Raw genomic sequence first — 55696 nt, 5'->3', positions numbered from 1 at the left:
GTGAGACCTCGGCACAGGCAATCCGCCTGCGTCTGCAGTGCGCACCAGGCGAGGTTGCCGTCAGCGGCAGCACCCATCGTCTGGTCGAAGGCTATTTCCATTTTGACGCGCTGGACAGCGCGTCGTTGCGCCATGCATCGGCGCTGCCAACGTTTCGCCTGCGGGGCCCCAGTCAGGCCCGCGCGCGACTCGAAGCAGCGCAACAACTGGCACCCTTTGTCGGGCGGGAAGCCGAGCTGGCGCAGCTGCAGACGTTTTTGCAAAGCACCCGGAGCGGGCGGCACGTCCGTGCACTGCTGCTGCACGGCGAGGCCGGCATTGGCAAGTCCCGCCTGGTCTGGCACTGGCGCCAATCCCTGCCCCCAGGTGCGCAACGTCTGCTGGAACTGCGCTGCAGCCCCGAGTACGGCCACACCGCGTTGCACCCTTTTATCGCGCGTCTTCACCAAGCCTGTGACTTCGCGACATGCGACAACGATGCCACGCGGATGCAGCGGCTGGAGCACTACCTCAGAAGCGCCCACCCGCAGGCGGACAACCATGCGGCCCACCGGCTCGCCCGCCTGCTGGGCCTGCCCTCGCAAGAACGCTATGGCCTGTTCGCCGAGTCACCACAACAGGAGCGCGCGCAATTGCAGCAGCTGCTGCTGTCCCTGCTGGGCGGCATGGCGGCCCAGCAGCCGCTGGTGTTGCTGGTAGAGGACCTGCATTGGGCCGACCCCAGCACCCTGGAGTTGCTGGAGCGGTTGCTTGCGACCCCCACCCTGGGTACCGTAGGCGTGCTGCTGACCGCACGGCCAGACTTTCAGCCCGTCTGGACCGCACAGGCGCAGATGCTGTCCCTGGGGCCACTGTCTGGCGCCGACGCATACACCCTGGCCCAGGGCGTTTGCCCGTCGCGGCCCCTGACACAGGCTGTGCTGCAGCACATCCTTCAGCACACCGATGGCGTCCCCCTGTTCGTTGAGGAAATGGCCCATATGCTGGTGGCCGATGCCGACACGCCGCGGGATCTCGCCACCCGCATTCCCAGCACGCTGCACGACTTGCTGATGGCCCGCATTGACCAACTGGGTGATGCCCGACGGCTGACCCAGTTTGCGGCGACCATGGGGCGTGAATTCGACCGCTCCCTGCTGCTTGCCGTGAGCGACCTGCCAGCGCAGGCGAGCGAAGCTGCACTGGCCCGGCTGGAAGCCTCCGGGCTGGCCCACCGGATGCCGGAGATGGCCCCCCCCACCTACCAGTTCAAGCACGCGCTGGTACAGGAGGCGGCCTACCAGTCGCAAACCCGTGCCACGCGCCGGCAGGCCCACCAGCGCATCGCGCAAGCCCTGCTGGCGGGCGCACAAGCCGGTACCGAGGCACCTGAGCTGCTGGCACGCCACTTCCGGGGCGCCGAAATGCCCGTGGAAGCCGTCACCTGGTGGCTGCGGGCGGGCACCGAGGCCGCGCTGCGCTGCGCCACCACCGAGGCACTGGACCACTTCCAGCAGGCACTCAATACCCTGGACACCCTGGACGCCACGCCCACGCGGGACGGCATGGAACTGCGGGTGCAGATGGAACTGGGCAACGTCCTGCTCGCCAGCCGGGGCTACGGATCATCCGAAGCCGCCCAGGCCTATACCCGCGCCATGGTGCTGGGCCAGAAGAGCGGTGACACGCTGGCCCAGTTCCGTTCAAGCTGGGGGCTGTACCTGGGATCCAGCTCGCGCACGCACCACAGCGACTCCATGGCCATGGCCGAACAGCTGCTGCAACTGGCCGACCGCGAAGGCCACGCCGAGTGGCGCATCGCCGCCCGCTACGCCTGCGCCAATTCGGCCTACACGCTGGGGCACTTCGCCCAGGCCTGTATCCACGTGCAGGAAGCACGCAGACACTACACGCCGGCACTGGACTCCACACTGCTGGCCCTGTTTGGCGAAAACGTGATGGCCTCGGCCCTGTTTTTTGAAGCCTGGTCGCTGTGGGCGCTGGGGCAACCCGCTGCCAGCCAGCAGGCCGCCACGGAGGCGCTGACGATCGCCAGCTGCACCGCTCACTCGCACACCCTGGGTTTTGCCTACAGCTGTGCCGGGGTGCTCTACCGCATGCTGGACAACCCGGCGCAGGTCGCAGCCTGCAGCGAACAGCTCAGCATGCTGGCGGCACGCCATGGTTTCCCGTTCTGGCAAGCCAGCGCCGAGTTGCTGGCAGGCTGGGTCCAAGCGGCCCGGGGGGACCTTCAGGGCGGGGCGCGCATTGCTGCGACGATTGACGCCATCCGCGCGAACATCTTCAGTGGCGCCGTCATGTTCTTTCTGGAAATCCAGGCCGACGCCTATGTCCGGCTGGGGCAATACACCGAACTGATGCAGGTGGTGGACGAAGGGCTGCAGATCATGGAGGACACCCACGCGCGCCACTTCGAAGCGGATCTGTACCGGCTCAAGGGCGAATGCCTGCTGCACCTGGGGGGCGACGTCGATGCCGCCCGCATGTGGATCCAGCGGGCCCAGACCTGCGCCCAGGCGCAGGGTGCCGTGTTGCTGGAACGTCGGGCGCAGGCCAGCGGCAGTGTCCTGGCCGAGCAAGTCGCTGCCTGAGCCAGCGCCTTCCTGTTCGGCACATGGGTGAAACGCCGTATGCTCCGCATCCATGTCTATTCCCCGACCAAGGCCATGCGGACACCGAATCTGCACTTGGACTTTACCTAGCGAGATCCATCTTGACCCAGCACGCCAAACCGCCCCGCGCCCCTTTGCTTGTTCCGGCCGACGTGGTTCTGGCGGTCTACGCCATGTGGGCCAGCCTGCTCTTGAGCATGGGGTTCGCGATCGACGAGCTGTTGGTCTCCCCGTCGAAACTTGATCCGATGCTGCGATTCGGCATCTTTGCCGGCGACATCGTGTTGATCAAGCTGCTGCCGTTGAAGGGCCATTGGGTCCGGTATGCCGCCGTCGCGCTGGTGGTCCTTTTTTACGCCCTGCTGGCATTCGACGCCAACGGCCTGACCCACAATGACCTGTGGCACATGCTGATCAAGGCGCCCATGGATGTTTTTGTCATCACGCGGCTCTTCAGCAAGTCCACCAGCGATTGGCTTGCCGCACGCTGAGGTTCTGCCGTCTGGCGCCCTCCACCGGGGCGAACGCGTCAGCTATTGGCCCGCCGCTTGAGCCAGCGCATCAGCGCCCCGACCACGGGCAGCTTCTCGTACAGTTCTTCGGCGGCGTCCCAGTAGTCCCGGTGGTCCAGAATGCGGCCGTCGGGCGCCAGCTGCAGGTGCGAACCGCCCAGGATGCACTGCTCGGTCTGCGTGTCGAAGCGGCGAAAACGGAAACGGAATTCCCAGGCCAGAAAGCAGTGCGCCCCCTCCTGGATGCACCGCGTGACCACAAAGCGCGGCGCCTCCAGCGCCACGAACATGTGGGCAAAGATGCGCTGGATGTCGGGCAACCCGCGTACCGCGTTGAACGGGTCCTTGAAACGGGCACGCGGCGCGTAGATGGTGTCCAGGCCCGACACGGTGTCTGGGCTGATGCTCTCAAACGTCTGCACGATGCGCTCCACCGCGGCGCGGTAGTCGTTGTGGCCTTGCGGGGTCTCGGATGGGGTCATGGGGGTCAGGCGCTTTTCATGGATTGCTCAGGCGGCGCATGATGGCAAAGAACGCCGGATAAGGCAACAACTCCAGCAGTTTCATGGCCCAGGTGAAGCGCCGCGGAAAGTGGATTTCGAACGCGCCGCGTGCCCAGCCGCGCAGGATCTCTTGCGCAGCCACTTGCGGGGTGATCAGCGCCGGCATCCTGAACTGGTTTTGTTCTGTGAGCGGTGTTTCCACAAAGCCCGGGTTGATGATGGACACGCCCACACCATGGGCACGCAGGTCGGTGTACAGCGTCTCGGCCAGGTTGATGAGCGCGGCCTTGGTGGGACCGTAGGCCAGGCCATTGGGCAAACCCCGGTAACCCGCCACGCTGCCCACCAGACTGATGTGGCCGCGCCGCTGCGCGGGCTGCGCCAACAGGTGCGGCAGCACCGCATCGAGCAGGTGGAGGACGCCCACGTAGTTCACCTCCACGTGGCGCAGCAGATCGCCCAGGTCCAGCGCAACGGCCCGCTGTGCGGCGTAATGGCCGGCGCAGTACACCACACAGTCCATGCCGCCGCCCTGCGCCACCACCGCCGCCGCCGCGTGCACCGCGGCCCGGTCGGTCACATCCAGCGGGAGCGCCTGCGCACCGGGATGCGTGACCACAAAGGCATGGAGTGCCTGTGCCTTGCGTGCCGACACAATGACCGTGGCACCCTGCGCATGCAGGGCACTGGCCGTGGCGCGCCCGATGCCGCTGGACGCGCCCACCAGCCACACCCGCTTGCCGGCCCATTGCGCCATGCGGGGGTTCAGCGCCATGGATTTGCTACCTTTTTCATAGCTGTCTGCGCAATATTGGCGGTCCCTCGATTCATGTTTTCCTCTTGAAAAAGCTCAGGGTCACATCCCCCAGGTGCACGCCAAACTTGGACATGGCCGCGCGGTTGAGCATGACGCGCTCGTCCACCAGGTACATCCAGTCGTCGAACTGCACGTCGATCACACGGCCGTCCACCGGCAAGGACAAGGTGTAGGCCCACTGGAACGCATTGCCGCTTTGCTGGCCCTGCGCCTGGCCGACAACATCGTCCGCGCGGCCGACGAAGCGGCCGTCCGCGAGTGCCGTCAGCCGCCAGACGCGGCGCTGCTTCGTTCCGTCCGAGTAGCTGAAGGCTTCGTCCAGCACGCCTTCATTGCCGTTCCAACGGCAGTCCATCACCACGGTGAAGCGCTTGACCACGGCGCCGCTGCGGTCAGTGAAGACACCATAGGCATCGACCGTGCCGTTGAAGTAGTCGCGCAGGTCCAGCAGCGGACGCTGTGCGGCGTAATCGGTCACCTTGGGCGCGCTGCAGCCACCCAGCGCCACGAGCGTGCCCAGCGCCAATGCGCTCATGCATTTCACCCCTGCGGCCATCCATGTTCTACGTTGCATACGACTTCCCCCGTTGTGTTGGAATAAAAAACCGGTACAGCGCGCCCGCGGCCAGCAGCTTGAGCAGGCAGGGCAGCAGGCAATACACCAGCGTCAGTGCCTGCAGGCTGTGGGCATCCCGTGCGCCGGGGGTGTACCCCAGCCAGCCCAGCAGTGGCAGGGTCAGCCCGGCAGCCAGGGCCAGGTTGAGCTTGGAGGCAAAGTTCCACCAGCCAAAGTACACGCCGTGGGTGTGCGTGCTCCGCGCCGCAATGCCCGCCAGCAGCGCAGCCGGCAAGGCAAGGTCGCTGCCCAGCGCAAGGCCCGAGAGCGCACACACCGCGCCGTACAGCAGCCCGTCGCCCGCACCCACCGCCGCAGCCCCCGCAAAGGCCAGCACCGACAGCAGCATGCCCAGCAACCAGCTGCGCGCCAACCCCAGCCGCGCCACCGCCCGCAGCCACAGCGGCATGGACAGTGCGCCGCAGATGAAATACAGCCCCAGAAAGACGCCTTGCGCCGACGGCGGGCTTTGCAGCCGGTCCTGGATGAAAAACAGCACCAGCGTGGCGGGCACCGCCGTCGCAATGCCATTGAGGGCAAACACCAGCAGCAGGCGCACAAACGCGTGATCCCTCCAGGGCGCCAGCAGCGGCCCGGCACCCCGTTGCGGCGGCACGGCTGCCTCCGCAACGGTCAGGGGACGGGGCGCGCCAGCCAGAGCCCACAGACCCACCAGCAGGCTTGCCGCCATGATCCACGCCGTGGGCGTGACACCCCACAGAGCCGGCACAACGGACGCCAGCACCACCCCCACCAGCCCCAGCCCTTCGCGCCAGGCCACGATGCGGCTGCGCTGCACCGCGTCGCCCCCCAGCCGTGCGCCCCAGCTCTGGTGGGCCACGGTGAGCAGGCTGTAGGCCAGATAGGTCAGCGCCAGCGCGGCGCCGGCCCACAGCAGCGCATGGTCCGCCCCGACCTGCGGGTGAAACAGTGCCGCAAAGGCCAGTGCCAGCACCACACCGCTGGCGGCCAGCATGCGCAGCAGCCGCTTGCGCGGCCCCGCTGCCAGCCGGTCCACCCAATGGCCCACGGCGGGGTCCAACACCGCATCGAGCAGCCGCATGCCCAGCAGCAAGGTGCCCAATGCGCCCAGCGAGACGCCCCACCGGGTGGCGTAGAAATGGGGCATGAGCACATACAGCGGCAGCGCGCAAAACGCCAGCGGCAGACCCAACGCCCCGTAGCGCACACCGGCGCCAGTACCCCAGGGTGCCGCCTGCGTGGCCATCACGAACACGCCGCCAAGGCACAGCGCATGGCGGGCTCCGAAGTCTGGGGGCTGAGCCAGATGCCGAAGAACAGCCTGGCAAAGAGCGCGTCGCGCACCTCGCCAACCGCCTTGCCGTTGACGGCAAAACGCGCGCCGACCCCGGGCTGGTAGATACCGGTAATGCGGTCACCCGCCTTGACGTCGGGGAACAGGGCCTGCATGCGCGCCTCCCACTCGCTGGCGCGCCGGGCATCAAAACCGCTTTGGCGCTGCATCTCGTACACCGAACGCTGCGCAATCAGGTTGCCCGTGAGCGAACGGCGGTAGTGCAGCTCCAGGGCAAACGGGTGCGCCTCGAACCGGTCCAGCGCAAAGTTCGGGGGCGCCCACAGACTGGCCTCGTAGATTGCCATGCCGAAGAACGTCAAGGTGCTGCGTCCCCGCAATGCCAGCGCGGGCTGCACCTGCGCCAGTTCCGCCGGCGCGGTGCTGGCAGCCGCGGCCAGCGATTGGGCCTGCGCCGGGTTTTTAATACCAAACAAGCCTGCAACACCCATAAACACTGCGCAAACAGCTACGCTATTCATAGCATCACTTTTGCAGCGTGAACTGCACCAGCTCAATGTCGCCGGTGGTGAAGGCAGCTTCGCAGTAGGCCAGGTAGAAGTCCCAGATGCGCAGGAAGCGGGCATCAAAGCCCAGCGCCAGCACCTCGTCGCGCCGCGCATGGAAGGCCTTGCGCCACAGGTGCAGGGTGTGACCGTAGTCGCCGCCAAAGGCCAGTTCATCCACCACGCGCAAGCCGGCGGCCTGCGCCTGCTTGCGGAACTCGGCCGGTGACGGCAGGCAGCCGCCGGGAAAGATGTACTGCTGAATGAAATCGGTGGAACCCACATAGCGCGCAAACAGGTCGTCACGGATGACGATGCTTTGAATGCAGGCTTTGCCGCCGTCTTTCAGCAGGCGCGCCACGGTGCTGAAGTACTGCGGCCAGTAGGCCTGTCCCACCGCTTCCACCATTTCGACCGAGCAGATGGCGTCAAACGGCGCGTCGGCAATGTCGCGGTAGTCCTGCAGGCGCAGGTCCGCCTGCTGGCCCTGCCCTGTGGCCACGCCCTGGCGCTGCAGCCGGTCAACGGCCCACTGCAGCTGCTCGGTAGACAGCGTCACGCCCACCACGCTGGCGCCGTAGTGCAGCGTGGCCTGCTCGGCCAGTGCGCCCCAGCCACAGCCGATTTCCAGCACGCGGTCGCCGGGCTGCACACCCACCTGGTCCAGCACACGGCAAACCTTGGCGGTCTGCGCCAGCGGCAACGGCAGCGTGCGGTCGCCGTTGAACCACGCACTGGAGTAGTTCATGGTCTCGTCCAGCCACAGGCGATAAAACGGGTTGCCCAGGTCGTAGTGGGCGTGGATATTCTTGCGGCTGCCGGCGCGGGTGTTGCGCTGGGTCAGGTGCCTGATGCGGTACACCAGGCGCCCCAGCCAGGTGCCATACACCACGGACTCCAGCGCAGCGCGGTTGGCACTGAGCAGCGTGAGCAGGCCGGTCAGGTCCGGGGTGGACCAGTCGCCATCGATATAGCTCTCGGCAAAACCGATGTCACCGCTCTTGAGCGCGGCTGTGAACACCCGCCAGTTGTGCAGGTGCAACTGGGCGTGCAGCGCGGTGGAGCCGGCATGGTCTTCATGCGCCTGGCCAAAGCGGTGCTGGCTGCCGTCTGGCAACTGAATGGTCAGCACACCCACGCGCAGCTGCTGCAGCAGGCGCAGCACACGGCGTGCGGTGAAGGGCGTGTTGGCTGGCAAGGCCAGGCGGGCAAAGGCAGGGAGTGCAGTGGGCATGGTGGATTCCATTCAGTGCGTGGAAATGGGAGGCTGTGCAGGGTTGCTGCGGGTGGCCGCCTCTGCAGGCGGCGCAGGCTTGCTGAAAAACGGCACGCGCTTGCGCCACAGCGTGAAGGCTTCGCGGTGGATGTGCCAGAACACGCCCAGCGTCATCAGCGGGTAGCGCCACAGGGCGCGCCGGCGCGCCGGCGCATCCAGCGCCTGCAGCGTGCCGGTCAGGCGGGTGTGGATGAGCAGGCCCTGCTCGTCGTGGTGGTCAATGCGCGCGCTCACCACAGTGCGGCCGTCTTTTACCTCGCGGGTAAAGCAGAAGGCGTAGCTGCCCTTGACTTCGCAGAACGGGCTGACGTGGAACACTTTGTCGGCAGTCACGGTCTGCCCCCAGGCCGGGGCGTCCAGCACGTAGCAATGGCGCTCGCCAAAGGTGTTGTTCACTTCGGCCACCACCGCGCGCAAGGCACCGCCTGCCCGCGCCGCGCGGTAGCAGTACCAGAAGCTCACCGGCTTGAAGGTGTAGCCCCACACCCGCGGGTAATTTCTCGCTCCTAGTGCTTATTTCTTGGGGCTTTAGCACCACGGTCCGTGACTTTTGGTCGGCCAAATAGACAATTTCAACCTGCGCCCCCGGGAACGTGTCTCGCGCCGCCATCAGAAAAGCCGCTGCACTCACCGATTTTTCATCGTCCTTCCGACCGTGCCCCGTCATTACACGTCTGAGCGTTCTTGTTCCATCTGGAGCAATCAGGACATCATCCGGTGTCACGTAGATTTCCTCCGCACCGAATTTGAGCCGAAGCGCTGTCGGCTTCTCGGGAGAATGGGCCTTTCGAAGGCCAACGAAGAAACGAATCATCGCTAACGAAAATTCCCGGTAAGCCTCAAGATATCCATGGTCGCCCAATCCCACGCCTTCCAGCGCTAGATTCACGGCAGATACAAGAGCTGCGTCTGATTTCTCGAGTTCATCGTTTACGATTTTTTTTGACACTGCGCGCACCGCGTCATGCATCTGCATAAACGGAGTGACCTTGCGTCGGCCTCCGGTTTGAAGCAGATGCGTGTAAAAGAAACGACGGGGACAACTTTCATAGAGCTCAAGTTGATAGGCATCAAATCGCATACCACCGGATATCGAAATCAGGATGGCCGCAGACGATGGTGTAGGTGGCAAATCACGTTTTGGAGTAACAGAGCGTCGCCGCAGGCTTGGCCCCATTCTTTGAAGAAAATCTTCGGAGAGCTTTCGATTTTTCCCACCCTTATTCAAGGAGGCTGCATAAAGGAATAGATGATTGCGAGCCCGCGACTGCGCAACGTAAAAAAGGCATTCCTGCTCTTCTACGCGAGCTGCCTTCAAAAGGGACTCAGTCGACCCGGTTGCGCCTTGAATCATCCCTTCCGGCGGTGGACATACCGGTGCCCCTTTCCAGTACCCGGGCAATGTGTCATCGTTAAGCCCAGGTAAATGAACGGCATCAAATTCAAGACCCTTCGACCCGTGGATTGTCATGAGCCGCACCGCGTCGATACTCTGCGCAGCGGATGGCAACTGACGCAAATCTCTGTCCTCGCCAAGACGTAGAAGCCTTCGAACACGGTCTAGCAACCGATGTATTGGCAGGCCAGGCCCAGCAGGTTGGGACCGAAGAAAGTTCATGAATTGCCAGATGGCGATGCCCTCCGCCCGACTGCGTACGCTTGCGGCGCTACAAATATCGGCCGCCATCCGCGTTCTGTCCAAAAGTAGCGTCGCTAAAACTTGCCATGGTTGAGAGTCAGGACCAAACCCATGAAATACCGCTCGTAACCGAGCAAGGGCTTGGGCACCTTCCTCGCTCAAACCAGCGATTACCACCGACGCGTCTAGCACCCCGTCTATTGGCGCTTCTATACCGCGCAAATGAGTCAGCACTGCGGCCACATCGGAAAGTGGCATCTGAAAATTTCCAAAGCAGGCCGTTCGAACCAATCCCATAGCGCGCGGGTCTGCGCGAATAGACAAAAGCGAAAGAAGGTTTCTGACTTCTGGTCGCTCGAACAGATTTCCCAAAAAGAGAACTGGGATTCCAAGTCGCTCGAGGTCTTGTCCTAGGTCGGATAACTTCTCGTTGCCTGTGCAAAGAACGACTTGGTCACGATAGCGGACTCCGCTTACCTTCAGTACTTCAATGTTTTCTGCCAAAACGACGGTTTGCTCCTCCGCCCCTGGAGCAACGAGCAACTCAGGGTGAGAACCAGGTTCTTTGCGGCTCGTCTCCAGGGCCGCATCTGCGCCCCCAACTCTCATGCCGTGGGCGAAATTGGAATATGCCTCCACGATGGGCGAGAGCGTGCGATAGTTGATTTTTAGCCTGCTCACCTGTCCACCGACAAAGTCCTCTTTGCCAAAGCGCGACACGTTAAACGATGAGGCACCGCGGAAGCGATAAATAGATTGTTTGGCGTCTCCCACAACCCACAGATTCTTTCCCGTGCTGCGTAACGCAGAGATTAACCTCACGCTGCTTCGGTTGACGTCCTGGTATTCATCAACAAGGACGTGGTCGTATGTTTCCTCAAGCTGCTTCCGAATAGCCTCGTTTGATTCCAGCAACATCACGGGCAACCACACCAAGTCACCGAAATCCACGCAGTTTCGTTCGCGCTTTAGCGCCTCGTAAGCAAAGTAGACCTTAGACACTTCCAAGACCTTTTCAGCGGCTTCGGTCTCTTCGGCGGAAGTCGCCTTTCGGAGCATTTCTTGGCCTAACCGTTCGTACGTCTCAGGACCAACAATTTCATCCTTGGCGCGTGAAATTCCAGACAATAAATCATAGATGACTTGCGTAGGGTCGTAGAGATTTTGATAGTGCACGAGTCTGAGTTTTGGAAACTCCGCTTCGAGGAGTTCCACAGCTTCGGTTCGGTCAATCAGCCGCGGGTCCATGGGGAACCCAATCTCGGTGTGAAACCGCCGAATCAGGTCGAGACCAAAGGCGTGGAAAGTGCCAATCCACAACGCCGCGCCAGCTTCGGGACGCTTTCGGGCGATACGCTCGGCCATCTCCCCAGCGGCCTTATTGGAAAATGTCAGCAGTAGGATGCGGCGAGGGTCAACTCCTTCATCTAACAGTCCCTGCACACGAGAAACCAAGGTTTGGGTTTTTCCAGTACCAGGGCCAGCGCCTAATAAATATGGCGCACCTCGATGTGCAGCTGCAGCCTGCTGCTCTTTGTTCAGCGGGCGTTCGGGTTGCTCTCGGACGGGCAGGAGTTCGACGTCAGGTAACAACAGCGCATCAAGTAGCTGCTGAGCAACTACAGCGTACGGGGCGTCAAATTTTTCAGCGATTGCTACCGCAGATAGACCATCCGAAAGATGAAGACTGCGAACCATAGGGCGAGGAAGCAGCAACTCTCTCGCGAACAGGTCCATCTGAATCTCACGGCGCTGCCGGCGGCCATAGTCGACTACCCGCTCTTCTCCAACGGGAGTGGGCTCGGCTGGGCGGGCGAAATCGACGTCTTTCGCTGGCGTCGCATCGTCTGCGTCTCCAAGCTTGGCGTGGCCTAGTTCATGTGCAATCAGCAGAGCGCGCTCGAATAGCGAACCCTTCATTTCGTGAAGAATGAGTTCTTCACTCGGTAAAATTTTGGCTCGCCCGCCATCCAGCATGTTCGAGCCAGGCAACATATCCTCAACCGTGTAGCCTTGATATCGCGCCTCCTGAACGACAAAGTCGTAGGGCTTGAAAGGATTCAAGCCGCGGGCGACTGCATCTGCATGCAGACGCGCCGCGGTCTGCCGCGCGATTTCTATGGCGTCCATTAGTCGTCGTAGCGCATGAGCTCCCGCACCTCGTCGTCGCTCATGGCGGCATCCCGAAGCAGTTGCTCAAAGGTCACGCGTGGTGGCTCGGCAACAGGCTTGCTGTCAGATTTGTGTTGACTGGCAATGCGAGCTGGTGGCGTAAGCTGAAACGCGTCACCCATGGCTTGCATTGTTTGTCCAAGCTCTTCCGCAAGCTGACGTAGAAACCGTCTCGGTATCGACGAAACTACAGCCCTGTGCTCGCGTAAAGCACTAAGCACATTGCGGCGAATCTTTAAATTTTGGCAAATGACCACCTGCTGCCCGGGTGTCAAGCTTGCCAGCGCCTCGGCAGCTTGACTTGCGTTCCCGATGTTGTCGATAGCCCTATCGAATACCTCAGTCATCTTTCTTGTCATCTCTGCCTTGTTAGCAGCGGTTTCTGACAGGAATTCTTCGAACTGGTCGTCTGGAGCATTCATGATGAAATCGAGCTGCGCATCCAGCAGATTTTCATCAGCATTTTTATTGGTTGTCATCGGTTACTCCTTTGCACTCTGGTTGAAGTTGTCTGCTGCACGCATAAGCTTCTTCCAGGCATTTCGATACGTCTTTTCATCAATGCCAAGTGCCGTATAGATGTCGATGTGGCTAACAAAACCATTCCCAATCGCATCGAGAATCCGGCCATGGATGTCTTTCGGTCCAAACTGTGCTCGAAGTATGGCCAACACACCCATCTTCATTGCCTCTTCTTCATTCTTCAGCAGCACGACTTCAGGGGTCTCGGTGTCAATGCTCACGTCTTCCAAAACTGGGGCCTCCTGTTCCTCCCCTACCAAATGAAGTTCATGCTCCATCGTGATATCGGGCGCCGTCTTGGATGAGCTTTTTTCCTGGCTGGATGCCAAACTGCGCATCACACCAAACAAGAGTCCGCGAAAGTCCACTCGGTTCTTTATCCACTTTCGTCGTCCAGATAACACCGCTTCAATTGCATCCTGCAACAAATCGTCAGGCTCCTGCAATCGCTTCGACTGCCTAGTTCTTCCAAGGATAAATCTAGCGGCTACCAGGAGCCTCACATTCATATGGTCGTTGCGCGCCAACGCGGCCGCTTCGAAAACTTCAGCCTTTGTCGCGACCTCGTCTCCTGGCAAGACGGTCTCTTCTTCACCTTCGTCGTCAGTAAGCACCTTGCATCCTCCAATGCTCCAAGAGATTAGACATTTGCCGAATTTAGAGTCTTTACCCTAAATTTGACGTTTCATGGCAAGTGGCGACACAAATGGAGCATTGGGTAGGAAGGGGGCCTTTTCCCCTGCCAAGGAAACCTATGCAACCCAATGAACTCCAAGTCGTTCATATCGCGAACGAAACCATCGACTACCGCGAGGTAGCAGTCCCTCACTCTAGCCCGACAGGAATCCAGATTCTGGCAGCGTACGGCGCAACAGGCCAGCAAGACTTGCTTTTGCAAGTGTTGCCCTCCGGCGAACTGGAAAGTATCCGTCCCGCTGAAACCCCAAATCTGACGCTGAGCCGAAAATTCATTGTCGGCGATGGTGACCGAGCCTACTTCTTTACCGTAGACGCGGTGCGATTGGAGTGGCCCAGTCGCCACATCTCGGCAGCCGCAATTCGCAAGTTGGTCAACGTTCCGGTAGACCGCGACCTAATGTGGGAACCGGCCAACGGCGAGTCCGTCACGCTGGAGCCCACAGACATGATTGACCTAGCTAAAACTGGCATCGAACGCATAGTGACTGGCCCGCACAAATGGAAGTTGCGCGTCCAAGGCGTACATCTCACCTACACCACGCCGCATGTCTTGGTGGCCGATGCTATGAAAGATGCCGGATTCGACCCGACCAAGGCCTGGAACATCTTCTTGCTGGTTGCCGGGGAGGAGAAAAAGCTGGTCGAACCGAGCTTTGTCGTCGACTTGCGCACGCCCGGCATCGAAAAAATTCGCTTGATGCGCCGCAATGTCGACAACGGTGAAGCACAAAGTATGTCGATTCGTCGAAGCTTCCAACTGCTTCAGGCAGACGAACGTTACTTGGATGGTCTCGGTCTGGTTTGGAACACCATCGTCGACGGCGAGCGGCGCTGGTTGGTCATCGAAAACTACGAACTTCTGCCAGGCTACACGCCACTAACGACCACGTTGGCCTTGGACATTCCCAAGGAGTATCCAACCGCGCAGATAGATATGTTCTATTTTTCACCGGCCGTGGCAAGAGGAGACGGCCAACCCATTCCGAGCACACAGGTGACCGCCGTCATTGAAGGGGTGACTTTCCAAGGCTGGTCTCGCCATCGCAATCAGGTAAGCCCTTGGGACCCGTATACCGACAACGTGGTTACGCACATGGCCCTGGTTGAGCACAGTCTTGCTCGGGAGTTCGGAGAATGATGCCCAGCTACACACTGCGCCTCACCGGCGAACTCCACTCGCAGTTGAAGTCTCACCTCTTTCCCGGTGACGGGGCCGAAGCAGCTGCAGTTTTGGTCTGCACCCGCGCCCCAAGTAAGCGCCTCCAGCTGCTTGCCAAAAGAGCTATTCTGGTACCCCACGAGGAATGCAGTCGGCGCGACGATGTTTCGCTGACGTGGCCCTCGGAGTACATTGAAAAGGCGATAGACCTCGCCCAGAGCGAGAATTTATCCATCGTTCTGATTCATTCGCATCCCGGAGGCTATCCACAATTTTCCGACGTCGACAACAACAGCGACAAGGAAATCATTCCTTGTATCTTTGAAGCTTGCGGAGATATCCATGGCACTGCGGTGATGCTGCCAAATGGCGTTATTTTCGGCCGCGTCTACACACCAAAAATGGAAGTGCAACCGATAGACCTGATTTCGGTGGCCACGGCGGACCTAAATTATTGGTGGGGTCATGATATCCATCGCCCTTCCTGCCGCCCCGTGGCGTTTACCAGTGGGATGACCACGGAACTGTCTAGGTTGACGGCCTGCATTGTCGGCGTATCTGGCACTGGCTCCATCGTTGCAGAGCAGGTGTGCCGTTTAGGATTCGGTAGAGTCATTCTCATCGACCACGATAGGGTTGAGCTCAAAAACCTAAATCGAATTCTGAATGCCATCAAGTCGGATGCCGACCAGGAGCTATACAAGGCCTCTGTTTTTGCTGGTAGGGCAAACATGTATCGTGATACTGCATTTGCGGAGCCGGTTTGCGAGAACCTACTAACGCGTACAGCTGTGCTTGCCGCCGCCGATGCAGATGTCGTATTTTGTTGTGTTGACACACACCGTGGTCGTAGCGTGGCGGACCGCCTAGCGGCAGCCTTTTTGATACCACTGTTCGATGTCGGGGTTGTCATTCCAACACGTGATGTCGGGGCCGGCGAGCGGGCTATCGACGAAGTTACAGGTCGTGTTGACTATGTCTACCCCGGCGGCAGCAGTTTATTTGACCGAGGCGTGTTCACTGCCGCGACTCTCCAGGCTGAAGCGCTGGCAGAGGCCGACCCCGCCGCGCATCGTGACCAAGTGAACCGAGGCTACATCGAAGACTCTCCAGAGCAAGCGCCGTCAGTTATTGCTCTCAATATGCGTGCGGCCAGCGCAACGGTCATGGAATTCATAGCGCGGGCGTTCCCGTTCCGCCACGAAAGTAATTCACGCTACGCGCGCACCCGATTCATGTTGGCCGAATGCATCGAGGAATATATTGTTGAAAGCGATTTCAAGGCCCGCCCCTCACCCGACCTAGCCAGGGGGAATGCCGAGCCCCTGCTCAATCTGCCCGTACTTTCCAACGAGGGCAACAAATGATTTCGTTCACTTGGTTTCGAAGACTTTGCGAGCGCCTGCGCTCCCAACGAACCTTGATTGTGGTCCAAGGTGACTCCCTTCCTGAGCAACTGCCACGGCGGAATTTAGTACTGCTTCGAGACGATGGCGAAGACTGGAGCATAGGACTGCGCTGCCCATGCGGTTGCAATCAGAAAGTTGAGCTGCCTCTGATTCGTGCAGTCAAACCGTCTTGGCGACTCACCTTGGAGCAGGATGGCAGCCCAACGCTCGCACCGTCAGTGTGGTTGCGTGAGGGTTGTCGTTCGCACTTCTTCGTCAGGTGCGGAAGAGTGCAGTGGGTCTGATGCTGGAAGAGCGGTCTAGTCGATGCATCGCAGGCCGGCGCAGGATGCATGAGCGTATGAGGTGCACATTCATGACCTTGCGATGTGCCTGCTTTTCAAATTGTGAGCATGTTTAAAACTTGGGAAATTGCTGGTACTTGCTATGCACGCATGCTGCGGTGAGCCACGGGTCCGTTGACAATCGGCAATATGCACTTGGAACAGAAGAACTTGAACCGACGGTGCGGTGCTCAACCAGTAGAGAACTAGGCGACTTCAACGTCGGTCCTATCGCATTGAATGCTCTTGAGAAAATACCGTAGGCCTCACCAACCAAACGTTGCTGCAGCGGACTACGCCCCCAGTTTAAAAGAAATTTGTTGAACCACATGCTGAAGAAGTTTCTGTGCATCAAGTTCGTTGAGCACGATGTCCGCAACTGAAATCAGTGCTCGTGAAGCAACCTCATTTGGATGTCGAACCGCATCTTCGTAGGAAGTCAAGCATTCAAAACTCTCTGGAGTTAATCTTCTAACGTCGTACCTTGCCTTTAAGTGTTCTTCTGGCACAGACAAATGCACATGAAGGACTTTGTCACCGTACCGGTGTCGGAAATGTTCTACTTGGCGCTCTTTTCGCACCGAATCCATGAGCCAGAAATCATGCTGTTCATTCGACGCTATTAGTGGCCCGGCGACTCTTTCTACAATCCAATCGAAATTAGTCGCCTCATCTAAGTCATCACCAATCTTTTGAAGGGCTCTTCGACTAACTTCGATATTGCTCTCTGCCGCCAGCCGCTGCAGGTACGCCCCAGACCTGATAGCCTGGAAATGGTGTTTGTCGACCAACGCTTTCGCAAGTTCAGACTTGCCACAGGCAATCGGACCACTTAGCAAGAGCACCAACTTTGCCATGTGTACATCCTATGAATTGACGAGCCGGAGCTTCGATAACAGACCGCATTCACTGAAAGGGAATATCCGATAGCACGGCCGCACCTTTCATTCGCCGGACGGCGATAACGTGTTGCGCAATGTTGGGCACATGGTAGTCAATGACCAGCTCAACAACTTCTTTTTCTGGATTTCCGTTCGCTTTGGCTGGATAGTCCGGTATTCGCTTAAACGCACTTAAGTCGCGCGGATGCGGCACCGGAAAAGTATTTCCTGAGTTCATGTGGCAAAGCCATGTACTCCTGTGGTACTCCGCCAGCAATGATGCTGTATCCAAGGTCAGCACATCGTGTTCAAGGTTGCGGTAGGCGCGTGCGTTTAGCAGTCCCAACAGCCGCTTCTCCTCTGCCCAGAAGAACACTTTGGAGTTGATGGTCTCGTACCACTGTCTTGTCGTAACGCCGCCTAATAGCGCCTTCGAAAGTCGTCCGGCCTCCATTGGCTTCTGGTCTCGAAGGACGATTCCTTGCGCGCCTTCTCCGACGGCAATTTTCTCGGGACGATGCTCACTCTCAATTGCAAAGCGTGGAGGTCCAATCATTTTGAAGATGTCTAACACGCCGGATGCGCTGTACAAACCTCTTTCCCGTATGCTCGGCCAGGTTCCGCGCTCAGCCATGTGGAAAACACGAGGATACCGGGTCACCAGTTTTTCGAGTTCCAAAATAGTGTCTCCTTTTTGTTTTTTTTCACCACATCCGACGGTCAATGATGTTTCTCTCATTGAATGCCGTTGAAATCATAGAAACGGGTATGCCAGACATTTTTTCGATTTCTTCGATGAATCGCAAAGTTTCGGAATTGAGCTGTTCGTACCTGAAGGCATCTCTATTCTTGACATCGAAGTAGTCCGCAAAAGTCAGGACTATGTCGGTAGGTCCGTTCAACAGCATGGACCGTCGCAGTTGTGCCCAGTCAAACTCCGCGACGCGTCGCGGACGATTGGAAACAGAACCAACCTCGTTCTTAACAAGCTCAGTAGGCTCGATGCCAGAGCGCTTCGCAATTTCTTCAAACGAAGTTTCTTGACTCATGTAGCCAGAGGTTAGCCCGGTGATGGACATACCCACACGAATTGGGTAGGTCCGACAAACCATGATGACTCTGCGCACATGTCTCGCTGCAAGGCCGGCCTCAGCGAGGCAGGCCGTGGCCGTTGTCATTCTTGAAGTGACGTGAGGATAGTGTCCATGGTGCAAACTCAGAGAGGTTCCCTGAGTGCCTTCGAGCATCACTTTCTTCCCCGATGAAAGACAAGAGGCAAAAAACTCTATGGTGTCATGGATGTAATGCTTTAGTTCCGGAACATGTTGAGCGAGCCGAACTTCGGAATCAGGCTTGCGGTAAAGAATTTTTCTCGCAGTCGCAGAACCAATGCCCTGAGCCGTGGAACCGATTGCAGCCTTCAGATAGGCTTCTTCCCAAGTGATATCAGACTTATCGATAATCATCGCCTGGGGGTCGATGAGCAACTTGTCGTAGGAAAGAGCGAGGTCACCAATCTCTCGCAGCAACGTATCTAGGCTGATGACCGCCCCAGCCCCAACAACCAAAGTTGCGTCCCTGTTCCCCAGCGCGCCGGAAGGCAGCTGACGAAATGTATACGGGTCCTGTCCTGGCCGGTACACCTTGTGACCCGCATTCGGTCCACCCACTCGTACGAGTACGTCGTACTCTGGAGCAAGATAGTGGGCAATGTTCCCCTTGCCTTCGCTGCCATATTGACCACCAACCAGAATATCGACGTTCGGCATACCGGTCACAGGTCGAACTTCAATCCGCGCAAGCACCCGGGCGAAGACGTCGTCTTGCCGGCAGCGGTCCGTATCGATAACGACGTCGGCGATATCGGACAACGCCTGATTGTCCTTTTCACCCCAATGCTTGGATTCGACGTTGAAGGAAAATTCTCGCTCATTCAGAGGCCGTGCCGCATGGCGTTGCGCCAAACCGGCCTCACTTGCATGTAGATGGACGTGCGTGACGGCCCAACCGCTCTGCCTCAAAAACCTGACTTGGTCAATTGTTCTAACTGCATCGACGACAACAAGAGTGAGCGATTCATCGCTCATTTTTTTCCTATTCAGCGAAAGCGAAATCCAACGCCCCTCAGTCTCAGAGTCCAAGTCGTTTGCAGCTCTCCTAACGGCAGTGCGCGTTGCGCCTGCTGTCGGACGAGCTTCGCGAATAAGGTCTCTCGATTTGAAAAGTGTGGCGTGGGCTTTTTTCTGAAGGAGACTTGCGAGAGTCGACTTTCCTGAGCAGACCATTCCTGACAAAACAATAGCTCTCGGTTTCATCTGCTCCCTCATAGTCCAGCTTTATTTTCGGTCGGGCAGGTCATAGACAGTGGTATGCACCCCTGCATCAACAAGTTCTTGAACAATAAGTTCTCGGACCACGTCCCATGATGCGCCGCCGTGGCCGGTGCCGATTGGTGGCATGTGAACCGTCGCCTTGCTTTTTAGCGCCATCGCTTGAACCACCTTCAGACATTGGCTTAGGGCCGAATACTGTAGGCGTTGAGTAGACGAAGGCCCGATTCCACGCTGCGCAACCATGTGCAGGAAAGTGACTTCGTCACCAGCTGAGCCGACATAAACCTCGCCCAGTTGCGGCACCTTGCCAATCTCGGAAGTCTGGCTTTGAAATGTTGACCAAACTGCAGGGTAGCGTCTGCGGACTTGCGCAGCGACCCCTCCGCCGCCCCACGCCCTAGGGGTGTTGGGGATGACATGAGCGATTATTTTTGCACCAGACCCGCGTGGTAACAAGACATCCCCTTTGACTTCGTCTATCGCTGGTGCCGAGTAGTCACTGTGTCCTCTAGCCAAAAGCAGCCCGACCACTCTCGGAGCAAGCCCTCCAGGATATGGCGCGAGCCCTACACATTCCACCCTGATGGGAAGCCCATCCTTCCAAGTCTCATCGCCCTTCGCGACATAACCAATGGCATTTGCGTCTGCGACAACGCAGGACTCCGGCAGAATTTGACCTACGGAGACTTGGCACTCCCACCCAGAGGCCGGGATTACATAGTCAATGCGGTATCTACCGTCCAAATGCTTTGAGGCGCCGAAAGCGGCGCAGGAGCCGCGAGATAGTTTGACAATCCGAATGAGGCACGCCTCAACAGAAACGTCGAACTTCTTCCGCATTTCCATCACCGTATCGATGGAAAGCTGCATTTCAGCGAGGTGCGAAAAACTACCATGTGGCATCAGCAGTTCTGCTGCACCAATGTTGCAGAGAACTTCGAGCTGCCAATTGTCCGGCGTTCTCTTGTCGTCGACACCGCGGTTGCGGATTTCATCACCGCAATCGGGAAAGAGGAAATGGGCAACCTCGTGTGCTATCGAAAAACGAAGGCGCCCCCGGGGTCGCATGGGGTTGTACTCGAGGACCAAGCCACCGTCTTCGGTGGGCACTGTTCGTGCATCCGGAATGTCACCCCGCGCCTCAATGCGCATGCCCAAGGACTCAGCCAAAATGAGAGGGTCAAAAGGAGGCCCGGTCCATCCGTCATCCATGGCTTTTAATGCAAGCTCCCGCGCTTTTCGCTCCATCATCTCTACCGGAGCGCCGCCATCGGCAAAATCCACCACAGACTTGTTGGTCCACTTAAATTGTTTCGCCATTAGTCACGTGTTTCTAAAATTCGAGGCATTTAGTGTTGTAACGCATTGTGCTCGATTTAAGAGTCTGAGCAATAAGGGATGGCGCTAGTTCGCCCGGCGCAACAACTTGGAGCGCGCCAGACTATTCCACAACCAACCCCAGGCCAAGCAGCTTTCGATGCAAAGCCCGTACCCGGAAATTCGGTGAGTTGCGGAATTCCGCCATTGGAACCCAGCGTGCTTCCAACACTTCATTCAGTTGCGGCGTCAGCGCCTCGCCCTCTGACGCGATGCCCAGGAACCTGAAATCGTGGTGAAGGTGCGAGCCCTCGTTTTTTTCAGGGTTGGCTGCAATTTCGTGGGAATCAATATCGACAGGTATGAGCCGTCTCGCGGTCCAAGGATGCGGTGTTACAACGGCAAGGCCTGTTTCTTCGCGGACTTCCCGCTCCGCAGAACCCCAAAGCGAGCTAGGCGGTTCGTAGTGGCCACCTGGTGGAAGCCACAATCGGAAAAACTTGTGAAAAATGAACAGCACTTTAGTGCCAGCTGCATTGAGCACCGTTGCACTGGTCGTCACATGACCATTCATATTGGACCGGCTCAGTAAATTTTGTCCCCCGCGCAAGTGTGCGTGCAACTGTCCAAATCGCCCCGCTTCACCAGGAAAATAAATTAGATACTGCTCAAGTACGTCTGGAAGTTGGCGATTCACGTCGTCAGAACCCAAGCACCCATTACCAGCAAGCGCAGGCAATTTGTTTGAGGCTGATTTACTCATAGTCAAATCTTGACCTTCAGCCCCGCCCCGGACCGTACGAGCGTGGCAGCGGCAATGAAAAGGCCACTCGCTTCCGCTATTTTTTTCATCTCTGCCTCTGGCGTGGAAGGCGCCGCATCGAGGTATTGCTGGGGCAAAACGAGGCCGCAGAGGTCATTTTTCCGCTGAAGGTTGAAAACGGCGCGGCTTGGGGCATCAACCGCAGTATCAAGGTAGCCACTCAGGGAAGCAGCACCCTTTCTGGCCCAAAAGCCTGATGCCTTCCGCAATTGGCGGGGTACGAGCTGAGAGTACAACAACAGCTCGTGGCATTCCGCAGTCGGCTCCTTCCCAGCATCCAATTCCGCCCATATCGTTGCCAGACACATTCCTGTGCGCTCTAAAAGGCTGCCAATGTCCTGGTTCCGCGCCCGACGTAGGTTCGAGCCCGTCATAAGGAAGCCTGACAGCGACTTGGCAAAGTCGAGAATGATGTCTGCGAAGGTCAACTTACGCTCCGACTCTATCGAGGAGTTCAGGATACCGACTCTCACTGAGGGACGGAGGGGGCAGGCCCCCTCCAACAAAAACGGAGGTCAATTTCCTTTTGAAGGTTTGACCACGTCTACCGGCTCCTCGCAACCAAAAAAGGAACCCAGCGTCCCGGTAAACAACCCTTTTACCCAGTAAAAGACTCTATTTTTCGGTAAATAACTATGTTTTTAGCGCACATAAGCGTCATGCCAAAGACACCGGCCTACTCCACCGTCACGCTCTTGGCTAGGTTGCGCGGCTTGTCCACATCGGTCCCGCGCGCACACGCTGTGTGATACGCCAGCAACTGCAGGGGCACAACGTGCAGCAGGGGTGACAGGGCGCCGTAGTGCTCCGGCATGCGGATCACGTGCATGCCGTCACCGCTTTCGATGCGGGTGTCGGAGTCGGCCAGCACGTACAGCACGCCGCCGCGCGCGCGCACCTCATGCAGGTTGCTCTTGAGCTTTTCCAGCAGCGCGTCGTTGGGCGCCACGGCCACCACGGGCATCTCGCTGGTCACCAGCGCCAGCGGGCCGTGCTTGAGTTCGCCGGCGGCATAGGCTTCGGCGTGGATGTAGGTGATTTCCTTGAGCTTGAGCGCGCCTTCCAGCGCAATGGGGTAGTGCAGGCCGCGTCCCAGGAAGAGCGCGTTTTCCTTCTTGGCGAAGTCTTCGGCCCAGGCAATGAGCTGCGGCTCCAGCGCCAGCACGGCCTGCAGGGCGGCGGGCAGGTGGCGCATGGCCTTGATGTGTTCCTGCTCGTCCTGCGCGCTCAGCCGGCCCTTGGCCTGCGCCAGCGCCAGGGTCAGCAGGAACAGGCCGGCCAGCTGGGTGGTGAAGGCTTTGGTGGAGGCCACGCCAATCTCGACGCCGGCGCGGGTCACGTAGGCCAGGCTGCACTCGCGCACCATGACGCTGGTGGCCACGTTGCAGATGGTCAGCGTGTGCTTCATGCCCAGGCTTTGGGCGTGGCGCAGGGCGGCCAGGGTGTCGGCGGTTTCGCCCGACTGGGTGATGGTGACCACCAGGGTCTTGGGGTTGGGAACCGAGTCGCGGTAGCGGTACTCGCTGGCCACTTCTACCTGCGTGGGCACCTGGGCAATGCTCTCCAGCCAGTATTTGGCGGTGCAGCCGCTGTAGTAGCTGGTGCCGCAGGCCAGGATGAGGACGTTGTCGATCTCGCCAAACACCTGGTGCGCGTTGGCGCCGGGGGCGTGGTTCATCTGCAGGTCGAACAGCTCGGGCACGATGCCCTCCACGCCTTCCAGCGTGTCGGCAATGGCCCGCGGCTGCTCAAAGATTTCCTTCTGCATGTAGTGGCGGTAGGGGCCCAACTCGGCCGCACCGCTGTGCGCCACCACCGTCTTGACCGGGCGCTGCGCCGGCGCAACCGGCTTGCGCGCCTTGTCCAGCAGCCAGTACTTGCCCAGCTGCAGGTCCACCATGTCGCCTTCGTCCAGGTAGACGATCTGGTCGGTCACGCCGGCCAGGGCCATGGCGTCGCTGGCCAGAAAGTGCTCTTGCCCGTCTTTGCCCACGCCCAAAATCAAGGGCGAGCCCTGGCGCGCGCCAATCAGGCGGTGCGGTTCGTCCTTGCAGAACACGGCAATGGCGTACGCCCCGTGCAGCTGGCCGACGGCGGCCTGCACGGCTTCGAACAGGTCGCCGTTGTACAGGCTGTCGACCAGGTGGGCGATGACTTCGGTATCGGTCTGGCTGACAAAGCTGTAGCCCTTGGCCTTGAGCGCCACGCGCAGTTCGTCGTGGTTTTCGATGATGCCGTTGTGTACCAGCGCAATGCGGCCAGGCCGCTGGTGCGCATCTACCCCGCTACCGTGGCTGAAATGGGGGTGGGCATTGCTGACCGAGGGCGCGCCGTGGGTGGCCCAGCGGGTGTGGGCAATGCCCAGCATGCCTTCCAACCCGCCCGACTCGCCCCCGGGTGCCACCTGCGCGGCCAGCTCGGCCACCCGGGCCGTGCTGCGCGCGCGGCGCAGGCCGGAATGCGCGGCATCTGCCCCGTGGGCGTACACCGCCACACCGCAGGAGTCGTAACCCCGGTATTCCAGACGCTCCAGCCCCTGCACCAGCACAGGAACAATGTTGCGGGTCGATACCGCGCCGACGATGCCACACATAGACAGACTCCCAATCAAACGAATGGCTGCATCGTAGAGGGCCTGACAAAAAATAACTGATTGAAATTGCGCTCGATATGAACGAAAATTTCACAATCATTCATACAAGAAATTTAAATTCATTTAACACTGATAAATGGAACCAACAGCACTAGACGCCATTGACCAGCAGCTGCTGGCGCAGCTCCAGCGCGACGCCAGCCTGAGCAACCAGGAGCTGGCCGCGCGCGTGCACACCTCGCCGCCCACCTGCCTGCGCCGCGTCAAGCGCCTGCGCGAAGCCGGGCTGATCGAACGGCAGGTGGCCATCCTCAACCCCGAGCGCATGGCCGCCACGCTGGGCCATGGGCTGACGGCGATTGTGGAAATCACGCTGGACCGCCAGGATGCCGCTGCGCTGGACGCCCTGGAAGCCCGCGTGGCGCAGGACAGCGCCGTGCAGCAGTGCTACCGCGTGTCCCCCGGACCCGACTTTGTGCTGGTGGTGCACACCCCGGACATGCCGGCCTACCAGGCGCTGGCGCAGCGGCTGTTCACCAGCGACGCCAACGTGCGCAACGTGAAGGCCTTCTTCAGCATCAAGCGCAGCAAGTTTGGCGCCGAACTGCCATTGCGCTAGAAATTACGACAATTTTTAACCCGAAACCCCTATAGGTACTGCGTGAATAGCTATGGTTTCAATAGCTAGACCGCCGGCGCCACCGGCAAGCACAGGGTGACGCAGCACCCGCCGTCCAGCACGCCCTGCGCGCTGACCGTGCCCTCCAGGCGCTGCGCAATCTTGCGCGTCATGGCCAACCCCAGGCCGATACCCTCAAACTGCTTGGCGCTGTGCAGCCGGCCAAACACCTGAAACAGCTTGGCCTGCATGGCCGGGTTGTAGCCCACGCCGTTGTCGCGCACCTGCAGGGTCCGCATGCCGTTGCCCCCGCCGGGCGGGGCCGTGATCTCCACCACCGCCTGCTCGCGCGGGGCGGTGAACTTGACGGCGTTGCCCAGCACGTGCTCCAGCGCCTGGCGCAGCAGCGCGGCATCGGCCTGCACCGTGGGCAAATCGCCGGCAATGCGCCAGTCGATGTTGCGCCCGGGGTTGCGCTCGTTCAGTTGCGCCGCCACATCCTGCACCAGCGCCTGCAGCGGCACGGCCGTCACGGCCACCGGCACCGTGCCCAGGCGGGACAGGGCCACCAGGCCGTCGAGCAGCATGCCCATGTGGCGAGCCGAATCGGTAATGGTGGCCAGGAAGCCCGGCACCTCCGTGCCCAGCTGCGGTCCGGCGTCTTCCTGCACCAGCTGGGCGTAGGAGACGATGTGGCGCAGGGGCGCGCGCAGGTCGTGCGACACGGTGTAGGTGAACTCCTGCATCTCGGCGCGCAGCGCGGCCAGCTCGGCCTCCAGCGCGGCAATGCGGTCCTGCGGTGCGTCGGCCATGGTCCGTTCCTCCGCTCAGGCCTTGGGCGCCTTCTGGGGCCGCGCCCAGTTGGCAATGCTCACCTGCTTGCCGCGTGCCACGCTCAGCGCGCCGGCCGGCGTGTCCTTGGTGATGGTGGAGCCCCCGCCAATGGTGCCGCCGGCGCCAATGGTTACCGGTGCCACCAGCACGCAGTTGCTGCCCACGTGCACGTCGGCCTCGATCACGGTGCGGTGCTTGTTGGCGCCGTCGTAGTTGGCGGTGATGCTGCCGGCGCCGTAGTTCACGCGCTCGCCCACGGTGGCATCCCCCAGGTAGGCCAGGTGGTTGGCCTTGGCGCCCTTGGCCAGGGTGGAGTTCTTCACCTCCACAAAGTTGCCGATGTGCACCTCGGCCCCCAGCTGCGCACCCGGGCGCAGGCGGGCAAACGGGCCAATCAGCGCGCCGGCGCCTACGGTCACTCCCAACTTCTCGCCGTCGATATGGGTAAAGGGGTGGATCACCGCGCCGGCCTCGATGACGGCGTTGGCGATCACACAGTTGGCCCCGATCTGCACGCCCTCGCCCAGGGTCACACGGCCTTCAAACACGCAGTTCACGTCGATGGCCACGTCCTGCGCGCACTGCAACTCGCCGCGCACGTCCAGCCGCGCCGGGTCGGCCAGGCGCACGCCCTGCTCCATCAGTTGCAAGGCCACGCGCCGCTGGTAGGCCCGCTCCAGCTCGGCCAGCTGCACGGGGCTGTTGACGCCGGCCACCTGCACGGCGTCGTCAATCTTGTGCGCCACCACCGGCACGCCGTCGGCCACGGCCAGTTTCACCACGTCGGTCAGGTAGTACTCGCCCTGGGCATTGCGGTTGTCCAGGCGGGCCAGCCAGCCCTTGAGCAGGCTAGCCGGTGCAGCCATGATGCCGCTGTACACCTCGCGGATGGCGCGCTGCTCGGGCGTGGCGTCTTTCTGCTCGGCAATGGCGCGCACGGCGCCTTGCGGGCCGCCTTCGCGCACGATGCGGCCGTAGCCGGTGGGGTCGGCAAAGTCAATTGTCAGCAGGGCCAGCCGGTCGCCGCCGCTGGCTTGCACCAGAGCGCGCAGGGTGTCGATTTGGGTCAGCGGCACGTCGCCCGAGAGCACCACCACCACGCCGTCGTCGGCCAGCACCGGCACCGCCTGCTGCACCGCGTGGCCGGTTCCCAGCTGCGGTTCCTGGCGCACGAAATTCAGGATCAATGAGGCTGCAGCGCCCGTGTTACCTGCGCAGGCTGCTTCCACTTCCATAGCGCCGTGGCCGGTGATGACCACCGCCTTGCGCGCCTGCAGGGCACTGGCGGTGTCCAGCACGTGGCGCAGCAGGGGCCGGCCCGCCAGCGGATGCAGCACCTTGGGCAGGCGGCTCTTCATGCGCGTTCCCTTGCCCGCCGCCATAATGACCACGTCCACCGCGGCTCCTGTGCCTGCGGCCTGTGTTGTGTGTGTCGTCGATGTCACTTGCATGTCCCTCTTGATGCGTTCCGGTCTGCGTCGTCTGCTCCGATGGGGGTCCATTATCGGCGTGCTGCTGCTTGCCCTGTCGCTGGGCGGCTGCAGCGCAGTGCGCCTGGGCTACAACAACGCGCCCCACATGGCCTACTGGTGGCTGGACCGGTATTTCGATTTTGACAGCGCCCAGGGTGACCGCCTGCGTGCCGACCTCGATGCCACCCTCGACTGGCACCGGCAGCAGGAACTCCCCCTGCTGGCGCAGCAGTTCGACCGCCTGCAGGGCGACGCCGCCCGGCCGGTAACGGCCGCGCAGCTGTGCGCCGTGTACGCCAGCCTGCGCGAGCGGGCCGAGGCGCCCGTGTGGCATCTGGTCCCGGCCCTGGCGGCCATCGCCCCCAGCCTGCAGAAGACCCAGCTGGACCACCTGGCCCGGGAATACGACAAGCGCAACCGGGAATGGCGCGACGAGTGGATGGACGGCACCCCCGCCGAGCGCCTGGAGCAACGGGTGAAACAGCTGGTGGAGCGCGCCGAGTCGTTTTACGGCACCCTGGAGCCCGCCCAGCGCAACGCCATCACGGCCGTGATCCGCCAGTCCGGGTACGACCCCGCCGTCCAGTACCGCGAACGGCTGCTGCGCCAGCAGGACACGCTGCAGACGCTGCGCGGCCTGACCGGCACCCCGCCGGCGACTGCGCGCGCCCAGGCCGACATCCGGGCCCTGCTGGAGCGCACCTTGCATTCACCCGACCCGGCCTACCGCCCCTACCGCGACCAGCAGGACGCCGCCAACTGCGCCGCCCTGGCCACCCTGCACAACAGCGCCACCGAACGCCAGCGCGCCAAGCTGATCGAAACGCTGCGCGCCTATGCCGACGACGCCCGGGCGCTGGGCACCCCCCGCTGACACCCCATGGCCACCCCCCACTCCGACTTTGCCCACTACTGCTGCGAACTGCTGGCCAGCCTGGGCCCCTGCGTGGCCAAACGCATGTTCGGCGGCTGGGGCATCAGCACCGACGGTCTGTCCGTCGCCCTCATTGCCGACCTGGGAAGCGGGGAAAAACTGTGGCTCAAGGCCAGCGACGCCACCCGCCCCCAATGGGAGGCGGCCGGTTGCGAGCGCTTCACCTACGCGTCCACCAAGGACGGGGAACCGGTGCTGCGCAGCATGAACTACTACAGCGCCCCGGACGACGCCATGGACTCGGCCCACGCCATGGCGCCCTGGGCGCGCCTGGCCCTGCAAGCGGCCTTGCAGGCCCACGCCGCCAAGCCCCGGCGCAAGCCCACCCCCAAAACCCGACGCCCGGCTCAGGGCTGACGGAATTGCAGGCCGACCACGCCGCCCAGCAGGTGTCCGCACGCAAGGGCCACCTGCTGCAGCCCCCGGCGCAGGTCCCGCAGGGGTTGCGCCACCGCCAGCTGCCAGCGTGAGCCGCTGTGCACGCTCAGCGGCAGGCGCGCCGGCTGGGTCTGCCACACGAAACCGGCCGGCCCTTGCGCCACAGGGTCCCAGGACTCGATCACCACCCGCTGCCCCGGGCGCAGCGCCAGCCGCTGGCCGGGTTGCAGCACGAGGTCGCCAGATGCGTTGGCCGCTCCCGTGTGGGGACCGTCCAGCGTGGCCCAGATGCGCCCCTGTGTCACCCGCAGCTCCGCCGCGTCGCGCGGCTGCAGGGTCAGGGCACGCCCCGCGTCCAGGCGCCAGTTGACCGCTCCGTCCGCGCCGACCGGGACAGCCGAAAAGTGTTGCGATTGCAGTGCGGACGGGACAGCCATGGTGTTCTCCTGGTGAAGACAAGCGATTGATAAAAACATCAATCTGGCAGCAAATGATCGCGCCATGGCGTTTGGCAGTCCAATGAAAAGGCGTTACGCTATTGATGCATTAATCGAATCAATACCCATGCTGCTCTCATCCGCCCCCCTGCGCTCCCGCACCGTTGCGGCCGGCCACCTGCGCGCTTTCCAGGCGGTGGCCCGGCACCTGAACTTCCGCGCCGCCGCCGACGATCTGGCGCTCACCCAGTCGGCCGTCAGCCGGCAGATCCAGGCGCTGGAGACTGAAATTGGCGTGCCCCTGTTTTTGCGCCACACCCGTGCCGTGGAGCTGACCGGCGCGGGCATCCAGCTGCTGCGGGCGGTGACGCCTTCGCTGGAGCGCATCGACAGCGCGGTGCGGCTGATCCGCCAGGGCGCGGGGCGCAAGAGCGTGTCCATCAGCACCTGGGCGTCGTTTGCGTCGATGTGGCTCATTCCGCGGCTGGAGTCCTTCCAGCGCGAGCACCCCGACATCGACATCCGCATCGACGCCACCGACACCTCGGTGGACCTGGAAACCTCGGATGTGGACCTGGCCCTGCGCTACGCCAGCCCCAGCCACATGCCGGCCCAGGCCGAGCGCCTGTTTGGCGAGCAGCTCACGCCGGTGGCCAGCCCGTGGCTGCTCAAGAGCGGCCCGCGCCTGCGCAAGGCGCAGGACCTGACCCAGTTTGCATTGGTGGAAGCCGGTGACGCCTACCGCAGCCAGCACATGGAGTGGCTGACCTGGCAACGCTGGCTGGACGCCCAGGGGCTCAAGCGCTTCGAGCCCAAGCGCTGGCTGTATTTCAACTACGCCCACCAGATTGCCCAAGCCGCCCTGACGGGCCAGGGCGTGGCGCTGGCGCGCATGCCGCTGATTGCCGACAGCCTGGCCAGCGGCGACTTGGTGGAGGTGCTGCCCGGAACCCGGCTGGAGTCGCCCCTGGCCTACTGGCTCATCATCGGGCCGCGCAGCATCCAGCGGCCGGAGATCAGGGCCTTTTGCGAATGGCTGCGCCAGCAGGCCGACACCACCCGGCGCACGCTGGGCGAGGCCGCCGCGCCACTTACACCGGCCACACCACCCCGTAGTCGTTGAGGATGGCGTCCAGCGGCATGTCGTGGGGTTCGGGCTCGAAGTCGGGCACGAAGCCCACGCCAAAGCCCAGCCCCACGGTAAAGGGCTTGGGCTCCAGGGTAGCCAGCATGCGGTCGTAGAAGCCCCCGCCGTAGCCCAGCCGGTAGCCGCCGGGCCCGTAGCCCACGCAGGGCGCAAACAGCAGGGTGGGAACAATCACCTCGGTGTCCTTGGGCTTGGGAATGCCGTAGGCGTCTTCTTCCATGGGGCAGCCGGGGTACCAGGCATGGAAGATCATGGTCTTGTGCTCCTTGTCGACCACCGGCAGGCCGATGCGGCGCAGCTGCGGCTGGTCCAGTAGCTCGCCGTCTTCCTTCCAGCGGTGCAGGGCCGGCAGGGGGTCGAACTCGCCCTTGATGGGCCAGTAGGCGCCAATGACCGTGTCGGGTCGGCCCACCAGCCAGATGCGCATGACCCGTTGTAACAAATCGGCCCGCTGTAGGCGATCGGGCAGGTTCAGGCGTTGATCAAGGAGTGCCTTGCGAAGGGCTTTCTTGGCCGCCGTTTTGGATTCATCCGAGTTGTCCATAATCTCCACATGCAGTTTTCAGCCATTCTGACATCGATAGCCCTGCTGGGCGCCCTGATGTCGCCCGCGCTCGTCCCCGCACATGCGCAGGGACGGGACACCACCCGTGCCGACGAGACCCTTCTGGACATGGCGCAAGCCTACAAGGGGCGCGACCGCAAGCGCCTGAGCACCCTGCTGCCGCAGGCACGCGGCCACGTTCTGGAGCCCTGGGCAGCGTACTGGGAATTGTCCGCCCGGCTGGACGAAGCCAGCAACGCCGAAGTCCAGGACTTTTTCGCCCGCTACCGCGGCACCTACCAGGAAGACCGCCTGCGCACCGAATGGCTGCTGCAGCTGGGCAAGAACCGCGACTGGACCAGCTTCAACCGCGAATACCCGCTGTACCGCATGAACGACAACCGCTCGGTGCAGTGCTACGCGCTGCTGGCCGAGCACCTGAGCAGCGGCGTGGACAACACCGCGCAGGTCAAGGACGCCTGGCTGCCCCTGAAGGACGCCGACGAAGGCTGCGCCAGCGCCGCCGAACAGTTGCTCAAGGACCACACCACGTCAGCGCAGATGGTCTGGCAACGCGCCCGCCTGGGCATGGAAAACGACCGCCTGCGCGTGGCCACCCAGGCCGTGGGGCTGGTCAGCCCCGGCTCGGTCAAGACCGTTACCGCCATCTACCTGAACCCGGGCAAGTACCTCAACGACAAGCTCACCGCCATCCAGCCCAAGACGCGGGAGCTGGTGTCCCTGGCCCTGATCCGCCAGGCCTACCTGGAGCCCGCCGACGCGGCGGCCGAGATCGACAAGCTGCGCTGGAAAACCCAGCTGACCCAGGAGGAGCGCAGCTGGATCTGGGGCGTCATCGGCAAGCGCGCGGCCCAGAAACTCCTGCCCGACGCGCCGGCCTACTTTGCCCGGGCGCAGACCGCCTACCTGAATGAGGACCACCTGGCCTGGCAAGCCCGTGCGGCCCTGCGCGCCGGCCGCTGGGACCAAGTGCAAAGCGCCATCTCCGCCATGGGCGAGCCCCAGCGCAGCGAGCCCACCTGGGTCTACTGGCGGGCCCGCGCGCTGTTGCAGCAATCGACCACCGAGGGCTCGCGGACGCAGGCCCTGCGCTTGCTGGAAAGCATTGCCGGCGTGCGCGGCTTCTATGAGCAGCTGGCACTGGAGGAGCTGGGCCAGCGCATCAGCGCGCCCCCCCGTCCTGCCGCCCCCACCCCCGAGGAAAAAGACGCCGCCAGCCACAACCCGGGGCTGAACCGCGCCCTGTACGCCATCCGCATCGGGCTGCGTTCCGAGGGGGTGCGCGAATGGAACTACAGCACCAACCTGCATGTGCGCGGCGGCATGGATGACCGCGCCCTGCTCGCCGCCGCCGATCTGGCCTGCCACAACGAGGTCTGGGACCGCTGCATCAACACCAGCGAGCGCACCAAGGGCGTCATCGACCTGGAGCAGCGCTTTCCCATGCCCCACAAGGCGGCGGTGATCGCCCGTGCCAAACAGATCGGGCTGGACCCGGCCTACGTGTACGGGCTGATCCGCCAGGAAAGCCGCTTCATCACCGATGCCCGCTCCGGCGTGGGCGCCTCCGGCCTGATGCAGGTCATGCCCGCCACGGCGCGCTGGACCGCCAAGAAAATCGGCCTGACCGATTTCCAGTCGCACCAGATCACCGACCGCGACACCAACATCGCCATCGGTACCGGCTACCTAAAGCTGGTGCTGGACAACTTTGGCGGCTCCATGCCCATGGCCGCTGCTGCCTACAACGCCGGCCCCAACCGGCCGCGCACTTGGCGCGGGCAGACCGGAGACCCCGTTCTGGAGGCCGCCATCTGGGCCGAGAACGTGCCCTTCAACGAAACCCGCGACTACGTGAAGAAGGTGCTGTCCAACACCACCAACTACGCCGCGCTGATCACGGGCCAGCCGCAATCGCTCAAGGCCCGCCTGGGCACGGTGGGCCCGCGTGACGCCAGCGCGGCGGCGCCCGCCATGGACGACCTGCCCTGAGGCCCCGCCGCCGGATTTCCACACCCACCGACTCTGCAAGAAGGTTTTATGTACACGCTCTACATCGGCAACAAGAACTACTCGTCCTGGTCCATGCGTCCCTGGGTGCTGCTCAAGCAGGCCGGCATTGCCTTCACCGAGGTGCCGGTGCGCTTTGACTCCTTCGACGCCGACTCCACCTTCAAGAAAACCCTGCACGACGTCACCCCCACCGGCAAGGTGCCGGTGCTGGTCGACGGCGACCTGGCCATCTGGGACACGCTGGCCATTGCCGAGTACCTGGCCGAGCAGCATCCCGACAAGAAACTGTGGCCCGCAGAGCGCACCGCCCGGGCGCGGGCTCGCAGCATCTGCGCCGAGATGCACAGCGGCTTTACCGCCCTGCGCGGCAACTGCCCCATGAACATCGAAGCCCAGCTGGCCGACACCGGCGCCCTGATCTGGCGCGACAAGCCCGCCGTGCGGGCCGACGTGCAGCGCCTGGTGACCATGTGGAGCGCCCTGCTGCAAACGCATGGCGGACCCCTGCTGTTTGGGGCCTTCACCATCGCCGACGCCTTCTTTGCGCCGGTGTGCATGCGCATCCGCAGCTATGGGCTGCCGGTGCCCGAACCCATTGCCGCCTACATCGCCCGCGTCTGCGCCCTGCCCGGCGTGCAGGCCTGGATGGACGCCGCCCTGGCCGAACACGATTTCCGGGAGTTCGAAGAGCCCTACCGCCTGCGGCCCTGAGCGCCGCATTTCCGGTAACCTGACGGACATGGAAACCTACCTGGTTGGCGGTGCGGTGCGCGATGCCCTGATGGGCCTGCCCATGCAGGACCACGACTGGGTGGTGGTGGGCGCCACGCCCCAGGCGCTGGTGGACCAGGGCTTTGTGCCGGTGGGCCGGGACTTTCCCGTGTTCCTGCACCCCCAGACCAAGGAAGAGTACGCACTGGCCCGCACCGAGCGCAAGACCGCGCCCGGCTACCGCGGCTTCGCCATCCACTCCGAGCCCAGCGTCACGCTGGAAGAAGACCTGGCCCGGCGCGACCTTACTATCAATTCCATAGCTGTCCACGCAGATTCCACGGCCACGAATGGCGTGTTTGACCCCGAAAAATGGCAAACCACCGGCGCCCTGGTGGACCCGTTTGGCGGCCACCGGGACATTGCCGACAAGGTGCTGCGCCATGTCACCGACGCCTTTCGGGAAGACCCGGTGCGCATCCTGCGGCTGGCCCGCTTCGCCGCCCGCTTCACCGATTTCACGGTGGCCCCGGAGACCCTGGAGCTGATGCGCGACATGGTGCGCCACGGCGAGGTGGACCACCTGGTGGCCGAGCGGGTCTGGCAGGAACTGGCCCGCGGCCTGATGGAGGCGCAGCCCTCGCGCATGTTCGCCGTGCTGCGCGACTGCGGCGCGCTGGTGCGGCTGCTGCCCGAGGTGGACGCCCTGTGGGGCGTTCCCCAGAGCGAGGAACACCACCCCGAGGTGGACACCGGCACCCACCTGATGCTGGTGCTGGACATGGCCGCCCGCCTGGGCGCCCCGCTGCCGGTGCGCTTTGCCTGCCTGGCACACGACCTGGGCAAGGGCAACACGCCCGCCGACATGCTGCCCCGCCACATCGGCCATGAAGAGCGTGGCGTGCGCCTGCTCAAGCCCCTGTGCCAGCGCCTGCGGGTGCCCGTGGAGTGCCACGAGCTGGCACAGGTGGTGACCCGCGAGCACGGCAACATCCACCGAAGCGCCTCCCTGAATGCGGCCGCCATCGTGCGCCTGCTGGAGCGCTGCGACGCGTTCCGCAAGCCGGAGCGCTTTGCCGACATCCTGCTGGCCTGCGAATGCGACGCCCGCGGCCGCCTGGGGCTGCACGACACCCCGTACCCGCAGGCGGACCGGCTGGCCCAGGCCCTGCAGCGGGCGCAGGCTGTCGCCACCCACACCATTGCCGCCGACGCCCAGGCCGCCGGGCTGAGCGGCCCGAAGGTCGGCGAGAAGATCCATGCGGCGCGCATTGCGGCGGTGACCGCCGGCCTGTAAAAGCCGTGGGCGCCTTGGTATGCTTGCCCCATGTCCCACCTGCTGATTGTTGAAGACGACGAGTTGCTGCGCGACGGCCTGTGCGCGCAGCTGGTGCACGCCGGCCACAGCGTGTGCAGTGCCAGCGACGGCGTGCAGGCGCAGGCCCTGCTGGAGACCACCCGGGTCGACGCGGTCATCCTCGACCTGGGCCTGCCGCGGCTTGACGGCATCAGCGTCCTGCGCTGGATCCGCCAGCGCTTCTCGGCCCTGCCGGTGCTGGTGCTCACGGCGCGCGACGGTGTGGAAGACCGGGTGCAGGGCCTCAACGCCGGGGCCGACGACTACCTGACCAAACCCTTCAGCGTGGCCGAACTGGTGGCACGCCTGCAAGCCCTGTTGCGCCGCGCGCGCCTGCCGGCCTTCGGCGGCTCGCTGGAAGTGGAAAGCCCGGCCGCCAAGCGCCTGCGCGTGGACCCGGCCCTGCCCCTGGCGTGGCTGGACGAGGAGCCCCTGGAGCTGACCCAGCGCGAATGGTCGCTGCTGTCGCTGCTGGTCAACAACCTGGGCCAGGTGGTCAGCCGCGAAGACGTGCTGGCCGTGTGGCAGACCCAGCCGGCCGACGGCGCCACCGGCGGCTCCAACGCGCTGGAGGTGTATGTGCACCGCCTGCGGCGCAAGCTGCAGGATTCGGGCCTGAACATCCGCAACGTGCGGGGCCTGGGCTACATGCTGGAGATGGACGCCGCATGACAGCGGCCACCTCCTTTTCGCTGCGCCGCCAGCTGCTGGCCTGGCTGCTGCTGCCCCAGCTGGTGCTGTGGCTGGTCGGCGGGGTGCTGGCCTACCGCGTGGCGCTGACCTACGCCGAAAAAACCATCGACCAGTCGCTGACCCGCTCGGTGCGCTCGCTGGCGCGCCAGGTCAAGCCCTTTGGCTCGGGCCTGCTGGTCGACTTTCCCAAGGCGGCCCAGGACATCATTGAAGAAGACCCCAAGGACCGGGTGTCGTACATGGTGTCCTCGCCGCCGGGCAGCTTCCTGCTGGGCAACGGACAGCTGCCCAGCCCGCCCGAGGGCACGGACATCCCGCAGAACGAGCCGGTGCTCTACAACGTGGTCATGGACGGCAAGCCCATGCGCCTGGCCAGCATCGACCTGAGTTTTGGCGAAGGCATGACCCAGCAGCGCATGCGGGTGCAGGTGGCCAAGAGCCTGGTGGTGCAGCAGCGCATTGCCCGCGAGCTGGTGCAGGACATGCTGTTTCCCCTGCTGCTGCTGGGGGCCGTGCTGAGCTTTCTGGTGTACGCCGGCGTGCGCCGCGGACTGGTGCCGCTGCAGCGGCTGGAGGCCCAGCTGGCCCACCGCACGGCCGCGTCGCTGTCGCCCATCGAGATGACGCAGGCCCCCCAGGAGGTGCACTCCCTGGCCAATGCCGTGAACCAGCTGCTGACCACGCTGCGGCGCAGCCTGAGCCAGGAAAAGCGCTTCCTGAACGACGCCGCCCACCAGCTGCGCACGCCGCTGGCGGGCCTGATCAGCCAGACCGAGCTGGCCCTGCAGGAGACCGATCCCCAGGCGCTGCAGCAGCGCCTGCAGAAGGTGCACACCGGCGCCCAGCGCAGCGCGCACCTGGTGCACCAGCTGCTGTCGCTGGCCCGCACCGAAGCCGACGTGATTCTGCTGCCGGTCGACGCGGCAGCGCTGGCCCGCGAAGTGGCCCGCGAGTGGACGCCGCGCGCCGTGGCGGCCAGCGTGGACCTGGGCTACGAGGGCGAGGATTCGCTGATCGTGCCCGCCGACAAGCTGCTGCTGCGCGAGGTGCTGAGCAACCTGATCGACAACGCGCTGCGCTACGCCGGGCACGGCACCCGGGTCACCCTGCGTGCCCGCAGCCAGGAAGGCCAGTGCGTGCTGGAAGTGGAAGACGACGGCCCCGGCCTGACCGATGCCGAACTGGAGCGCGTGTTCGAACGCTTCTGGCGGGCCAGCGCGCTACCCGGCGGATGCGGCCTGGGCCTGGCCATCGTGGCCGAAATTGCCCAACGCCACGGCGGCGTGGCCAGTGCCCACCACGCCCGCCCGCACGGGCTGATCATCCGCCTGGAGTTGCCGCTGCCGACCTAGGCCGCCGCCAGGGCCATACGCTGGCCGGTGGTCTTGTCGAACCAGTTGTTGTGCCGGCTGCTCACCGTCATGCCCACGTTGGCGCCGATGTCCAGCTTGGTGTTGGCCGGCGCCCGCACGGTGATGAGGCCCGCGCCGGTCTTGACCACCACGTAGGTGTCGGCGCCGGTGGGCTCCACCAGGATCACGTCGCCGCGCCAGGCGGCATCATCGGCCAGGTGGATGTGTTCGGGCCGCTGGCCCAGGATCACGTCACGCCCGGTGGGCGTGGGCAGGTCCAGGGAACCGCCGGTAAAGACGAACTGGCTCTGCCCCTCCTCGCCCATGACGGCGTGCCCTTCGATGAAGTTCATCATCGGTGAGCCGATGAAACCTGCCACATAGGTGTTGGCCGGCGTGCGGTAAATCTCGTCGGGGGTGCCGATCTGCTGCAGGATGCCGTCCTTCATCACCGCAATGCGGCTGCCCAGCGTCATGGCCTCGATCTGGTCGTGGGTGACGTACACCGTGGTGATGCCGCTGACGTGATGCAGGCGCTTGATTTCGGCGCGCATCTCCACCCGCAGCTTGGCGTCCAGGTTGGACAGCGGCTCGTCGAAGAGGAACAGCTGCGGGTCGCGCGCCAGGGCGCGCCCCATGGCCACACGCTGGCGCTGGCCGCCCGACAGCTGCGAGGGGCGGCGGTCCAGCAGGTTCTCGATCTGCAGCATGGCGGCCACTTCGTGGATGCGCTTGGTGCGCACCTCCTTGGGTACCTTGCGCATTTCCAGCGCGAAGCCAATGTTGTCGGCCACCGTCATGGTGGGGTACAGCGCATAGCTCTGGAACACCATGGCAATGTCGCGCTGTGCCGGGGCCATGCCGATGACGTTCTTGCCGTTGATCAGCAGCTCCCCCTCGGACGGCTCTTCCAAGCCGGCAATGATGTTGAGCAGGGTGGACTTGCCACAACCCGACGGCCCGACCAGGATGAGAAATTCGCCCGGAGCGACGTCGATGTCGATGCGCTTGAGCACTTCGACGGCCTTGTCGCCCTTGCCGAAGATCTTGCGGATGCCTGCGATGTGAAGAGATGCTGCCATGGTGTTGTTTATCCTTTCACAGCACCGGCTGTGAGACCTTTGACGAAATATTGACCCGCCAGCACATAGACCAGCATGGTCGGCAAGCCGGCGATCACGGCCGCGGCCATGTCCACGTTGTAGCTCTTGACGCTGCTGGAGGTGTTGGCCATGTTGTTCAGGCCCACGGTGATGGGCTTGCTGTCGGCGCCGCTGAAGGCCACGCCGAACAGGAAATCGTTCCAGATATTGGTGAACTGCCAGATCAGCGTAACCATCAGGATGGGCGTGGACATGGGCAGCACGATGCGCCAGAAGATCCGCCAGAAACCCGCGCCGTCCATGCGCGCGGCGTTGACCAGCTCGCGCGGAATGGCGGTGTAGTAGTTGCGGAAGAACAGCGTGGTGCCGGCAATGCCCGCCAGGCAGTGCACCAGGATCAGGCCGCCCACCGAGCTCGACAGGTTCAGGAAGCCCAGCACCTGGCTCATGGGCAGCAGCACCACCTGGAACGGCATGAACACGCCAAACAGCATGAAGCCGAACAGGAGATCGCTGCCCTTGAATTTCCACATGGAGAGCACGTAGCCGTTGATGGCGCCCCAGGTGGTGGAGAGCAGCACCGCCGGCACCGCCATGCTCACCGAGTTCCAGAAGTAGGGGCGCAGGCCGCGGCAGTCCACGCCGGTGCAGGCGGTGGACCAGGCCAGCCGCCAGGACTCGAAGTTGAGCGAGGTCGGCAGGCTCATCAGGTTGCCGGCGCGGATCTGCGCGGCATCCTTGAACGAGGTGGCGAGCATCACGTACAGCGGCACCAGGAAGAAGAAGGCGGCCAGCAGCAGGAAGCCGTATACCGCGGCGCGGGAGAGTTGTTTAGCGGTCATGGGGTTTTGCACGCAGCTCGCTGTAAAGGTAGGGCACCACGATGGCCGCCACGGTGGCCAGCATCATGGTGGCGCTGGCCGCACCCAGGCCGATCTGGCCGCGGTTGAAGCTCATCACGAACATGAAGGTGGCCGGCACGTCGGTGGCATAGCCCGGGCCGCCGGCCGTGAGGGCCATCACCAGGTCAAAGCTCTTGATGGACAGGTGCGACAGCACCAGGATGGTGGAGAACACCACCGGCCGCAGGATGGGAAAAATGATGCGCCAGTAGATGAGCGGCAGCGAGGCGCCGTCGATCTGCGCGGCCCGGATGATGCTGTCGTCGATGCCGCGCAGCCCGGCCAGGAACAGGGCCATGGCAAAGCCGGCCGACTGCCAGATGCCGGCAATCACCACGCAGTAGATGGCGGTGTGCGATTGCACCAGCCAGTCGAAATGGAAACTGGTCCAGCCCCAGTCGTGCATGAGTTTTTCCAGCCCCAGGCTGGGGTTGAGAATCCACTTCCAGGCGGTGCCGGTCACGATGAAGGACAGCGCCATGGGGTACAGGTAGATGGTGCGCAGCACGCCTTCGGCGCGCACCTTCTGGTCCAGGAAAACCGCCAGCACCACGCCCAGCACCATGGAGCCGCCCACGTACAGCACGCTGAAGATGCCCAGGTTCTTCAGCGCCACATACCAGCGGTCCATGTCCCACAGACGGATGTATTGCTCCAGCCCCACGAACTCGTCGTAATTGGGCAACATGCGCGAACCCGTGAGGGACAGCACGCCGTTCCAGATCATGAAGCCGTAGATGAAGGCAAAGCCGAAGACAAAGCCCGGCGCAATCACCAGCTTGGGCAGCAGGTTTTCAAAGGTTTTCATGGAATGTGACTCAAAAACACGCCCCGCCCGCAGGGGGCGGGGTGGTCCGACACCATCCGGCGGATGGCAGCGTCCCCGTTGCAGTTCCACCGTGGCCGGGCTGCGGGGTCACGGCACCCCGGCGCGCGGTGGATCAGGCTACGGGATTACTTGGTTGCAGCGGCCTTGGCGATGTTCTTCACACCATCGGCCACTGAGATCTTGTCGTCATTCCAGAACTGGCTGACCGCGTCCTTGATGGCGCCTTCAGCCGCCGGGCGCACCGCCATGCCGTGGGCGATGGAGGGCAGCAGACCATTGATCTTGGCGGTGTCCACGAAGTCCTTGGCAGAAGCCTTGGCGCAGTCATCGAACTTGGCCATGTCCATGCCCAGGCGCACCGGGATGGAGCCCTTGTTCAGGTTGAAGATTTCCTGGAACTCGGTTCCCATGATGGCCGCAGCCAGGTCGGCCTGGGCCTTCTGGGCCGTCGGGTCCTTCAGCTTGAACATGGCGAAGGAGTCGACGTTGAAGGTGTAGGCCTTGTCGGTGCCGGGAGCCGCAGCGCAGATGTAGTCCTTGCCCGGCACCTTGCCCGCGGCCGTGAACTCGCCCTTGGCCCAGTCACCCATGAACTGGAAGGCCGCCTTTTCCTGGATTACCATGGCCGTGGCCAGGTTCCAGTCGCGTCCGGGGGAAGCCGGGTCGGTGTAGCTCTTGATCTTGCGGAACGTTTCCAGCGACTTCTTCATGGTGTCGCTGGTCAGGGCCTTCTGGTCGAGCTTGACCAGCGCATCGCTGTAGAACTTGGCACCGCCCACGCCCAGCACCACGTCTTCGAACGTGGTGAAGTCCTGCCAGTTCTGGCCTCCGTGGGCCACGGGAATCAGACCGATCTTCTTGACCTTGTCGGCTGCGGCAAAGAATTCGGGCCAGGTCTTGGGCACGCCCTTGACGCCGGCCTTCTTCAGCACGGCCTCATTGGCCCACATCCAGTTCACGCGGTGCACGTTCACCGGTGCGGCCACGTAGTTGCCTTTGTACTTCATGACGTCGGCCACCACCTTGGGCAGCAGGCTGTCCCACTTCTCGGCCGCAGCCACGCTGTCCAGATTGGCCAGCACGCCTTCAGCGGCCCACTCCTGAATGCCGGGGCCCTTGATCTGGGCCGCCGCCGGGGGGTTGCCCGACACCACACGGCTCTTGAGCACGGTCATGGCGTTGTCGCCACCGCCGCCAGCCACGGCAAAGTCCTTCCAGGTGTGGCCCTTGCTCTGCATGATTTTCTTGAGTTCACCCACCGATTTGGCTTCGCCACCGGAGGTCCACCAGTGCAGCACTTCCACCTCGCCGGCCAGCGCCGCGGTACCTGCCACCACCAATGCCACAGCCGTGGCGAGTTTCGACAAATTCAACATCATGTCTCCCTACGTGAGGATTGCACCGGCCGCTGCGGCCAGGAGCGTAGTTGCGTCCGAAGCCGCACCATGCCGCATCGGATTCATTAATTTTTCATTAATTAATTGTAGACGCCCATAGGGGATTTCCCCTAGGTTACCCCACTCACTTTGTGGCATTAAAAGTGATGCCTCAATTTCTGAAGTTGATGTCTTTTTTTCCACGCGATCAACTGCATCACGATCACGCAATTCGCCCTAATACGCACTAACCGAACCAATGCCACAGTTGCCACTTCGGAAGAAGGGCGACGGCAAAGACAACCAAATAGCCAATTCTTTTCGTTCTGTGATGTATCTTCCAAGCCTCTAACTTGACGTTAGAGGCCTCTCCATCAAAAAGTCCCAGAAGTGGATCGTTTTTCGTCGGCCGCTTTAGCATGATTGTTCCTCTCCAGCCAAAGTCCAGAAACCTGCAGACAACGCCGCCTGCTCATTTCTCAATTTGTTAATTTGGTTTTGGATCTCTTGTTCGCGGTCGAACAAAGCAGCGGCCTCTGCTTGCGATTGAACATCTAGTAGCGGAAGTTCAATTTTCATGAGCTCCCGTAGCTGTATTAACGGCGTTGTCGTCCCCGCAACAATTGACGTTAGCATCTGATTACCAACCTGCGAGCGGAGCAACAGATAAAGTGCCTTCGCGGCAGTTTCGTTTGGCGGGTTGAATCGGAGTGCGACGGCTGACTGAGAGGCAAAGCAGTGGCTCTTAGCAAACTCAACCGGGGAAAGCAAACCAACTCGCCCAACAGACCCTTTTGTGATGACAACGATGTCCCATGGCCGCAGTGTCAAATGGTTGTAGCTCCATGCGATTTCCTGTGAGAGCTTGATCTGTCGGCTAGCAGTTGTACTGAAACCCATTGGAGCCAAATCTTGAATCCCTACCTCTTGTGCATCCACGAATGGTGGCTTGTCCCCTAGAGCACGAAGCGCGGAAGTAGGGATTGGCGAAACGTAACTTACTAAGTTTCCCAGTGTGGTCGTTGGAATGGATTGCAGCATGCTTTTTGCATGTGCTGTCGCGGTGTTTACAACGTAACGTCCAACTTGTAGGCTGGACTGCAAAGCGCTGATTTCAGCAACGGACGCTGTCTTGCACCACTGGATGCCACTACCGGTTGTACCGCTATTCAACGTCGTCTCTGCAAGCAACTTTACGTTCACAAGTTGTTTACGAGCTTTTGAGGTTTTTTGATAAAAGTCCGCCCCTGATGCATCGATAAACCGAACTTCATCGTGTGCACCACGAGGGGCCAATACAAGTACCGAAATCTGCAACGAAGTTGATGGAAAGAGGCCATTCGGCAGTGCAATAACCGCTTGCACGACGCCTGCAGCCAACAACATTGCCCGAGCTCGTTCGTCTGCCCCGGAGGCACTCAAGAAACTAGTAGGGACTACGACGACCGCCCGTCTTTGGGCCTGCTCTATTAGGTGTGCGACGCCCAGTCCGGTGGACGATGAAGATACATCCTCCATGAGATTTCCACCTTGTCCAAGTAGTCTTGCTCCCTTGTAACTGACCCCAATTGGCGGGAATCCGATGGCCACATTGAATCTTGATGGCTCAGTCGCATTTTGCTGCTCTGAATTCAGAATCGGATCACCATACACAACCTTAAAGCTGCCGCGACAAAAGAGTTTGGCGACATATAGGAGACGTGATCGCAGGGGCGTTTTTACGACAGCTTCGGCACCTTTTCGATAACTCCAGGTTGCGACTTGCCCGAGCACGTCCCATGGTGCGTAGACCACATCCCCTGAGGACATTTCTCCCAGTTGGCAGATCAGTTCGACGACTTCTTGCGGCAATAAAACCGATCCCTTTGCAAGGAACTCATCAAAGGACTCGCCCAGCCAATCCTCTGGGCAAATGGCTTCGAGATCCGCCTCCGTCATCAGTTGCCTAGCCGTTTCAACTGCTAAGGAAAGCATGCTCAGCCCATCCTCCTTCAGTTTCTCTAACTGTGAATAGGCAGCTAGGACCTCGTCCCGCTCTTCTTGGCTCGAGCAAATTGCTCCCGAAGCATCGCGAGGTATCCCAGCAGCGATCCAAATGCTAAGAAGGATTTCAATGAAATCCTTTTCGGATCGAATTGCCGGTCGCAGTTCCGCTCGTATGCTGGCAACAAAGGTTCGAATTGCTGTGTTTGGGCTTGTCATATACAGAAGTATTAATTACTTCTAATATATTGTCAAGCCTATGAACCTGAGGCGTTGCGCAACATGGTCTGGCGATTCAGCGCCTTAACGATAACCTTTATTCTGCAATCGAGAGGAAAAAAGCAACTTTTCCGAGTGTCTTGTGTAGGAGCGCGTCCGAAGTTGTTGTCTAAGCTGTTGATTTACTTGTATCAAACCGGGCATCTATTTTGGATGCCCCCACTCACTGTGGAAAACTACCGCAGCCGGACGCTCAGCCCATGACCAGTGCCAACGCAGCGTAGTCGCCCACCTGGGCACCCAACCCGGCCGGAACCAGCTCCACTCCGTCGGTCAGGGACGGCAGCTTACCGGTGATGTACGAGCGCACCTTGGGCAGCAGGGTTTCGCGGTGGTGCCAGAACACGCTGCCACCCAGGCTCACGCGCTGCAGGTCCAGCGTGGCCACCAGGTTGTAGATGGTGCGGCCCATGATGCGGCACAGCTCATCGATGATGGCCACCGCCCCCGCATCACCGGCGCCGGCAGCGACAAAAAGCGCAGCGGCATCCGCATAGCCCAGGGCGCTGAAACGCCGGGCAATGGCGTTGCCCGCCACCAGGCCCTCCACGTCACCCACATTGCCACAGCCGCACAGCGCGTCGGTGTTGTCGCTGACAAAGGTGTGGCCGGCATGGCCGGCGTTGCCGTTCTTGCCGCGCAGAATGCGTCCGTCCACACACAACCCCAGGCCGATGCCGGTGCTCCAGGTCACGTAGGCGCAGTGGTCCACGCCCTGCAGGGCACCCCAGCGGCGCTCGGCCTCCAGCGCGGCAATGCCATCGTTTTCCACCCGCACACGGGGAAAGGCCTGGCGCAGGGGCGCTTCCAGCAGGGCTGTGGTCCAGTCGTTGGGCAGGCCCCGGGCCTTGCCGGCCAGGCCGCCGCAGATGTTGGGCGCCGCCAGTTCCACCAGGCCGTCACGCAGGACAAACGGCCCGCACGACGCCACGCCCACCGCCGCGATGTCGGCCACCGCCACGGCGGCGGTGGCGCAGCTCTGGTGCACCAGCCGGATGATTTGCAGCGCCAGCGCATCGGGGTTGCCCCGGGTTGCCGTGGGCTCGGACAGTTTGGCGTGCACGCCGTGTTCGTCGGCCACGCTGACCGCCACCTTGGTGCCGCCAATATCGACACAGGCCACTGGCGCCGCGCCGGGCGTCAGACGGATGGCGGCAGGAGAGAAAACAGGGTTCATGGGCTTCTCGCAAAAAGTTAGGGGCGACCGTAGTCGTCCTGCAGGCGCACGATATCGTCCTCGCCCAGGTAGCTGCCGAACTGCACTTCCACAATCTCCACTGGCTCGGTGGTCTGGTTGGCCAGGCGGTGCACCTGCCCCAGCGCAATGTCGCAGTGTCCGCCGACGGGCAAATCGAAAACCTGCTCGCCCAGCGTGACACGGGCCAGGCCTTGCACCACCACCCAGTGCTCGGCGCGCCGGGCGTGCTTTTGCAGGCTGATCTGCTGCCCCGGAGTCACGTGGATGCGCTTGATCTTGTAGCCCGCCACTTCGGACACCGTCTCGTACCAGCCCCAGGGACGCTGTGTCCGTTCAACGGTTTCAAGTCGGGTGCTGGTTTGCATGGTGGCCTCGCTGCCGGGGTGGCTGAACTCAAAGGCGAGATGCTACCCTGCCCGCAGGGGCTAGCGTTACCAAGGGGTTACGGGGTACGTCAGCGCAGGTGCGCCTGCGTCCAGCGCACGATGTCGGCCGCACCCATGGCACCGGCCTGGCGTGCCACCTCGCGCCCGTTCACGAACAGGGCCAGCGTGGGAATGCTGCGGATATTGAAACGGGCCCCCAGTGCCTGCGCCTCTTCAGTATTGACCTTGGCCACGCGCACGCGCGGCTCCAGCTGGGCGGCCGCCTGCTCGTACGCGGGGGCCATCTGGCGGCAGGGACCGCACCACGGGGCCCAGAAATCCACCAGCACGGGAATGTGGTTGCGGGTGAGGTGGCGTTCAAACGCCGCTTCATCCAGCGCCACCGAATGGGCCTCAAACAGGGGCTTGTGGCAGCTGCCGCAGTCGGGCGCGCTGGACAGGTCGGCGGACTTCACGCGGTTGGTGGTGTGGCAGTGGGGGCAGACGATGTGCAGGGCTTCGGTCATATAAAGGATCCTCTTTGCATACCCATATGGGTATCTAGCGCCCGTCTTCAAGACCCTGCGCGCCCGGCGTGGCGCCGCCGCTCAGAGGCGGTGGGTCTTGTCGCCCCGGGCAAAGCCCAGGGCCTCCCAATACGGCCCCCGGGTCAGGCCGATGACCTTGAAAAACTCACCCATTTCGTGTTCCAGAATAAGTTTCTGCGCCGCCACCCGCTCGGGCAGCGGGGCGTCCTGCATGGCTTCGACCAGGCCACAGTTGATCAGGAAATGGGCCTGGTTGGTGTAGCCCAGCACTTCCAGCCCCGCATCCTGCGCGGCCACGGCAATGCCGGTGAAGTTGACGTGCGCCGTGATGTCCTTGTTGCCCACGTCGGCCAGCGGGTCACCGTCGGCCTGGTGGGCGCGGTGGCACATGACCGTTCCCATGTGGCGCTGCGGGTGGTAGTACTCACTCTCCGGGAACCCATAGTCCAGCAGGAACAGGGCGCCGGCCTGCAGGCGCTCGGCCAGGGTGCGGACAAAGGCCTCGCCCTGGGGGTGGATCTCGGTCACATAGTCGTGCTCGCCGGGAATGTCGATGGGCGGGCGCAGGTCCGTGGGGCGGTCCTGCCAGACCAGGCGCGTGCCGCCGGCATCCACCGCGCAGGCTACGCCGCGCTCGTGCCAGACACCGGCCACGCGGGCCAGCAGTTTGACCGGCATGGCGTCCAGCACCTCGTTGCCCACCACCACCCCGTGCAGGGCGGCGGGCAGTTCATCCACCCAGCGCACGGTGTCGGCATGGGTTGCCAGCGTGGCCCGCTGGCGCGCACGCAAGGGCAGCGACAGATCGACGATGGTGTAGCGGCGCACCGCCACGCCCAGGGCTGCCAGGGCGTCCAGCAGCTGGCGGGCCAGGGCTCCCGAGCCGGCGCCAAACTCCCACACCTCGTCGGTGCCGGTGGCCTGCAGGGCCTGCGCCACCTGGCGCGCCAGGGCCTGGCCGAACAGGGGCGTCATCTCGGGCGCCGTGACGAAGTCACTGCCGGCCCCCACGGTGGCGCCGCTGGCGTCCCGCTGGCCCTGCGGCAGGGCGCCAAACACGGTGGCACCCCGGGTGTAGTACCCCAGGTCCGGGGTGTACAAGGCCAGGGCCATGAAGGCGTCAAACCCGATCCAGCCGCCCTGGGCCTGGATCTGCTGGTCGATGTGCCGCTGCAGGGCTTGCTCCATGGCGGTGCCGGGAAATGGGGGGGTCGTTAAAATCGGGGCTGTTGTCATCTCAGACTGAATTGTCTCCCAATGTCCCTGCCCTCCCCTGCTTCCCCGCACGTGCCCACCGTTCTGGTGACCGGCGCTGCCAAGCGTCTGGGGCGCGAAATTGCGCTGGCGTTGGCCGGCGCGGGCTGGCGGGTGGCCGTGCATTACCGCGATTCGCTGGAGGACGCTACAAAAACCGTAGCTGACTGCGCATATCTGACGCCGGGTGCAGCCGCTTTTCGCTGTGATTTGGGGGATGAAACCGCGGTGCGCCAGCTGCTGCCCACCGTGGTGGAAGCCCTGGGCGAAGTGGACGCCGTGGTCAACAGCGCCTCCACTTTTGAGCACGACACCACGGCCAGCTTCAGCTTCGCGGCCATGGAAAAGCACATGCGCAGCAACGCCGGCGCGGCCATCTTGCTGGCGCAGGCCCTGCACGCCCACATCGCCCGGCGCAGCCCGCCCGCGGCCGCCAGCGGAGCGGCCATCAACGCGGCCGTGGTCAACCTGCTGGACCAGAAGCTGTGGAACCAGAATCCCGATTTCCTGAGCTACACCCTGTCCAAGGCCGCGCTGGAAGCGGCCAACACCATGCTCGCGCTGAGCCTGAGCCCGCTGCTGCGCGTGGTGGGCGTGGCCCCCGGCCTGACCCTGACCAGCCACCTGCTCAGCGACGCCAAATTTGCGGCGCTGCACACGCTCTCGCCGCTGGGGCGCTCCAGCACGGCGCAGGACGTGGCCGCCACCGTGCTGTTTGCGCTGCAGAACCGGTCCATCACAGGCACCACGCTGCTGGTGGACGGCGGCCAGCACCTGATGCGCTTCGAGCGCGATTTTTCCCTGATGTGACAGCGCCCCCAACCGTCCCCCAATGACCATGCAACACACCACGGGAACCCAGATCCTGACCCTCACCGGCTTGCGCTTTGACGCCAACCTGGGCATTCTGGAATCGGAAAAGACCGCGCCGCAACCCATCCAGGTCGACGCCGAGCTGTGCTTGGGCCCGCAGCCGCTGCTGCCCCACGACGACGACATCAGCCATGTGCTGGACTACCGCAAGGTGCGCCGCATCATCATTGACGAGTGCACGGCCGAACATGTGAACCTGCTGGAGAGCCTGATCGGCAAGCTGGCGCACCGGCTGCTGCAGCTGCCCGGCGTGCTGGGCGTGCGGGTCAAGATCGCCAAGCTGGAAATTTTTGACGACTGCGAAGTCGCCATCCGCGTAGAAACAGGAAAGTGGTAACCCCCATGAACGCAGTCTGGATAGACCAAGAAGCGGCCCCCGTGGCCAAGGACAGCCAAACGCTCAAGATCGAGCGCGAAACGCACAAGCTGGAAAAGCGCCTGTGCCGCCAGGTGGGCCAGGCCATCATGGACTACAACATGATCGAGGAAGGCGACCGCGTGATGGTGTGCCTCTCCGGCGGCAAGGACAGCTTTGGCATGCTCGACATCCTGCTGAAGCTGCAGGCCCGCGCCCCGGTGAACTTTGAGCTGATCGCCGTCAACCTGGACCAGAAGCAGCCGGGCTTTCCCGACCACATCCTGCCCGAATACCTCAAGACGCTGGGTGTGCCCTTCCACATCGAGACGCAGGACACCTACAGCATCGTCAAGAAAGTGGTGCCCGAGGGCAAGACCATGTGCAGCCTGTGCAGCCGCCTGCGCCGCGGCATCCTGTACCGCGTGGCCGACGAACTGAAGATCACCAAGATCGCCCTGGGCCACCACCGCGACGACATGCTGCAGACCTTCTTCCTCAACATGTTCTTCGGCGGCAAGTTGAAGGGCATGCCTCCGAAACTGGTGAGCGACGACGGCGGCCACATCGTGATCCGCCCGCTGGCCAACGTGGCCGAGAAAGATCTGATCCGCTGGGCCGAGCACCGCAAGTTCCCCATCATTCCGTGCAACCTGTGCGGCAGCCAGGAGCACTTGCAGCGCAAGCAGATCGGCAATATGCTGCGCGAGTGGGAAAAGCAGTACCCGGGGCGCACCGAGACCATGTTCACCGCGCTGCACAACGTGGTGCCCTCGCACCTGATGGACCACAAACGCCACGACTTCAAGAACATCCAGATCACGGGGGTGCCCGATGCAGACGGCGACAAGGCTTTTGACGAAGATGAATTCCCGGTGGCCGCAACCCTGCCCGGGTTGCAGGTGGTAACGGTATGACACCCTGGCGGGGCCTGGTCCGACGCAGCGCACTGTGCGCCGTGCTGTGCGCCCCGCTGCTGCTGGGCGGCTGCGCCCTGCCGCGCATGATCGACAGCGAGGTGCAGAGCTTCACCGGCACCCGCCCCGCTGTTGCCGGCGCCACCTACCGGTTTGAGCGCCTGCCGTCCCACACGGCCGGCGCCAACCGCGACAGCGTGGAAACCATGGCCACGCAGGCACTGGCCAAGGTCGGCCTGCAGCCCGACCCCCAGCACCCCCGCTACAGCGTGCAGCTGGACGTGAGCATGGAGCAGTTTGACCGCATTGCGCAGCGCCCCATGCGCCCCTGGAACTTCTCCTGGGGCGTGGGCACGCCGGGCGCCTTCTTCGGTTACGGCTACGGCATGATGGAGCCGCCCTGGTACCAGTACACCGTGCACTTGCTCCTGCGCGAGGTTGCCACCAACCAGGTGGCCTACGAAACGAGCGCCAGCCACACCGGCCCCTGGTCGGACAGCGCCAACCTGCTACCCGTGATCCTGGACGCCGCCCTGCGCGACTACCCCAACCCGCCGCCCGGTCCCCGCAAGGTGGCCATCGAGCTGGCGCCCGGCTCCGCGCCGACCCGCTGATGGGCGCTACCCGCATCATCGCCGTGCGCCATGGCGAAACCGCCTGGAACGTGGACACCCGCCTGCAGGGCCAGCTCGACATCGACCTCAACGACCGCGGCCGCTGGCAGGCCGGGCGCCTGGCGCAGGCCCTGGCCGACGAATCCATTGCCGCCATCTACGCCAGCGACCTGTCGCGGGCCCGCGCCACGGCGCAGGCCATTGCCGACCGGTGCAGCGGCCCGGCGGCCGGCACCGTGCACCTGCACACCGGGCTGCGCGAACGCGGATTCGGCCGCTTCGAGGGCCAGACCTATGCCCAGATTGCCGCCGGCTGGCCCGAAGAGGCGCGCCGCTGGCGCCAGCGCGATCCCCACTACGCACCCGAAGGCGGCGAAACCTTGGTGCAGCTGCGCGACCGCGTGGCCCACACTGTCAACACCCTGGCCAGCCAGCACCTGGGCCAGCAAATCGTGCTGGTGGCCCATGGCGGCGTGATGGACGCACTGTACCGGCTGGCCACGCAGCAGGACATTGGCGCGCCCCGCACCTGGGAGCTGGGCAACGCCGCCATCAACCGCCTGCTGTGGACACCCGATGCCCTGACCCTGGTCGGCTGGTCCGACACCCGCCACCTGGACGATACCGCGCTGGACGAAGCCAGCACCTGATGCGCCCCCCCCGGGGCGCACCCCGGCAGCCGTAAGGGTTGACCCGGTTTAAAGCAAGCGCATGCTCGGCGAAAATCCGCGCATGAGCAAAGTCATTGTTTTCGCCACCCCCGTATTCCTGCTGCTGATCGCCCTGGAGTTCGCCTGGAGCCGCACGGCTGCCAGCCGGACACGGGGCCAGACGCCCTACCGCCTGAACGACGCCATCAACAGCATCAGCCTGGGCATCCTGAGCCAGCTCGCCGGCGTGCTGGGCAAGCTGCTGACCATCGGCATCTACACCGCCGTGTTCAGCGCCGTGGCCCTGGTCCCGCAGCCCGCGTTCTGGAGCAGCTGGTACGGCGTGCTGCTGGCGCTGGTGTTCTACGACCTGTGCTACTACTGGGTGCACCGCGCCGGCCATGTGGTGGCCGTGTTCTGGGCCGCCCATGTGGTGCACCACCAGAGCCAGCACTACAACCTCTCCACCGCCCTGCGCCAGACCTCCAGCGGCCTGCTGCTGGGCTGGATTTTTTACCTGCCCATGGCGCTGGCGGGCGTGCCGCCCGCCGTGTTTGGCACCGTGCTGCTGATCGACCTGCTCTACCAGTTCTGGGTGCACACCGAGCAGGTCGGCAAGCTGGGCTGGTTTGACCGCGTGTTCTGCTCGCCCAGCAACCACCGGGTGCACCACGCCGTGAACGACCCGTACATCGACAAGAACTACGGCGGCATTCTGGTGCTGTGGGACCGCCTGTTTGGCACCTTCCAGGAAGAGCGCGAACCCTGCGTCTACGGCACGCGCGGCCAGCTCAACAGCTGGGACCCGCTGTGGGCCAACGTGGATGTCTACTGGGCGCTGGCCAAGGACTCCTGGCGCACGAAAAACTGGGGCGACAAGCTGCGCGTCTGGTTCAAGCCGCCGGGCTGGCAGCCGGCCGACCTGGCGCAGGCCCACCCCAAGCCCGCGTTCACGCTCGCCGCAGTCACCACCTTCAACCCGCCGCTCACCGCTGCACAGCAGTGGTTTGCCGGCCTGCAGTTCGTGCTGATGTTGGGTGCCGTCTCGGCCTTCCTGTGGGTGGCGGACGCGTTGCCGGCCAGCGAAGCCGCCATCTGGTGCGCCGCCATTGCCAGCGGCGTGTGGGCCACCGGGCGCTTCATGCAGGGGCGGTTGTCGGCGCTGGAAGTGCTGGTGGTGGAAAGCGCTGCGCTGGCCACGCTGGGTGCCCTGGGCCTGCTCGGAACCTACTACCTGTTCAAGCCCCTGGCCATGGTGCTTGCTATTGTTTTCGTAGCTATTCGCGCAGTATCTGCGGGCGCTGTGACCCGATTTGATGCATTTTTGATGGCCGCACTGGTGTTCTCGCTGGCCGGCGACGTGTTCCTGATGCTGCCGGGCAACTACTTCATTCCGGGGCTCGCATCCTTCCTGGTGGCGCACCTGTTCTACATCGCGCTGTTCCGCCAGGGCTGCGTCTGGTTTGCCAACCGGCGCGCACTGGCGCTGGTGCTGGGCGTGGGCGCGGTGATGTACGCCATCGTGTGGGGCGGCCTGGGCGACCCGGTGCTCAAGGGCGCCGTGGCGGCGTATGTCACCGTCATCTCGCTGATGGCGGCCCAGGCACTGGGCCGCGCCACGGTGCGGGGGGACGCCGCCGCCCGCTGGGTGGCCGCCGGCGCCTGCATTTTCATGGTGAGCGACGCGCTGATCGCCATCAACAAGTTCGTCACGCCCGTACCCCTGGACTCGCTGTGGATTCTGGCGACCTACTACGCCGCGCAACTGCTGATCGTGCACAACGCGCACCGGGATTGAGGCGCATGGACCGCCCCTCCATCTCCACCCCAGGACGCCAATCATGAAATTTCCACTGCAAGACAAAGTCGTCCTCATCACGGGCGCATCCGGTGGCATTGGGGCTGCCTGTGCCCGCGCCCTGCATGCCGCAGGGGCGACGGTGGTATTGACCGATGTGTCTCAGCAGGCGGTGGATGCGCTGGCGGCCAGCATGGGCACGGACCGCGTCATGGCGATGGCACTGGATGTCACCGACCGCGCAGGCGCCGATGCCGTGGTGGCCGCTGCGGTGCTCCGCTTCGGCGGCCTGGACATGGTGTTTGCCAATGCCGGCATCGCATGTGACCCGCCAGCAACCATCGCCACGATCAACGAACGCACCTTCGAGCACATCATTGAGGTGGACCTGTTGGGCGTCTGGCGCACGGTGCGTGCCTGTCTGCCACAGATCATGGAGCGCAAGGGGCATGTACTGGTCACCGCCTCCTTCTATGCCTATATCAACGGTGTGCTCAACGCGCCGTATGCCATGTCCAAGGCCGGTGTCGAAATGTTCGCTCGGGCATTGCGCGCAGAGCTGGCAGGTACCGGCGCCACTGCGGGCGTGCTCTACCCGGGATGGGTTTCCACCCCCATCGCCAAGGTTGCATTTGGAGGACACCCCATAGCGACCCGGCTGGTCGGCATGGTCTTCCCCTGGCCGCTCAACAAAGCCATCTCCCCGGAGGCAGTGGCCCAACGCGTGGTCGACGGGGTACAGCGACGCGACGCCCGCATCACGGTTCCCAGCCGATGGGTTCCTCTGTCCTATCTGCGCGGATTCATCAACGCCGCCAGCGACCGCAAGCTCGACGGCGACACGCAGATCCACGCATTGATCCGGCAGGTGGAGCAGGAAGTCACGCCGCCCCGGTAGCGACCTGGGGAACCCCGCTTCGCGCAGGGTCGTCAGCGCCCCCGCGCCTGCAGCACCGCCTTGAGCCGGCGCACCTCGTGCTGCAGGTCCAGGATCAGCGCGGCCGCCTCCAGCCCCACGCCAAAGTCGCGCTCCAGCCGGCGCGCCTCCAGGGCGCTGCGCAGGTCGGCGCTGTCAAAGTGCCAGTCGTCGGGCGCGGCAGCCAGCGGCGCAGCGGCCACAATGCCGACCTCCACCAGTTGCGCCACCCAGTCCAGATCGGCGCCGCAGGCCTGCGCCAGCTCGCGTGCCGCCAGCGGATGTTCGGCGTTGATGGCCGTGGCCGTGAGGACGGTGGTCGTTGTGTAAGCGGTCATGGTCACACTCCCTACACGCCCAGATGGCGCCTTGGATGGAACGGCGCGGCCTGGGCCAGTTGTTCGTAGGCCTTGCGTGCGGCGTCGGTGTCGGCGGGCGGCAGCGCAATGTCCAGCAGCAAATACAAATGTCCCGGCGGCTTGCCCGGCAAGCCACGTTCTTTCAGGCGCAACTTGAGGCCGCTGCGCGCGTTGGGCGGCACGGTAACTTCCACCACGCCCCCCGCGGGCGTGGGCACCTGCACCTGCGCGCCCAGCGCGGCCTCGGTCGGGGTGACGGGCAGGGTCATGTACAGGTCGCTGCCCTCCACGCGGTACAGCGGATGCGGCGCCATGCGCACTTCCAGATACAAATCCCCCGGCGCCCCGCCCCCCTGCCCCGGCATGCCGTGGCCGGCCAGGCGGATGAACTGGCCCGGGTGCACACCGGCCGGTATCTTCACGCTGAGCGTGCGGTTGACAAAGGTGGGCTGGCCCTGGGCGTCGTGTTCCAGCGCGCGCAGGGTGATCTCACGTTCAACCCCTTTGAGGGCGTCTTCAATGGATATTTCGATCGCCGCGTGATGGTCTTCGCCGCGGGCACGGTAGGCGCGGCTCGCGGCGCCACGCTGCTCGCCGCGGCCAAACACCGAAGAAAAGAACTCGCTGAAATCGGCATGGTCCGCCGGCCCCTGGCCAGGGCCGCGGTGGAACTCGAACCCCTCGTCCCAACCTGGCGGCGGCCGGAAGCTGCCATCACCCGCCGCACCGGCATGGCCGCCGCGTGCCACCCGGTCGGCCAGCGCATCGTAGGCGGCGCGCTTTTCCGGGTCGCCCAGCACGTCCTTGGCTTCGTTGATGTCGCGCATCCTGGCCTGCGCGTCGGCCTCCTTGCTGACGTCGGGGTGGTACTTGCGTGCCAGCTTGCGGTAGGCCTTGCGTACCTCGTCTTCGGACGCCGTGCGTTCAATGCCGAGCGCCTGGTAGTAGTCCTTGAATTCCATGGCGCCAGTATGCGCACCATTTGACCGAAAATACAAGCTATGGCCGAACCGCTGATACCCCTGCAGGAGGACGAAATGGAGTTCTCCGCCATCCGTGCCCAGGGCGCGGGGGGACAGAACGTGAACAAGGTCTCCAGCGCCATTCACCTGCGCTACTCCATCCCGGACTCGTCGCTGCCCGAGGCCATCAAGGAGCGGCTGCTGCGCCTGAACGATCAGCGCATCACCGCCGACGGCGTGGTGGTGATCAAGGCCCAGACCACGCGCAGCCAGGAGCAGAACCGGCTGGATGCGATCGAACGCCTGCAGGCGCTGGTGGACAGTGTGGCGGTGCTGCCCAAGCCCCGCAAACCGACCAAACCCACAAAGAGTTCGCAACGCAAACGGCTCGACAGCAAGGCCACCCGCGGCGATGTCAAGAAATTGCGTGGCCGCGTGTCAGGCCACGAGTAGCCGGCTTACTCGCCAAACAGGCTGTCGTCCCGGGTGCGCGGCGTCACCCCCAGGTGGCGGTAAGCCGCCAGCGTGGCGATGCGTCCGCGCGGGGTGCGCTGCAGATAGCCCTGCTGGATGAGGTATGGCTCGATCACGTCCTCGATGGTTTCGCGCTCTTCGCCGATGCTGGCGGCAATGTTATCCAGCCCCACCGGGCCGCCGTCGAAGCGGTGGATCACCGCCTCCAGCAGTTTGCGGTCCATCACGTCAAAGCCCTGCGGGTCCACGTCGAGCATGGCCAGGGCGCGGTTGGCCATGTCCAGGCTGATGTGACCGGTGCCTTTCACGTCGGCATAGTCGCGCACCCGGCGCAGCAGGCGGTTCGCAATGCGGGGCGTGCCGCGCGAGCGGCGGGCAATCTCGAAACCGCCCTCGACGTCCATCGGGGCATTGAGCAGGCTGGCGCTGCGCTGCACGATGCGGGCCAGTTCCTCGGGGGTGTAGAACTCCAGCCGCGCCACGATGCCGAAGCGGTCGCGCAGCGGGTTGGTCAGCATGCCGGCACGCGTGGTGGCGCCCACCAGGGTGAAGGGCTGCAGGTCGAGCTTGATGGAGCGCGCCGCCGGCCCCTCGCCGATCATGATGTCGATCTTGTAGTCCTCCAGCGCGGGGTAGAGGATTTCCTCCACCACCGGCGAGAGGCGGTGGATCTCGTCGATGAACAGGACGTCGTTGCGCTCCAGATTGGTCAGGAGCGCGGCCAGGTCCTTGGGCTTTTCCAGCACCGGGCCGCTGGTCTGGCGAAGGTTCACGCCCAGCTCGGCCGCCACGATGTGGGAAAGCGTAGTCTTGCCCAGGCCGGGCGGGCCGAACAGCAGCACGTGGTCCAGCGCCTCGCCGCGCATCTTGGCCGCACCCATGAAAATCTCCAGCTGCTCGCGGATCTTGGCCTGCCCCACGTATTCGTCGAGCAGCTTGGGGCGCAGGGCGCGCTCGATGGCTTCCTCGTTGGGCGAGGTGGGCGCGGCCGACACCACGCGCTTGGGCGGCGGGGCGGCAAAATCGTCGGTCTGGATGCTCACGGGTCAGGTCTATCTATGCGGTCGGCGGATGCCCACTATAGCGTGCGCCAAAACATCCGATACGATGGATAGACTACTCCCTTTGTGCACGGTCCACCGACCGCCCATGTCTGAAAGGCCCCCGCCAGCCATGAAACCGCTCTCTTCTCTTCCCGCGACCCGCGCCGCTTGGCGACCGGCCTTCCTGCTCTGCGCCCTGGGCCTGCTGCTGGCCAGCGGCGCGCATGCCGATGGCGACCCGGATGCGCCGGCGCCGGCCACCAAGGCCTCGGCCGCCAAGGCAGCCCCCGTCAGCGCCGCCAAGGCGGCAGGCAACCGGGTGCGTGCCGCCCTGAAGGGCGCGTTCAAGACGTCCGGCC

At 63.2% G+C, this 55696-nt stretch carries 55 protein-coding genes and 1 pseudogene (1 of these 56 cut by a window edge); 23 read left to right on the top strand and 33 right to left on the bottom strand.

The genetic code is table 11. From position 1 onward, the window contains the following. Positions 1–2591: the 3' portion of an AfsR/SARP family transcriptional regulator gene (locus AC1Q5W_RS13590; protein WP_492645142.1), read on the top strand. Its footprint begins 1195 nt before the window's first position; only the last 2591 of its 3786 coding nucleotides appear in the window; the start codon falls outside the window, past its left edge; it ends in the stop codon at positions 2589–2591. Positions 2592–2713: 122 nt separating this feature from the next. Further along, positions 2714–3103 (top strand): hypothetical protein, encoded by a 390-nt coding sequence (locus tag AC1Q5W_RS13585; RefSeq protein WP_492645141.1) that lies wholly within the window; start codon positions 2714–2716, stop codon positions 3101–3103. 38 nt (positions 3104–3141) lie between these two features. On the opposite strand, the gene AC1Q5W_RS13580 is transcribed toward AC1Q5W_RS13585, so the two are convergent. The 10 genes and pseudogenes from AC1Q5W_RS13580 to AC1Q5W_RS13535 form a co-directional block, all read right to left on the bottom strand. Beyond that, positions 3142–3606, bottom strand: coding sequence for a nuclear transport factor 2 family protein (locus AC1Q5W_RS13580; RefSeq protein WP_492645140.1), 465 nt, complete (start codon positions 3604–3606; stop codon positions 3142–3144). Positions 3607–3622: 16 nt separating this feature from the next. After that, positions 3623–4402 (bottom strand): SDR family NAD(P)-dependent oxidoreductase, encoded by a 780-nt coding sequence (locus AC1Q5W_RS13575; protein WP_492645139.1) that lies wholly within the window; start codon positions 4400–4402, stop codon positions 3623–3625. Between the two features lie 52 nt (positions 4403–4454). Beyond that, positions 4455–4979, bottom strand: a complete 525-nt coding sequence (locus AC1Q5W_RS13570; protein WP_492645138.1) for a DUF3833 domain-containing protein — start codon at positions 4977–4979, stop codon at positions 4455–4457. Positions 4980–5007: 28 nt separating this feature from the next. Then, positions 5008–6288 (bottom strand): MFS transporter, encoded by a 1281-nt coding sequence (locus AC1Q5W_RS13565; protein WP_492645137.1) that lies wholly within the window; start codon positions 6286–6288, stop codon positions 5008–5010. Then, the gene (locus tag AC1Q5W_RS13560; protein WP_492645136.1) at positions 6288–6812 is read right to left on the bottom strand and encodes a chalcone isomerase family protein; all 525 of its coding nucleotides are present in this window, start codon (positions 6810–6812) and stop codon (positions 6288–6290) included. Before AC1Q5W_RS13560 ends, AC1Q5W_RS13565 begins: the two co-directional genes overlap by 1 nt. A 49-nt stretch (positions 6813–6861) precedes the next feature. Beyond that, positions 6862–8115 (bottom strand): class I SAM-dependent methyltransferase, encoded by a 1254-nt coding sequence (locus AC1Q5W_RS13555; RefSeq protein ID WP_492645135.1) that lies wholly within the window; start codon positions 8113–8115, stop codon positions 6862–6864. A 12-nt stretch (positions 8116–8127) separates the two neighbouring features. Further along, positions 8128–8619, bottom strand: a complete 492-nt coding sequence (locus AC1Q5W_RS13550; RefSeq protein WP_492645134.1) for a DUF1365 domain-containing protein — start codon at positions 8617–8619, stop codon at positions 8128–8130. A 256-nt stretch (positions 8620–8875) separates the two neighbouring features. After that, positions 8876–11716: pseudogene (locus AC1Q5W_RS13545) on the bottom strand (ATP-dependent helicase); the annotation flags it as partial. Positions 11717–11925: 209 nt separating this feature from the next. Further along, a complete protein-coding gene (locus AC1Q5W_RS13540; RefSeq protein WP_492645133.1) occupies positions 11926–12447 on the bottom strand; it encodes a hypothetical protein in 522 nt (173 codons plus the stop codon). A 3-nt stretch (positions 12448–12450) separates the two neighbouring features. After that, positions 12451–13104, bottom strand: coding sequence for a hypothetical protein (locus AC1Q5W_RS13535; RefSeq protein ID WP_492645132.1), 654 nt, complete (start codon positions 13102–13104; stop codon positions 12451–12453). A 140-nt stretch (positions 13105–13244) separates the two neighbouring features. On the opposite strand from AC1Q5W_RS13535, the gene AC1Q5W_RS13530 reads away from it, so the two are divergent. From AC1Q5W_RS13530 to AC1Q5W_RS13520, 3 genes are read left to right on the top strand one after another with little or no spacing between them, the layout of a single operon-like run. Beyond that, entirely contained in the window at positions 13245–14327 is a 1083-nt protein-coding gene (locus AC1Q5W_RS13530; protein ID WP_492645131.1) for a multiubiquitin domain-containing protein, read from the top strand. Beyond that, the gene (locus AC1Q5W_RS13525) at positions 14324–15715 is read left to right on the top strand and encodes a ThiF family adenylyltransferase (protein ID WP_492645130.1); all 1392 of its coding nucleotides are present in this window, start codon (positions 14324–14326) and stop codon (positions 15713–15715) included. Before AC1Q5W_RS13530 ends, AC1Q5W_RS13525 begins: the two co-directional genes overlap by 4 nt. After that, a complete protein-coding gene (locus tag AC1Q5W_RS13520; protein WP_492645129.1) occupies positions 15712–16041 on the top strand; it encodes a ubiquitination-like system serine protease family protein in 330 nt (109 codons plus the stop codon). The genes AC1Q5W_RS13525 and AC1Q5W_RS13520 overlap by 4 nt, the downstream gene beginning before the upstream one ends. A 332-nt stretch (positions 16042–16373) precedes the next feature. On the opposite strand, the gene AC1Q5W_RS13515 is transcribed toward AC1Q5W_RS13520, so the two are convergent. The 7 genes from AC1Q5W_RS13515 to glmS all read right to left on the bottom strand — a co-directional run bounded on the left by AC1Q5W_RS13515 (position 16374) and on the right by glmS (position 24027). Next, positions 16374–16937, bottom strand: a complete 564-nt coding sequence (locus tag AC1Q5W_RS13515; protein ID WP_492645128.1) for an AAA family ATPase — start codon at positions 16935–16937, stop codon at positions 16374–16376. Positions 16938–16986: 49 nt separating this feature from the next. After that, complete coding sequence (locus tag AC1Q5W_RS13510) at positions 16987–17640, bottom strand: DUF7002 family protein (protein WP_492645127.1); 654 nt, start codon at positions 17638–17640, stop codon at positions 16987–16989. A gap of 25 nt (positions 17641–17665) precedes the next feature. Beyond that, entirely contained in the window at positions 17666–19276 is a 1611-nt protein-coding gene (locus AC1Q5W_RS13505) for an adenylosuccinate synthetase (protein WP_492645126.1), read from the bottom strand. Positions 19277–19297: 21 nt separating this feature from the next. Further along, a complete protein-coding gene (locus tag AC1Q5W_RS13500; RefSeq protein WP_492645125.1) occupies positions 19298–20614 on the bottom strand; it encodes an ImmA/IrrE family metallo-endopeptidase in 1317 nt (438 codons plus the stop codon). A 121-nt stretch (positions 20615–20735) separates the two neighbouring features. Beyond that, positions 20736–21374, bottom strand: coding sequence for an NUDIX hydrolase (locus AC1Q5W_RS13495; protein ID WP_492645124.1), 639 nt, complete (start codon positions 21372–21374; stop codon positions 20736–20738). A 2-nt stretch (positions 21375–21376) separates the two neighbouring features. Further along, the gene (locus tag AC1Q5W_RS13490) at positions 21377–21862 is read right to left on the bottom strand and encodes a hypothetical protein (protein ID WP_492645123.1); all 486 of its coding nucleotides are present in this window, start codon (positions 21860–21862) and stop codon (positions 21377–21379) included. A 248-nt stretch (positions 21863–22110) separates the two neighbouring features. Then, the gene (gene glmS / locus AC1Q5W_RS13485) at positions 22111–24027 is read right to left on the bottom strand and encodes a glutamine--fructose-6-phosphate transaminase (isomerizing) (protein ID WP_492645122.1); all 1917 of its coding nucleotides are present in this window, start codon (positions 24025–24027) and stop codon (positions 22111–22113) included. A gap of 136 nt (positions 24028–24163) precedes the next feature. Here glmS and AC1Q5W_RS13480 point away from each other — a divergent pair, with 136 nt between their 5' ends. Continuing rightward, complete coding sequence (locus AC1Q5W_RS13480) at positions 24164–24646, top strand: Lrp/AsnC family transcriptional regulator (RefSeq protein WP_492645121.1); 483 nt, start codon at positions 24164–24166, stop codon at positions 24644–24646. Positions 24647–24711: 65 nt separating this feature from the next. Here the strand turns inward: AC1Q5W_RS13480 and AC1Q5W_RS13475 are convergent, their stop codons facing one another. Together AC1Q5W_RS13475 and glmU are read right to left on the bottom strand one after the other, a co-directional pair. Further along, a complete protein-coding gene (locus tag AC1Q5W_RS13475; protein ID WP_492645120.1) occupies positions 24712–25458 on the bottom strand; it encodes a sensor histidine kinase in 747 nt (248 codons plus the stop codon). Between the two features lie 15 nt (positions 25459–25473). Then, positions 25474–26931 carry a bifunctional UDP-N-acetylglucosamine diphosphorylase/glucosamine-1-phosphate N-acetyltransferase GlmU gene (gene glmU / locus AC1Q5W_RS13470; protein WP_492645119.1) on the bottom strand — a complete coding sequence of 486 codons (1458 nt, stop codon included), beginning with the start codon at positions 26929–26931 and terminating at the stop codon, positions 25474–25476. Between glmU and AC1Q5W_RS13465 the strand changes: the two genes are divergently transcribed. Together AC1Q5W_RS13465 and AC1Q5W_RS13460 are read left to right on the top strand one after the other, a co-directional pair. Next, positions 26930–27826 carry a DUF6279 family lipoprotein gene (locus AC1Q5W_RS13465; RefSeq protein ID WP_492704211.1) on the top strand — a complete coding sequence of 299 codons (897 nt, stop codon included), beginning with the start codon at positions 26930–26932 and terminating at the stop codon, positions 27824–27826. The genes glmU and AC1Q5W_RS13465 overlap by 2 nt on opposite strands. Before the next feature lie 6 nt (positions 27827–27832). Further along, positions 27833–28243 carry a TfoX/Sxy family protein gene (locus AC1Q5W_RS13460; protein ID WP_492645117.1) on the top strand — a complete coding sequence of 137 codons (411 nt, stop codon included), beginning with the start codon at positions 27833–27835 and terminating at the stop codon, positions 28241–28243. On the opposite strand, the gene AC1Q5W_RS13455 is transcribed toward AC1Q5W_RS13460, so the two are convergent. Further along, positions 28234–28701: a DUF2917 domain-containing protein gene (locus AC1Q5W_RS13455; RefSeq protein ID WP_492645116.1), complete on the bottom strand. Its 468-nt coding sequence runs from the start codon at positions 28699–28701 to the stop codon at positions 28234–28236. The genes AC1Q5W_RS13460 and AC1Q5W_RS13455 overlap by 10 nt on opposite strands. A 127-nt stretch (positions 28702–28828) precedes the next feature. Here AC1Q5W_RS13455 and AC1Q5W_RS13450 point away from each other — a divergent pair, with 127 nt between their 5' ends. After that, complete coding sequence (locus tag AC1Q5W_RS13450) at positions 28829–29824, top strand: LysR substrate-binding domain-containing protein (RefSeq protein WP_492645115.1); 996 nt, start codon at positions 28829–28831, stop codon at positions 29822–29824. Here AC1Q5W_RS13450 and AC1Q5W_RS13445 read toward each other — a convergent pair. Next, complete coding sequence (locus tag AC1Q5W_RS13445; protein WP_492645114.1) at positions 29793–30392, bottom strand: 5-formyltetrahydrofolate cyclo-ligase; 600 nt, start codon at positions 30390–30392, stop codon at positions 29793–29795. The genes AC1Q5W_RS13450 and AC1Q5W_RS13445 overlap by 32 nt on opposite strands. A gap of 9 nt (positions 30393–30401) precedes the next feature. Between AC1Q5W_RS13445 and AC1Q5W_RS13440 the strand changes: the two genes are divergently transcribed. From AC1Q5W_RS13440 to AC1Q5W_RS13420, 5 genes are read left to right on the top strand one after another with little or no spacing between them, the layout of a single operon-like run. Further along, entirely contained in the window at positions 30402–32405 is a 2004-nt protein-coding gene (locus AC1Q5W_RS13440) for a lytic transglycosylase domain-containing protein (protein ID WP_492645113.1), read from the top strand. A 48-nt stretch (positions 32406–32453) separates the two neighbouring features. Next, entirely contained in the window at positions 32454–33137 is a 684-nt protein-coding gene (locus AC1Q5W_RS13435; RefSeq protein ID WP_492645112.1) for a glutathione S-transferase family protein, read from the top strand. A 28-nt stretch (positions 33138–33165) separates the two neighbouring features. After that, entirely contained in the window at positions 33166–34434 is a 1269-nt protein-coding gene (locus AC1Q5W_RS13430; RefSeq protein WP_492645111.1) for a multifunctional CCA addition/repair protein, read from the top strand. Between the two features lie 30 nt (positions 34435–34464). Continuing rightward, positions 34465–35166, top strand: a complete 702-nt coding sequence (locus AC1Q5W_RS13425) for a response regulator transcription factor (RefSeq protein WP_492645110.1) — start codon at positions 34465–34467, stop codon at positions 35164–35166. Further along, complete coding sequence (locus AC1Q5W_RS13420; RefSeq protein ID WP_492645109.1) at positions 35163–36539, top strand: sensor histidine kinase; 1377 nt, start codon at positions 35163–35165, stop codon at positions 36537–36539. Before AC1Q5W_RS13425 ends, AC1Q5W_RS13420 begins: the two co-directional genes overlap by 4 nt. On the opposite strand, the gene AC1Q5W_RS13415 is transcribed toward AC1Q5W_RS13420, so the two are convergent. The 9 genes from AC1Q5W_RS13415 to AC1Q5W_RS13375 form a co-directional block, all read right to left on the bottom strand. After that, on the bottom strand, positions 36536–37621 hold the full coding sequence (locus AC1Q5W_RS13415; protein WP_492645108.1) for an ABC transporter ATP-binding protein: 1086 nt from the start codon (positions 37619–37621) through the stop codon (positions 36536–36538). The genes AC1Q5W_RS13420 and AC1Q5W_RS13415 overlap by 4 nt on opposite strands. An 8-nt stretch (positions 37622–37629) precedes the next feature. After that, the gene (locus tag AC1Q5W_RS13410) at positions 37630–38484 is read right to left on the bottom strand and encodes a carbohydrate ABC transporter permease (RefSeq protein WP_492645107.1); all 855 of its coding nucleotides are present in this window, start codon (positions 38482–38484) and stop codon (positions 37630–37632) included. Then, positions 38474–39352 carry a carbohydrate ABC transporter permease gene (locus AC1Q5W_RS13405; RefSeq protein WP_492645106.1) on the bottom strand — a complete coding sequence of 293 codons (879 nt, stop codon included), beginning with the start codon at positions 39350–39352 and terminating at the stop codon, positions 38474–38476. The genes AC1Q5W_RS13410 and AC1Q5W_RS13405 overlap by 11 nt, the downstream gene beginning before the upstream one ends. A gap of 146 nt (positions 39353–39498) precedes the next feature. Continuing rightward, positions 39499–40749 (bottom strand): ABC transporter substrate-binding protein, encoded by a 1251-nt coding sequence (locus tag AC1Q5W_RS13400; RefSeq protein ID WP_492645105.1) that lies wholly within the window; start codon positions 40747–40749, stop codon positions 39499–39501. A 414-nt stretch (positions 40750–41163) separates the two neighbouring features. Next, a complete protein-coding gene (locus AC1Q5W_RS13395; protein WP_492645104.1) occupies positions 41164–42951 on the bottom strand; it encodes an N-6 DNA methylase in 1788 nt (595 codons plus the stop codon). A gap of 253 nt (positions 42952–43204) precedes the next feature. After that, positions 43205–44188 (bottom strand): ROK family protein, encoded by a 984-nt coding sequence (locus AC1Q5W_RS13390; RefSeq protein WP_492645103.1) that lies wholly within the window; start codon positions 44186–44188, stop codon positions 43205–43207. 17 nt (positions 44189–44205) lie between these two features. Next, the gene (locus AC1Q5W_RS13385) at positions 44206–44574 is read right to left on the bottom strand and encodes a phosphomannose isomerase type II C-terminal cupin domain (protein ID WP_492645102.1); all 369 of its coding nucleotides are present in this window, start codon (positions 44572–44574) and stop codon (positions 44206–44208) included. 89 nt (positions 44575–44663) lie between these two features. Further along, the gene (gene trxC / locus AC1Q5W_RS13380; RefSeq protein ID WP_492645101.1) at positions 44664–45101 is read right to left on the bottom strand and encodes a thioredoxin TrxC; all 438 of its coding nucleotides are present in this window, start codon (positions 45099–45101) and stop codon (positions 44664–44666) included. Positions 45102–45182: 81 nt separating this feature from the next. After that, entirely contained in the window at positions 45183–46310 is a 1128-nt protein-coding gene (locus AC1Q5W_RS13375; protein WP_492645100.1) for a class I SAM-dependent methyltransferase, read from the bottom strand. A gap of 69 nt (positions 46311–46379) precedes the next feature. Here AC1Q5W_RS13375 and AC1Q5W_RS13370 point away from each other — a divergent pair, with 69 nt between their 5' ends. From AC1Q5W_RS13370 to AC1Q5W_RS13340, 7 genes are all read left to right on the top strand, one after another. Then, positions 46380–47186 carry an SDR family oxidoreductase gene (locus AC1Q5W_RS13370; protein WP_492645099.1) on the top strand — a complete coding sequence of 269 codons (807 nt, stop codon included), beginning with the start codon at positions 46380–46382 and terminating at the stop codon, positions 47184–47186. A gap of 28 nt (positions 47187–47214) precedes the next feature. Continuing rightward, a complete protein-coding gene (locus AC1Q5W_RS13365) occupies positions 47215–47586 on the top strand; it encodes a dihydroneopterin aldolase (protein ID WP_492646163.1) in 372 nt (123 codons plus the stop codon). 5 nt (positions 47587–47591) lie between these two features. Beyond that, positions 47592–48521, top strand: a complete 930-nt coding sequence (gene ttcA / locus AC1Q5W_RS13360; RefSeq protein WP_492645098.1) for a tRNA 2-thiocytidine(32) synthetase TtcA — start codon at positions 47592–47594, stop codon at positions 48519–48521. Next, complete coding sequence (locus AC1Q5W_RS13355) at positions 48518–49135, top strand: DUF4136 domain-containing protein (RefSeq protein WP_492645097.1); 618 nt, start codon at positions 48518–48520, stop codon at positions 49133–49135. The genes ttcA and AC1Q5W_RS13355 overlap by 4 nt, the downstream gene beginning before the upstream one ends. Beyond that, complete coding sequence (locus AC1Q5W_RS13350) at positions 49135–49785, top strand: histidine phosphatase family protein (RefSeq protein WP_492645096.1); 651 nt, start codon at positions 49135–49137, stop codon at positions 49783–49785. Before AC1Q5W_RS13355 ends, AC1Q5W_RS13350 begins: the two co-directional genes overlap by 1 nt. 82 nt (positions 49786–49867) lie before the next feature. Further along, entirely contained in the window at positions 49868–51583 is a 1716-nt protein-coding gene (locus tag AC1Q5W_RS13345) for a lysoplasmalogenase family protein (RefSeq protein ID WP_492645095.1), read from the top strand. Positions 51584–51626: 43 nt separating this feature from the next. After that, positions 51627–52481, top strand: a complete 855-nt coding sequence (locus AC1Q5W_RS13340) for a short-chain dehydrogenase/reductase (protein WP_492645094.1) — start codon at positions 51627–51629, stop codon at positions 52479–52481. Positions 52482–52513: 32 nt separating this feature from the next. On the opposite strand, the gene AC1Q5W_RS13335 is transcribed toward AC1Q5W_RS13340, so the two are convergent. After that, the gene (locus AC1Q5W_RS13335; protein WP_492645093.1) at positions 52514–52837 is read right to left on the bottom strand and encodes a chaperone modulator CbpM; all 324 of its coding nucleotides are present in this window, start codon (positions 52835–52837) and stop codon (positions 52514–52516) included. Between the two features lie 11 nt (positions 52838–52848). Continuing rightward, positions 52849–53820 carry a DnaJ C-terminal domain-containing protein gene (locus AC1Q5W_RS13330; protein ID WP_492645092.1) on the bottom strand — a complete coding sequence of 324 codons (972 nt, stop codon included), beginning with the start codon at positions 53818–53820 and terminating at the stop codon, positions 52849–52851. Between the two features lie 39 nt (positions 53821–53859). Here AC1Q5W_RS13330 and arfB point away from each other — a divergent pair, with 39 nt between their 5' ends. Continuing rightward, positions 53860–54273, top strand: a complete 414-nt coding sequence (arfB, locus tag AC1Q5W_RS13325) for an alternative ribosome rescue aminoacyl-tRNA hydrolase ArfB (protein WP_492645091.1) — start codon at positions 53860–53862, stop codon at positions 54271–54273. Between the two features lie 5 nt (positions 54274–54278). Here the strand turns inward: arfB and ruvB are convergent, their stop codons facing one another. After that, the gene (gene ruvB, locus AC1Q5W_RS13320) at positions 54279–55337 is read right to left on the bottom strand and encodes a Holliday junction branch migration DNA helicase RuvB (protein WP_492645090.1); all 1059 of its coding nucleotides are present in this window, start codon (positions 55335–55337) and stop codon (positions 54279–54281) included. A 130-nt stretch (positions 55338–55467) separates the two neighbouring features. Between ruvB and AC1Q5W_RS13315 the strand changes: the two genes are divergently transcribed. Continuing rightward, a partial coding sequence (locus AC1Q5W_RS13315; RefSeq protein ID WP_492704208.1) for a hypothetical protein occupies positions 55468–55696 on the top strand: 229 nt, incomplete at its 3' end.

The sequence above is a fragment of the Rhodoferax sp. MLSD5-FHT05B10 genome (assembly GCF_058793415.1).
The sequence above is the reverse complement of the archived record's forward strand: the minus strand, read 5'-3'. Positions and strand labels throughout refer to the sequence as shown.

Excerpts from the sequence above, each read along its gene's own strand:
- AC1Q5W_RS13580 (WP_492645140.1), bottom strand. The coding sequence starts at position 3,606 with ATGACCCCATCCGAGACCCCGCAAGGCCACAACGACTACCGCGCCGCG.
- AC1Q5W_RS13575 (WP_492645139.1), bottom strand. The coding sequence starts at position 4,402 with ATGGCGCTGAACCCCCGCATGGCGCAATGGGCCGGCAAGCGGGTGTGG.
- AC1Q5W_RS13570 (WP_492645138.1), bottom strand. The coding sequence starts at position 4,979 with ATGAGCGCATTGGCGCTGGGCACGCTCGTGGCGCTGGGTGGCTGCAGC.
- AC1Q5W_RS13565 (WP_492645137.1), bottom strand. The coding sequence starts at position 6,288 with ATGGCCACGCAGGCGGCACCCTGGGGTACTGGCGCCGGTGTGCGCTAC.
- AC1Q5W_RS13555 (WP_492645135.1), bottom strand. The coding sequence starts at position 8,115 with ATGCCCACTGCACTCCCTGCCTTTGCCCGCCTGGCCTTGCCAGCCAAC.
- AC1Q5W_RS13540 (WP_492645133.1), bottom strand. The coding sequence starts at position 12,447 with ATGACAACCAATAAAAATGCTGATGAAAATCTGCTGGATGCGCAGCTC.
- AC1Q5W_RS13530 (WP_492645131.1), top strand. The coding sequence starts at position 13,245 with ATGCAACCCAATGAACTCCAAGTCGTTCATATCGCGAACGAAACCATC.
- AC1Q5W_RS13525 (WP_492645130.1), top strand. The coding sequence starts at position 14,324 with ATGATGCCCAGCTACACACTGCGCCTCACCGGCGAACTCCACTCGCAG.
- AC1Q5W_RS13520 (WP_492645129.1), top strand. The coding sequence starts at position 15,712 with ATGATTTCGTTCACTTGGTTTCGAAGACTTTGCGAGCGCCTGCGCTCC.
- AC1Q5W_RS13515 (WP_492645128.1), bottom strand. The coding sequence starts at position 16,937 with ATGGCAAAGTTGGTGCTCTTGCTAAGTGGTCCGATTGCCTGTGGCAAG.
- AC1Q5W_RS13505 (WP_492645126.1), bottom strand. The coding sequence starts at position 19,276 with ATGAAACCGAGAGCTATTGTTTTGTCAGGAATGGTCTGCTCAGGAAAG.
- AC1Q5W_RS13500 (WP_492645125.1), bottom strand. The coding sequence starts at position 20,614 with ATGGCGAAACAATTTAAGTGGACCAACAAGTCTGTGGTGGATTTTGCC.
- AC1Q5W_RS13495 (WP_492645124.1), bottom strand. The coding sequence starts at position 21,374 with ATGAGTAAATCAGCCTCAAACAAATTGCCTGCGCTTGCTGGTAATGGG.
- glmS (WP_492645122.1), bottom strand. The coding sequence starts at position 24,027 with ATGTGTGGCATCGTCGGCGCGGTATCGACCCGCAACATTGTTCCTGTG.
- AC1Q5W_RS13480 (WP_492645121.1), top strand. The coding sequence starts at position 24,164 with ATGGAACCAACAGCACTAGACGCCATTGACCAGCAGCTGCTGGCGCAG.
- AC1Q5W_RS13475 (WP_492645120.1), bottom strand. The coding sequence starts at position 25,458 with ATGGCCGACGCACCGCAGGACCGCATTGCCGCGCTGGAGGCCGAGCTG.
- AC1Q5W_RS13465 (WP_492704211.1), top strand. The coding sequence starts at position 26,930 with ATGTCCCTCTTGATGCGTTCCGGTCTGCGTCGTCTGCTCCGATGGGGG.
- glmU (WP_492645119.1), bottom strand. The coding sequence starts at position 26,931 with ATGCAAGTGACATCGACGACACACACAACACAGGCCGCAGGCACAGGA.
- AC1Q5W_RS13460 (WP_492645117.1), top strand. The coding sequence starts at position 27,833 with ATGGCCACCCCCCACTCCGACTTTGCCCACTACTGCTGCGAACTGCTG.
- AC1Q5W_RS13455 (WP_492645116.1), bottom strand. The coding sequence starts at position 28,701 with ATGGCTGTCCCGTCCGCACTGCAATCGCAACACTTTTCGGCTGTCCCG.
- AC1Q5W_RS13450 (WP_492645115.1), top strand. The coding sequence starts at position 28,829 with ATGCTGCTCTCATCCGCCCCCCTGCGCTCCCGCACCGTTGCGGCCGGC.
- AC1Q5W_RS13445 (WP_492645114.1), bottom strand. The coding sequence starts at position 30,392 with ATGGACAACTCGGATGAATCCAAAACGGCGGCCAAGAAAGCCCTTCGC.
- AC1Q5W_RS13440 (WP_492645113.1), top strand. The coding sequence starts at position 30,402 with ATGCAGTTTTCAGCCATTCTGACATCGATAGCCCTGCTGGGCGCCCTG.
- AC1Q5W_RS13435 (WP_492645112.1), top strand. The coding sequence starts at position 32,454 with ATGTACACGCTCTACATCGGCAACAAGAACTACTCGTCCTGGTCCATG.
- AC1Q5W_RS13430 (WP_492645111.1), top strand. The coding sequence starts at position 33,166 with ATGGAAACCTACCTGGTTGGCGGTGCGGTGCGCGATGCCCTGATGGGC.
- AC1Q5W_RS13425 (WP_492645110.1), top strand. The coding sequence starts at position 34,465 with ATGTCCCACCTGCTGATTGTTGAAGACGACGAGTTGCTGCGCGACGGC.
- AC1Q5W_RS13420 (WP_492645109.1), top strand. The coding sequence starts at position 35,163 with ATGACAGCGGCCACCTCCTTTTCGCTGCGCCGCCAGCTGCTGGCCTGG.
- AC1Q5W_RS13415 (WP_492645108.1), bottom strand. The coding sequence starts at position 37,621 with ATGGCAGCATCTCTTCACATCGCAGGCATCCGCAAGATCTTCGGCAAG.
- AC1Q5W_RS13410 (WP_492645107.1), bottom strand. The coding sequence starts at position 38,484 with ATGACCGCTAAACAACTCTCCCGCGCCGCGGTATACGGCTTCCTGCTG.
- AC1Q5W_RS13405 (WP_492645106.1), bottom strand. The coding sequence starts at position 39,352 with ATGAAAACCTTTGAAAACCTGCTGCCCAAGCTGGTGATTGCGCCGGGC.
- AC1Q5W_RS13400 (WP_492645105.1), bottom strand. The coding sequence starts at position 40,749 with ATGTTGAATTTGTCGAAACTCGCCACGGCTGTGGCATTGGTGGTGGCA.
- AC1Q5W_RS13395 (WP_492645104.1), bottom strand. The coding sequence starts at position 42,951 with ATGACAAGCCCAAACACAGCAATTCGAACCTTTGTTGCCAGCATACGA.
- AC1Q5W_RS13390 (WP_492645103.1), bottom strand. The coding sequence starts at position 44,188 with ATGAACCCTGTTTTCTCTCCTGCCGCCATCCGTCTGACGCCCGGCGCG.
- AC1Q5W_RS13385 (WP_492645102.1), bottom strand. The coding sequence starts at position 44,574 with ATGCAAACCAGCACCCGACTTGAAACCGTTGAACGGACACAGCGTCCC.
- trxC (WP_492645101.1), bottom strand. The coding sequence starts at position 45,101 with ATGACCGAAGCCCTGCACATCGTCTGCCCCCACTGCCACACCACCAAC.
- AC1Q5W_RS13375 (WP_492645100.1), bottom strand. The coding sequence starts at position 46,310 with ATGGAGCAAGCCCTGCAGCGGCACATCGACCAGCAGATCCAGGCCCAG.
- AC1Q5W_RS13370 (WP_492645099.1), top strand. The coding sequence starts at position 46,380 with ATGTCCCTGCCCTCCCCTGCTTCCCCGCACGTGCCCACCGTTCTGGTG.
- AC1Q5W_RS13365 (WP_492646163.1), top strand. The coding sequence starts at position 47,215 with ATGCAACACACCACGGGAACCCAGATCCTGACCCTCACCGGCTTGCGC.
- ttcA (WP_492645098.1), top strand. The coding sequence starts at position 47,592 with ATGAACGCAGTCTGGATAGACCAAGAAGCGGCCCCCGTGGCCAAGGAC.
- AC1Q5W_RS13355 (WP_492645097.1), top strand. The coding sequence starts at position 48,518 with ATGACACCCTGGCGGGGCCTGGTCCGACGCAGCGCACTGTGCGCCGTG.
- AC1Q5W_RS13350 (WP_492645096.1), top strand. The coding sequence starts at position 49,135 with ATGGGCGCTACCCGCATCATCGCCGTGCGCCATGGCGAAACCGCCTGG.
- AC1Q5W_RS13345 (WP_492645095.1), top strand. The coding sequence starts at position 49,868 with ATGAGCAAAGTCATTGTTTTCGCCACCCCCGTATTCCTGCTGCTGATC.
- AC1Q5W_RS13340 (WP_492645094.1), top strand. The coding sequence starts at position 51,627 with ATGAAATTTCCACTGCAAGACAAAGTCGTCCTCATCACGGGCGCATCC.
- AC1Q5W_RS13335 (WP_492645093.1), bottom strand. The coding sequence starts at position 52,837 with ATGACCGCTTACACAACGACCACCGTCCTCACGGCCACGGCCATCAAC.
- AC1Q5W_RS13330 (WP_492645092.1), bottom strand. The coding sequence starts at position 53,820 with ATGGAATTCAAGGACTACTACCAGGCGCTCGGCATTGAACGCACGGCG.
- arfB (WP_492645091.1), top strand. The coding sequence starts at position 53,860 with ATGGCCGAACCGCTGATACCCCTGCAGGAGGACGAAATGGAGTTCTCC.